The sequence below is a fragment of the Streptomyces sp. ISL-11 genome (assembly GCF_018614525.1).
GTDB lineage: Bacteria > Actinomycetota > Actinomycetes > Streptomycetales > Streptomycetaceae > Streptomyces.
In genome coordinates this window covers 1-42,550 of sequence record NZ_JAGGOL010000015.1, presented here as the reverse complement: position 1 = coordinate 42,550, position 42,550 = coordinate 1, and the positions used below count along the sequence as shown (strand labels likewise).

The window sequence follows — 42,550 nt, the reverse complement described above, 5'->3', positions numbered from 1 at the left end:
GCAGGCGGCCACGCGGCAAAGACGGCCCGCAGCCGAACGACCCGCCGGACACGGCCTAGGCTGGTTGCCATGAGTACGTTGCGCGGTCGATTCGGGCCCGACGGTCTGCCGGAGTGGGACCGCTGTGCGGTGATGGGCGTGGTCAATGTCACGCCCGATTCGTTCTCCGACGGCGGTCGCTGGTTCGACACCGAAGTGGCGATCAAGCGGGGGCTCGACCTGGTCGCCGGCGGCGCCGACCTGGTCGACGTGGGTGGCGAGTCCACCCGCCCCGGGGCGTCGCGGGTGGACGAGGGCGAGGAGCTGCGCCGGGTGGTCCCGGTCGTCCGCGGGCTGGCGGCCGAGGGCGTGGTCGTGTCGGTGGACACGATGCGCGCCGCGGTCGCGGAGGCGGCCATCGAGGCCGGCGCGGTGCTGGTCAACGACGTGAGCGGGGGACTCGCGGATCCGGCGATGGTGCCGGTGGTGGCCACGGCCGGGGTGCCGTTCGTCGTGATGCACTGGCGTGGTTTCAGCTCGGACATGAACAGCCGGGCGGTGTACGGGGACGTGGTCGGCGAGGTGCTGGCCGAGCTGCGGCAGCGGCTGGACGCCGTGGTCGACGCGGGCGTGGATCCGGCCCGCCTGGTGGTGGACCCGGGGCTGGGCTTCGCCAAGAACGCCGAGCACGACCTGGCACTGGTGGCCGAGCTGGGCCGGCTCGGCCGGGAGCTGGGCCGCCCGATCCTGGTGGCGGCGTCCCGCAAGCGGTTCCTGGGCCGGGTGCTGGCCGCGCCCGACGGCAGCCCGCCGCCGGCCCGGGAGCGGGACGCGGCGACGGCCGCGGTCTCCACGATCGCGGCGCGCGAGGGCGCGTGGGCCGTTCGGGTGCACGAGGTGCGGCCGAACGTGGACGCGGTGCGGGTGGTGCGGGCCGTGGAGGACGCGGCGCTGGCGGCGGAGGCGGCCCGGGTGGCCGCCGGGGAGGCCGTGTGAGCGCCGCTCGTACGGACAACGAGCGGGTCGAACTCGCCAATACCGCGCTCTACGAGGCGGTGGAGCGCGGCGACACGGCGGCCATGGGGGAGATGTGGCTGGACGATGCCGACGCCGAGGTGTCGTGCGTGCACCCCGGGTGGCCGGTGCTGCGCGGGCGGGGCGAGGTGCTCCGCTCGTATGCGCTGATCATGGCGAGCACCGACTACATCCAGTTCTTCCTCACGGACGTCGAGGTCTCGGTGGCCGGCGACACGGCCCTGGTGACCTGCACGGAGAACATCCTCAGTGGCGGGCCGGCGGAGACCGAGGGCGAGCTGGGGCCGCTGGTCGGGCAGCTGGTCGTGGCGACGAACGCCTTCCGGCGGGTCGGCGAGGAGTGGAAGGTGTGGTCGCACCACGGCTCGCCGGTCCTGGCGGGGCGCGAGGACGAGGAGGAGGGCCCGGAGGCCGGGGACGGCGAGGCGGCGGGCTGAGGACCCCGCACGGGCCCGGGGCGGGGCGGCGGGGGCGCGCCGGTACCGCACGCCTGGGCGGCGCGTCAGTCAGGATGTCGCGCACCACTCGTTCGGGCTGCTCGGAGCGTGGGTAGGGGTGGAGCGTGGGGGCGTCGGGTAAGCGCGGCGGGAGCCGGTCGGTGTGACGAGGGTCGGCTCGGCCGGAGCATCCCGCAGAAGTCCCGAGGTTCGTGAATATCCGTAGATGTCCTGAGATATCTCCAGCGCCCTTGGCGTCCATGTGCGAGTGCTGTCGGTGCTCGCAGGTAGATTCGAGTGGGCACCCCGGCCGACGGCGGGGGACGGGCGACGCACCGGAGACCCGGTGCGCACTCGCCATACCGACGACCAGCAGGAGTGATTCGTGTGGATCGTGTCGCGCTGCGCGGCTTGAAGGCTCGCGGGCACCACGGGGTGTTCCCCCGGGAGCGCGAGGAGGGCCAGACCTTCATCGTGGACCTGGTGCTGAGCCTGGACACCCGGCCCGCCGCGGCCGCCGACGACCTCACGAAGACCGTGCACTACGGCGTGGTGGCGGAGGAGGTCGTCGATGTCGTCCAGGGCGAGCCCGTGGATCTGATCGAGACACTCGCCGAGCGGATCGCCGAGCAGTGTCTCAAGCACGACGCGGTACGGGAGGTCGAGGTGGTCGTGCACAAGCCGGACGCCCCGATCACCGTGCCCTTTGACGATGTGACGATCACTATTACCCGGAGCCGAGTATGAGCAGCAGCGACCCGACCGTGCAGCCGGTGCCCGCCTCCGTGGTGGAGCAGGTCGACGCGGCGGACGTGACCTTGAGCAACCCCAAACGGGCCGTGATCTCGCTGGGCAGCAATCTGGGCAACCGCCTGGAGACCCTCCAGGGCGCGATCGACGCGCTGGAGGACACGCCCGGCCTGCGGGTCAAGGCGGTCTCCCCGGTGTACGAGACCGAGCCCTGGGGCGTCGAGCCGGGCACCCAGCCGTCGTACTACAACGCCGTGGTCCTGGTGAAGACGACCCTGCCGCCGTCCTCGCTGCTGGAGCGCGGCCAGGCGATCGAGGAAGCCTTCGAGCGGGTCCGGGACGAGCGCTGGGGCCCGCGGACGCTCGACGTCGACATCGTCTCCTACCAGGACGTGGTCTCCGACGAGCCCGTGCTGACCCTGCCGCACCCGCGCGCCCACCAGCGCGCCTTCGTGCTGGCGCCGTGGCACGACGTGGACCCGGAGGCCGTGGTCCCCGGGCACGGCGCGGTCGTCGAGCTGCTGGCGCAGGTGGGCCTCGGCGGCGTGGCACCGCGGGTGGACCTGGAACTCCGTCTGCCCGAGTAGACGTTGGGATCATGTCGTTCGGGCGCACGGATCGCTTCGGCGCACGGATCGTTTCGACACACTGACGGACGGATGAGATGAGAGGCGACGGCTCGGTGAAGCAACTTCGGATCGGCGTGCTGGTCGGGCTGTTCGCCGTGGCCGGGGTGGTGTCCTGGGCGGGCGCCCGGCTGTGGGACGCGTTCGGCACCCTGCCGAGCGTGCCGGTGGCGGCGCCCATCGTGCTGGCGGTCATCGCCGTCGTCCTCACCGCCACGGCCCTCTCGCTCCGCGCCCGGCTGCGGGCCCAGCGCGAGCGGCGGCCCGGCGCGAAGGGCGTGGACCCGCTGCTGGCCGCCCGCGCGGTCGTCTTCGGCCAGGCCAGTGCGCTGGTCGCGGCCCTGGTGGCGGGGATGTACGGCGGCGTCGGCGTCTTCCTCCTCATCGCCGGGGTGGACACCACGGCCCGCCGCGACCAGGTCATCTACGCCGGCACGTCGGTCCTGGCGGGCGCGGGCGTGATCGCGGCGGCCTTCTTCCTGGAGCGGGTCTGCAAGCTCCCGGAGGACGACGACGAGGACCACGGAGGGCCGGGGGCGGCGCCGGCGTAGGGGCCGCCTTTCGAGCCCGGCCGGGGCCGGCTACGCGTCCGCCACCGTCTCCACTCTCACATCCGCACGGGCGGAGCCGGCCGCATCAGCGGCCGTGGAGCGCCGCAGGGCCTCGTGCAGGCGCGCCGGCGTCAGTACGCCCAGGAAATGGTCGGCGCGCTCGCCGTCGAGGACGGCGATCCACCCCGCGTCGTGCTGGAGCATCGTGCTGAACGCCTGCTTGAGCGAGGCTCCCACCGGCAGCCAGGCGTCCATGCGGCGGGCGTGGTCGCGGACCGTGCCCCCCTTCCTCGCCTTCGCGCCGGTGAGCGCGTCGGCGGAGATCCAGCCGTGGAGGTGGTCGGCGTCGTCCAGGACCACGGCCCAGCGCGCGCCCTCGTCGGCGAGCCGTGCCGCCGCCCGGTCCGCGGCGTCGTCGAGGTGCACGACCGGCGGCTGTTCGAGGTCGCCGGGCTCGATGGAGGTGACCGACAACCGCTTGAGCCCGCGGTCGGCCCCCACGAAGTCGGCGACGTACGGCGTGGCCGGGGCGCCGAGCACGGCCGACGGCGGGTCGAACTGTTCGATGCGCCCGTGCCCGTAGACCGCGATGCGGTCACCGAGACGGACGGCCTCCTCGATGTCGTGCGTCACGAAGAGCACGGTCTTGCGCACCTGCGACTGGAGCCGCAGGAACTCGTTCTGCAGGTGCTCGCGGACCACCGGGTCCACCGCGCCGAAGGGTTCGTCCATCAGCAGGACGGGCGGGTCGGCGGCCAGGGCGCGGGCCACCCCGACGCGCTGGCGCTGCCCGCCGGAGAGCTGGTCGGGGTAGCGGTCGCCGTAGACCGACGGGTCGAGCCCGACGAGCTCCAGCAGCTCGGCGGCGCGGGTTCGGGCCCGCTTGCGCTGCCAGCCCAGCAGGTGCGGGACGGTCGCGGTGTTGTCGAGCACCGTCTTGTGCGGGAAGAGGCCGACCTGCTGGATGACGTAGCCGATCCGGCGGCGCAGCTCGACGGGGTCGACCGTGGCGATGTCCTTGCCGTCAAGGAGGATCCGGCCCTCGGTCGGCTCGATCAGCCGGTTGACCATCTTCATCGTGGTGGTCTTGCCACAGCCGGACGGCCCGACGAGGGTGACCAGCTCGCCCTCCGCCACCTCGAAGGACAGGTCGTCCACGGCGGTGGTGCCGTCGGCGTAGCGCTTGGTGACGTGCTCGAAGCGGATCATGATTCCCCATTCTGGCCGTACTCGCTTCCGACATTGTTGCCGTTGTGTGGCGCCGGACTCGAATGTCAGTGCCCGGGGTTAGGGTCGCCAGTAACCGACGGTCAAGGCCCAGGGGGAGGTGAGGGCGTATGGCGGACCAGAGCTGCTTGGTCACCAACGACTGGATCTGCGGTGAGTACGTGCGCACGCGCGGACAGGAGCTGGCGGACGCCACGCTCCAGCACATCGGCATCACGCTCGCGTCGGTGGGCATCGGCCTGCTCGTCGCGTTCCCGCTGGCGCTGCTGGCACGCAGACGGCGGGTGGTGGCGGCCCCCGTGCTGGGCCTGACCACCGTGCTCTACACCGTGCCGTCGCTGGCCATGTTCTCGCTGCTGGTGCCGGTCTTCGGCCTGTCGGTGTCGGTCGTGGTCACCGGCCTGGTGCTGTATTCGCTGACGATCCTCGTGCGGAACATCCTGGCCGGGCTCGCCGCCGTGCCCGAGGAGGCCCGCGAGGCGGCGCGCGGCATGGGATACGGGCCGGTGCGGCTGCTGTTCGGGGTGGAGCTCCCGCTGGCGCTGCCCGCGCTGATGGCCGGGCTGCGGATCGCCACGGTCTCCACGGTCTCGCTCACCACCGTCGGCTCGATCATCGGCTACGGCGGGCTGGGCAACCTCATCCTGGAGGGCCTGCGCGGCTACTTCAAGGCGCAGGTGCTCACCGCGTCGGTGCTGTGCGTGGTGCTGGCGGTCCTGGCCGACCTCGTCCTGCTGCTCGTCCAGCGGCTGTTGACGCCGTGGGCGCGCGTGAAGCGCCGCCGGAGTCCGGGCGACGGCCCGGTGAAACGGCCGGCCGGGCAGGCGGTGGCCTGATGGGCGTCATCGAGAGGACGTGGACGTGGCTGTCCACCGGCGCGCACTGGACCGGTGCGGACGGCGTGTGGCAGCGCCTCGACCAGCATCTGTACCTCACCGCGGTGAGCCTGTTGCTCTCCTGCGCGATCGCCCTGCCCGTCGCCGTGGTGCTCGGCCACCTGGGCAAGGGTGGTGCCCTGGCGGTGAACCTGTCCAATGCGGGACGGGCGGTGCCGACGTTCGCGGTGCTGGTGCTGTTGCTGCTCAGCCCCCTGGGGACGCACGGCTCCTGGCCCACCGTCATCGCGCTGGTGCTGTTCGCGATTCCGCCGGTGCTGACCAACGCCTATGTGGGGATGCGCGGGGTGGACCGCGACATGGTCGAGGCCGCGCGCGGCATGGGGATGACGGGGCGTCAAGTGGTCGCCAGGGTCGAGCTGCCGCTCGCCTTTTCGCTGATCATGACGGGTGTGCGGACCGCCGCCGTGCAGATCGTGGCCACCGCCACGCTCGCCGCGCTGGCCGGCGGCGGCGGACTGGGGCGGATCATCACGGCCGGCTTCCGGCTCACCGACACCGCGCAGGTGGTGGCCGGGGCGCTGCTGGTGGCGGCGTTCGCGCTGCTGGTGGAGGCCGTGTTCGTCCTCCTGGAGCGGCTGCTGGATCCGGTGCGCCGCCGTGCCCGGCGCATACGCGGCCGGGCGGCGGGCAGCGACGGCCCGGCGGCACCCGCCGAGTCCCTGCCGGCCGTGGGCACCCCCGCCTGAGCCGGGCCGCTCCTGACGCTTGACCGAGGGGCGGCCGGGCAGGGACAACCGGGCATGGACGTACGGACGTTTACCGAATGGATGGAGTTCCCATGAGCAGCACCCCGCGTCGAGCGCGGACCGCGCGCGCCCTGCTGGCGGCGGCCGGTATCGCCACCTTGACGGCGGGCCTCGCCGCCTGCGGTGGCGACAGCCTGGAGAAGTCCGGCGGCGGGGACGCGTCCGCGAAGCCGGGGCAGGGGACGCTGGTGGTCGGAGCGGCCTCCTTCACCGAGTCCAAGGTGCTCGCGGAGATATACGCGGGCCTGCTCGAGGACGCCGGATATTCGACGAAGATCAAGACCGTCGACGCCCGCGAGCTGTATGAACCGGCTTTGGAGTCCGGTGAGATCGATGTCGTACCGGAGTACGCGGCGACGCTCGCCGAATTCCTGAACAAGAAGCAGAACGGCAAGGACGCGCCCGCCGTCGCCTCCGCCGACGCCGAGGCCACGGTGAAGGCCCTGCGGAAACTCGCCGAGCCCCGCGGCCTCAAGGTCCTCGACGCCGGCCGCGCGGTCGATCAGAACGCCTTCGCCGTGACCGAGAAGTTCGCCGAGGAGCACGGGCTCAAGACGCTTTCCGATCTTGGAAAGTCGAAGCAGCGGGTCAAGCTCGCGGCGGGTGACGAATGCCCCCAGCGGCCCTTCTGCCAGCCGGGCCTGGAGAAGACCTACGGCATCGACATCACCGGCATCCACCCGCTGGAGGTCGGCAGCGCCCAGGCCAAGCAGGCGGTCAAGGACGGCAAGGACCAGCTGCTGCTGACCACCACCACGGACGCCACGCTCGAACAGTTCGGTCTCGTCCTGCTCAAGGACGACAAGAACCTTCAGAACTCCGACAACGTCCTGCCCGTGGTGAATGCGAAGAAGGCGGGTTCGCAGAAGATCGCCGATGCGCTCACCAAGCTCACCAGGGTGCTGACCACGGAGGACCTCACCGAACTCAACAAGAAGGTGGACGCCCAGCGGCTCAAGCCCGCCGATGTGGCCGCTCAGTACCTCAAGGAGAAGAAGCTGCTCTCGAAGTAGAGAAGCGGGGGAGAAGTAAGATCAAGGGAAGAGTTTGGCAGTGGGGTCACACTCCCGAGGCGACGCACGGTAAGTTTCAGGCCATGCCACGAGGACGCCACCGCCATTCGCCGCCCCTGCACAGGCTTCTTCCCCCATCGACGGTCGCCGCGACATCGGTCGCCTGCGCCGCCGGTGCCTGGGTGGTAGGTGAAACGGTCGTCATCCGAAGTCTCGCCGCGGCGGCGGCCGCCGCCGCGGTGGTCGGCGCCGTGCTGATGCGCCGTTGGGACCGCTCCGCGGGCAAGCGGGTCGCCCAGCTCACCGCCGCCCGGGTCCGCGACGAGTGGAAGACCGACGAGCGGATAGCCGAGCTGGAGACGGAGCTGGAGGAGGCCCGCGCCGCCCGGGCCACGCTGGAGGGCAGGCTGCGCGGCAAGCGCACCGAACTGGCCCGGCTCCGCACCGAGCACGCCGACCTCCTGCGCCGCTACGCCACCGCCGAGACCGAGCGGGCCGGCGCGCTGGAGAGCAGCCGGGTCGCGCGCGGCATCCTGCCCCGGTCCCGGGCCGCGAAGGCCCTGGAGACGGGCGCGCCGGCCGGCACCCCCGGCTCGTACGTCGCGGCGTCCGCCTACCGCAAGGCCGCCGAGGCGCTGCGCGACCTGGAGAGCAATGCCGCCCGGCAGCGGCGGGCAGCGGAGGAAGCCGAGCGGTCGAAGACCTCCGCCACCGAGGCCACCGGCCCGGTGACGGAGCTCAAGCCCGTGGCTCCGGCGGCCGAGCGGCCCCGCAAGGCCGAACCGACCCGGGACGCGAAGCCGGCGAAGGCGGCGAAGCCCCTGGAGTTCGCGAAGCCCGCGGAGTCCGTGAAGAAGGCGGCGAAGGCCGCTCAGGACGCCGCCGGATCCGCCGACGGGTCCCGGCCCGCGCCCATCACGGCACAGCTCGCCGCACGGCGCCCCGCGTCGCGCACCCAGGGCGGGTTCGACTTCTTCGGCACCCAGCGGCCCCTGCCCGCACGGCCCGTCGAGGAGACCGACCTCGCGGACGTCGTCGGCGAGGAGGCGCTCGCCCAGGCGGAGGCCGAGTCCGCGGGCGAGGGCGACGCGAAGGACGGCATCATCGACCTGACCGCGCACGACGAGACCGAGCAGATAGACGTCGCGCACCTGCGCAGCGCCATCTCCTAGCCTTCGCCGCTCGGATACGGAACAACCCCCGGCGGTCGCCCCGCCGGGGGTTGTTCCGTATCGAGCACCCGGTGCCCGGCTACTTGTCGATGTCGCCGACGACGAAGAACAGCGAACCCAGGATCGCCACCATGTCCGAGACCAGCGTCCCCGGCAGCAGCTCGGTCAGCGCCTGGATGTTGTTGAACGACGCCGACCGCAGCTTCAGGCGGTAGGGCGTCTTGTCGCCCTTGGAGACCAGGTAGTAGCCGTTGAGGCCGAGCGGGTTCTCGGTCCAGGCGTACGTCGAGCCCTCCGGGGCCTTCAGCACCTTCGGCAGCCGCTGGTTGATCGGGCCCGGCGGGAGGCCGGCGATCCGGTCCAGGCACGCCTCGGCCAGCTCCAGGGCGTTGTGCGTCTGCTCCAGCAGGCACTCGAAGCGCGCCAGGCAGTCGCCGTCCTCGCGGGTGACGACCTTCAGCGTGTCCTGGAGCTCCCCGTACGCGAGGTACGGCTCGTCGCGGCGCAGGTCGAAGTCGACGCCGGACGCGCGGGCGATGGGACCGCTCACCCCGTACGCGTGCACCGCCTCGCGCGAGAGCGTGCCGACGCCGCGCGTACGGCCCCGGAAGATCTCGTTGCCGAGCACGAGCCGGTCGTAGACGTCCATGCGGGAGGAGACCTGGGCCACCGCGTGCCGGGCCCGGCCCAGCCAGCCGGCGGGCAGGTCCTCCTTCAGGCCGCCGACGCGGTTGAACATGTAGTGCATCCGGCCGCCGGAGACCTCCTCCATCACCGTCTGGAGCTCCTCGCGCTCGTGGAAGGCGTGGAAGACGGGCGTGATGCCGCCGAGCTCCAGGGGATAGGAGCCGAGGAACATCAGGTGGTTGAGCACCCGGTTCAGCTCGGCCAGGAGCGTGCGGGTCCACACCGCGCGCTCGGGCACCTCCATGCCGAGCATCCGCTCCACGGCCAGGACGACACCGAGCTCGTTGGAGAACGCCGACAGCCAGTCGTGGCGGTTCGCCAGCATGATGATCTGCCGGTAGTCGCGCGCCTCGAACAGCTTCTCCGCGCCCCGGTGCATATAGCCGACGACGGGCTCGGCGTGCTGGATCCGCTCCCCGTCCAGGACGAGCCGCAGCCGCAGCACGCCGTGCGTGGAGGGGTGCTGCGGTCCGATGTTGAGCACCATGTCCGTGCTCTCCGCCGCGCCGCCGATCCCGACTGTCGTCTCAGAGGTAGGGGCCATGGACAGTAGTTTGTCAGCCTTCCCCGGCCGACGGTCCCGCGGCGGGGTCCCGGCCCGCCTCCAGCAGCCCCGCGCAGGCGTCACCGACGGGCTGTACGAGCCAGCCGAAGCCGCCCAGACCCGCCGGGGCCGTCAGCTCCGCCGCCTCGCCGGCCGCCGCCAGCGCCCGTACGTAACCGGCCGGATCGGACGAGGCCAGCGACAGCGGCGGGCGGCCGCCGTCCACGCCGAGGGCGCGCAGCGCCGCCCGCTGGGTCAGCAGCGAGCTGCCCGGCCCGGCGCACGCGTCCAGGGCGACGTGCGCGGTGATGTCGCACGAGCCGTCCGGTACGGGCCGCACCTCGCGGCCCTCGCGGAACCCCGCCAGCGTCCCGAAGGGCGGCCGGCTCCCGCGTTCGTGCGCGTAGTCGACGGCGACGGCCAGCCCCGCCCGCAGGCTCCCCACGGCCCGCGCCCAGGCGGCGTCCCGGGGCCGGCCGATCTCGGCGCGGCTGCCGGGCGGTGCCCCGTCGAGGGGCCACCAGCGGGCGAGCCAGGCGGCGTCCTCGCCGCGCACCGGTTCGCCGAGGAGCTCCTCGCCGTCCTCCTGCACCCGCACTTCGCGCGCGGTGCCCTCCGCGTCCGCCTCGGCGAGGTCCAGCGGGACGTTGTCGAGCCACTCGTTGGCGAAGAGCAGCCCCTCGACGCCGGTGGGGATGTCACTCAGCCAGGTGATGCGCCGGTCCAGGCCCGCGGGGCGGTCCGCGCGTTCCACGGCGTACGGCCGCAGCCGCCCGGCCAGCTCGTCGGGGACCGCCGCGAGCACTCCGGTCAGCAGCTCGCCCCGGCCCGCCCCGACGTCCGTGAACGCCAGCTCCGCCGGGTGCCCGAGCGCGGCGTCGACGCGACGCAGCAGGCCGGCGACGGCGCCCGCGTAGAGGGGGGAGGCGTGCACAGAGGTACGGAAGTGCCCGGCCGGGCCTTCGGGTCGCCGGTAGAAGCCGTTCGGGCCGTAGAGGGCGGCCTCGGTGGCGGCCCGCCAGGTTCGTGTTCCGCTTGCCATACGCATACGCTATGCGCCCTTCGTGGCCACACCGCCTCCACCTTGCGGAGTAGGCGGGGCGCCGTCGGATCGATCGTCGGGTTGACCCTGGCACGTACGCGGCATGCCTACGCTGGGTGACGTGCAGCGCCTCTACGACTTCCTCCGCAGGCACCCGACGGGTGTGGACAGCTTCTGGGCCGTTTTGCTGTTCGGGCTCAACGGCCTGGCCATCGCCGAGGAGACCGTGGGGCGGCAGGGGAAGATCACGGCCCTGGCCGTCTCGGTGCCGCTCTGCCTGGTGATCGCCCTGCGGCGGCGGGCACCGGTGAAGATGCTGCTGCTGGCCACCGTGGCCGGGGTGGCGCAGCTCGTCCTGGACTCGGAACAGCAGCTGGCCGACTTCGCCATGCTGGTGATCATCTACACGGTCGCGTCCGGCCCGGTGCGCTGGGCCTCGCGGTACGCCCTGATCGGCGGGCTGCTCGCGCCACTGATCGCGACATTGCGCTGGGGCGGCAACGCCGGCCAGTCCGTCAGCGACCACATCATCGGCACCGTCTTCATGACCGTCCCCTTCGTGCTGGCCTGGGTGCTCGGCGACTCGGTGCGCACCCGCCGCGCGTACTGGGCGCAGCTGGAGGAGCGCGCCGGCCGCCTGGAGAAGGAGCGCGAGCAGCAGGGCCGGATGGCGGTGGCCGCGGAGCGGGCCCGCATCGCGCGCGAGCTGCACGATGTCGTCGCGCACAACGTCTCGGTGATGGTGGTCCAGGCGGACGGCGCCGCCTACGTCCTGGACGCCTCGCCCGAGCAGGCCAAGCAGGCACTGGAGACGATCTCCGGCACCGGCCGGCAGGCCCTGGCCGAGATGCGCCGGCTGCTGGGCGTGCTGCGCACCGAGGAGGGCGGCGAGGGCGGCGAGTACGTGCCGCAGCCCGACGTGGAGCAGATCGGCGAGCTCGTGGAGCAGGTCCGCGGGGCCGGCCTGCCGGTGGACTTCCAGGTCGAGGGCGCGCCCAGGCCACTGCCCAGCGGCGTGGAACTGACCGCGTACCGCATCGTGCAGGAGGCCCTCACCAACACCCGCAAGCACGGCGGACCGGACGCCGGCGCGAGCGTACGACTGACCTACTTCGACGACGGGCTCGGCCTGCTGGTCGAGGACGACGGCCGGGGCGCGCAGCACGAGCTCTACGAGTCGGGCGGCGTCGACGGCATGGGCCACGGCCTGATCGGCATGCGCGAGCGCGTCGGCATGGTCGGGGGCACCCTGGACGCGGGACCGCGGCCGGGCGGCGGCTTCCGGATCAGCGCGCTGCTGCCGATCAAACCGAGCCGCTGACAACTGCTGCACACTTACGTTCCGACCGAACGGCTAGGAAAGGGACGACCGTATGTCGATCCGCGTGATGCTCGTCGACGACCAGGTGCTGCTGCGCACCGGATTCCGCATGGTGCTGGCGGCCCAGCCCGACATGGAGGTCGTCGCCGAGGCGGGAGACGGCGCGGAGGCTCTGGAGGTGCTGGCCGGCACGACGGTGGACGTCGTCCTGATGGACGTGCGCATGCCGAGGCTGGACGGTGTGGAGGCGACCCGTCGCATCTGCGCGCAGGACGGCGCCCCGAAGGTGCTCATCCTGACCACCTTCGACCTCGACGAGTACGCGTTCTCCGCGCTCAAGGTCGGGGCGAGCGGCTTCATGCTCAAGGACGTGCCGCCGGCCGAACTGCTGGGCGCGATCCGGGCCGTCCACAGCGGCGACGCCGTCGTCGCCCCCAGCACGACGCGCCGCCTGCTGGACCGTTTCACCCCCATGCTCCCGAGCACCCACCCGGAGCCGGCCGGCGCCGAACTGGGCCGGCTCACCGAGCGGGAGCGCGAGGTCATGCTGCTGGTGGCCCAGGGCCTCTCCAACGGCGAGATCGCGGCCCGCCTGGTCCTGTCGGAAGCGACGGTCAAGACGCACGTGGGCCGCATCCTCACCAAGCTCGGCCTGCGGGACCGGGTGCAGGTGGTGGTGATGGCGTACGAGAGCGGCCTGGTGAGGGCGGGCGGGGGCGCTAAGTAGAGCCCGGTCCGGGGGCATCTCCCGGGCCGTCCGGAGGCCCCTCCCGGCCCGTCCGGGGGCACCTCCCGGCCCGTCTGGGGGCACCTCCCAGCGTTAGCTGGGGGAGTTTGAGGACACCGTGGCCGGGGGCGGAGCCCCGAGTACGGCCACCTCCAGCCGGTCCGGCGCTTGAGGACCGGGGTCCGGGCGGAGCCCCGAGTACGGCCACCTCCAGCCGGTCCGGCGCTTGAGGACCGGGGTCCGGGCGGAGCCCCGAGTACGGCCACCTCCAGCCGGTCCGGCGCTTGAGGACCGGGGTCCGGGCGGAGCCCCGAGTACGGCCACCTCCAGCCGGTCCGGCGCTTGAGGACACCAGGGCCCGGGGCGGAGCCCCGGTTCGGGAAGGGGCGGGGAGGGGAAAAGGAAACCCTCCACCCCCTACCGCAGCACCGTCTCCAGAAAATCGCTCCCGATCCGCGCCACCGCCGTCAAATCCAGCTGATGCAGCACATACCGCCCCCTCCGCCGCGTACTCAGCAACCCCGCCTTCTTCAGCACAGCGATATGCCGGGACACCTCAGGCGGCGTCAGCCCGTAAGACGTGGCCAGCTCACTCGTCGTGTGCGGCCCGCGCGCCAGGCTCTGGCACATCCGCATCCGCGCCGGATGGCGCAGCGCCTCCAGTCGCTGCTGGACCAGCTGGGGAGCGGCGCCCTGCGGGATCTCGGGGCCCGCGACGGGGTACTGGATCACCGGCTGCCAGCCGGGGCGGTAGACGAGCAGCAGGTGCGGCCAGCCGAAGGCCGTCGGGACGAACGTGATGGCGTTCCCGTACGCCTTGGTCCGGCCGTTGGCCAGCTTGTCGACGACGATGCGGTGGCGGTCCTCGCTGAGCGACACGGCGGGGGAGACGGCCGCGAGGGCCTCGGTCAGGCCCTTGCGGCGCAGCAGGTCGCCCTTGTGGCGGGCGTCGGCGGCGAGCTGCACCTGCACGCGCTGCCAGTTGTCGCCGAAGAACGCCTCCTCGCAGTCCTCGAAGAGGCGGCGCAACCAGGCCCGCAGGGCCGTCGGGTTCTCCAGCATCCGCTGGGTGAACTCCGCCTGGCGCGGGCCCCGGGCGGCGGCGAGCTCCCTGATCCGCGCCCGCGCCCGCAGGTCGGTCAGCGGGGACGGGACCGACTCCCGCTCGTAGTCGCCCGAGCAGGTGATCTCGAAGACGGCGGTCACGAACGAGTCGTCGTCCATGCGGTCGAGGTCATCGAGCTCTTCGGCCAGCGTGGCCCGGGGCGCGGGGGGCAGCAGGATGTCCGAGCGCATCGAGCGCCACAGGAAGTCGGCCTCGGTCAGCCGGTCGGCGAGGTCGGGCTTGAGCGAGGACGCGGTGGCCGTGGCCCAGCCGTGCAGCCCGGGGTGGTGCGCGGGCTCGGACAGCGCGTGCAGCATGGCGCCCAGCTCGGCCAGCGGGGAAGGGCTGAACACGATGCGCTCGGGCGGCAGTCCGGTGATGTCGATGTCCACGCTCATGGGCTCATATTCCCCTCCTTTCGCAGGTCGGGCCGCCGATTGACGTTCCTCGTCAATCGACGCGCCGACCGTGCGCCGACTGATCCACAGTGATCGTCATGGACGCCACACAGCAGCACCTCCTCGACCTCTACCGCGCCTCCCAGCACCACGACCCCGCACCGCCCGCCCCGGGCGAGGGCGAGTGGCGGCTCGCGCGGGAATTCCGTACCTGGCGCGAATTCCAGGCCGTCGTCGCCGGCCGCACCCCCGGCACCGGCACCCGCCGGGCCGCACTGCTCCGCCTCCTCCGTCCGCAGCGGCCCGCCGCCTCCACCGCACCGACGGCTCCCATGGCCGGCGCGGAGCAGCAGACCCCGGCTCCCGCCCGGACCGCTCCCCTTCAGACCGCTCCCCTCCCGACCGCCCCCCTCCAGACGTGCTCCGGTCCGGCCACGCCCCGAGCATGACGCACGGGTCGCCCGGGCCCCGGGTTGTCCACAGGTGACCGCGGGACCGCCCCGCGAGTTATCCACAGGGCTGGGGACGCCCGGAGCGGCCGCCGTTCACTCGCGTAGCATGACGAGGGAATCGTCCGGTACCCCCCGCGGACTGGAACGGAAGGCCATCGCCGCGTGAACGCACACCCCATCCCGGAGCACCCGAGCCCGCAGGACCGGCCCGCCAGGCTCACCGTCGGCGTCGTCGGCGCGGGCCGCGTCGGCCCTTCGCTCGCCGCCGCCCTCCGGCTCGCCGGACACCGCCCGGTCGCCGCCTCCGGAGTCTCGGACGCCTCGGTGCGCCGGGCCGCGGCCCTCCTCCCGGACGTCCCGCTCGTCCCGCCCGCCGAAGTGCTCGCGCGCGCCGAGCTGGTCCTGCTCACCGTTCCCGACGACGTCCTGCCCGGACTCGTCGCCGGGCTCGCCGAGACCGGCGCCGTCCGCCCCGGGCAGCTCCTCGTGCACACCTCGGGCCGCCACGGCACCGCCATCCTGGACCCGGCCCGCCGGGCCGGCGCCCTGCCGCTCGCCCTGCACCCCGCCATGACCTTCACGGGCACGCCGGTGGACGTCGACCGGCTCGCGGGCTGCTCGTTCGGTGTCACCGCCCCCGAGGAGCTGCGGCTCGCCGCGGAGGCCCTGGTCATCGAGATGGGCGGCGAGCCCGAGTGGGTGGAGGAGAGCGCCCGCCCGCTCTACCACGCCGCCCTCGCCATGAGCTCGAACCACCTGGTCACCCTGGTCGCCCAGGCCATGGAGCTGCTGCGCGCCGCCGGCGTCGCCGCCCCCGACCGCATGCTCGGCCCCCTGCTCGGCGCCTCCCTCGACAACGTCCTGCGCAGCGGCGACGCCGCCCTCACCGGCCCGGTGGCCCGCGGCGACGCCGGGACCGTCGCCGCCCATGTCGCCGAGCTGCGCGCCCACGCGCCCCAGGCCGTCGCCGGGTATCTGGCGATGGCCCGTACGACCGCGGACCGCGCCCTCGCGCACGGCCTGCTCAAGCCCGAACTGGCGGAGGACCTGCTCGGCGTCCTCTCGGACGGAGGAAACGCATGACCCCCCGGATCGGCCTCACCCGCACCGCCGAGGAGCTGCGGGCCCTGCCCCGCGCGGGCCGCCGCGCCGTGGTCATGACGATGGGCGCCCTGCACGAGGGCCACGCCACCTTGATCCGCACCGCCCGCGAGCTGGCCGGACCCGAGGGCCAGGTCGTCGTCACGGTCTTCGTCAACCCGCTCCAGTTCGGCGCCGGCGAGGACCTCGACCGCTATCCGCGCACCCTCGACGCCGACGTGGAGATCTCCGGGAAGGCCGGCGCCGACACCGTCTTCGCGCCCGCCGTCGAGGAGGTCTACCCCGGCGGCGAACCGCAGGTGCGGATCACCGCCGGCCCCATGGGCGAGCGCCTCGAAGGCGCCTCCCGCCCCGGTCACTTCGACGGCATGCTCACCGTCGTCGCCAAGCTCCTCCACCTCACCCAGCCGGACCTCGCGCTCTACGGGCAGAAGGACGCCCAGCAGCTCGCGCTGATCCGCCGCATGGTGCGCGATCTCAACTTCCCCGTCGAGGTCGTCGGCGCGCCCACCGTCCGCGAGGGCGACCACCTCGCGCTCTCCAGCCGCAACCGCTATCTCTCGGCGGCCGACCGGACCACCGCACTGGAGATCTCCCGCGCCCTGCTCACCGCCCGGCAGGAGGCCCCCCTCGGCGCCGGCGCCGTCCGCCGCTCGGCCGGCGCCGTCCTCGACGCCGCCGCCCGCCTGGACCCGCCGCTCCTCCTCGACTACCTCGCCCTCGTCGACCCCGCGGACTTCACCGAGGTCCCCGACGGCCACACCGGCGAGGCCGTCCTCGCCGTCGCCGCCAAGGTGGGCGCCACCCGCCTGATCGACAACATCCCCCTGGACCTCGGAGCACAGCGATGACCGGCATACGACTCCACGCTCCGAACCCCGGCTGGGCGGTCGACGCCGACGTCGTCGTCATCGGCTCCGGCGTCGCCGGACTGACCGTCGCGCTGCGCTGCGCCGCCGCCGGTGCGAAGGTCACCGTCGTCACCAAGGCGCGCCTGGACGACGGTTCCACCCGCTGGGCCCAGGGCGGCATCGCGGCCGCGCTCGGCGAGGGCGACACCCCCGAACAGCACCTCGACGACACCCTCGTCGCGGGCGCCGGCCTCTGCTCCGACGACGCCGTACGGGCCCTGGTCACCGAGGGCCCCGACGCGGTGCGCCGGCTGATCGCCACCGGCGCCGAGTTCGACACCGACGCCGACAGCGGCAAGATCCTGCTGACCCGCGAGGGCGGCCACCACCGCCGCCGGATCGCCCACGCCGGCGGCGACGCCACCGGCGCCGAGATCTCCCGCGCGCTCGTCGAGGCCGTACGCGAGGCCGGTATCGAGACCATCGAGCACGCCCTGGTCCTCGACCTCCTCAAGGACGCCGAGGGCCGCGCCGCCGGTGTCACGCTGCACGTCATGGGCGAGGGCCGCCGCGACGGCGTCGGCGCCGTGCGCGCCGGAGCCGTCGTGCTGGCCACCGGCGGCATGGGCCAGGTCTTCTCGGCGACCACCAACCCCGCCGTCTCCACCGGCGACGGCGTCGCCCTCGCCCTGCGCGCCGGGGCGGAGGTCTCCGACCTGGAGTTCGTCCAGTTCCACCCCACCGTCCTGTGGCTCGGCCCCGACGCCGAGGGCCAGCAGCCCCTGGTGTCGGAGGCGGTCCGCGGCGAGGGCGCGTATCTCGTCGACGCCGACGGCCACCGCTTCATGGCCGGCGCACACGAGCTCGCCGAGCTGGCCCCCCGCGACATCGTCGCCAAGGGCATCATGCGCCGCATGCAGGAAAAGGGCGCCGAGCACATGTACCTCGACGCCCGCCACTTCGGCGCAGAGATGTGGGCCCACCGCTTCCCCACGATCCTCGCGGCCTGCCGGGCGCACGGCATCGACCCGGTGACGGAGCCGATCCCCGTCGCGCCGGCCGCGCACTACGCCTCCGGCGGTGTACGGACCGACCTGCGGGGCCGCACCAGCATCGCGGGCCTCTACGCCTGCGGTGAGGTCGCCTGCACGGGCGTGCACGGCGCCAACCGGCTGGCGTCCAACTCCCTGCTGGAGGGCCTGGTCTTCGCCGAGCGCATCGCCGCGGACATCACCGCCCCCCTGCCGGAGCCCGCCCCCGTCCACGCCGAGGCGCGGACCGGTGCCGGCACGCCCATGGCAGGTCAGCCGCCGGCCGACCTGATCGCCCCCGAGCTGCGCGTCACGATCCAGCGGATCATGACCGAGGGCGCCGGGGTGCTGCGCTCGCGGAAGAGCCTGGAACAGGCCGCGGCGGAGCTGGACCGCATAGCCTTGGAGGCCGACGGGAAGGCCGGACCCGGCACGGAGTGCTGGGAGACGACCAACCTCCTGCTCGTGGCACAGGTCCTCGTCGCGGCCGCCCTGCGGCGCGAGGAGACCCGCGGCTGCCACTGGCGCGAGGACTTCCCCGACCGTGACGACGCCGCCTGGCGTCGCCACCTCCTGGTGACCCTCCACCAGGACCACACGTTCGCCGTCTCCCGCACGGACTCGGCCGCCTTCCCGCCCGTCAACCCCCTCCGTCCCCAAGGAGTCCGCCGTGAGCACCCCTGACGAACTCGTCCTGCACACGATCGCCCTGCCGGGCGACGAACCCGCCGAAGCGATGATCGGCGGCTGCGGCGAGGGCTGCGGCTGCGGTGAGATGTTCGAGGACGACCTGCCGGAGTGCGGCCTCGACCCCGCCCTCGCGGCCCTGCTGACCGAGGCGGGCCTGAACCCGCTCCAGGTCGAGGACCTCGCCCACCTCGCCGTCGAGGAGGACCTCGACGGCGGTGAGGACGTCACCACCGTCGCCACCATCCCCGCGGACGCCGTCGCCACCGGTGACTTCACCGCCCGCGAGGACGGCACCGTCGCCGGACTGCGCGTCGCCGAGGCGATCCTGTCCGTCGTCTGCACCGACGAGTTCGAGGTCGAGCGGCACGTCGAGGACGGCGACCGGGTCACGGCCGGCCAGAAGCTGCTGTCCGTGCGCACCCGCACCCGCGACCTGCTCACCGCCGAGCGCAGCGCGCTCAACCTGCTGTGCCGCCTGTCCGGCATCGCCACCGCCACCCGCGAGTGGTCCGACATCCTCAAGGGCACCAAGGCCGCCGTCCGCGACACCCGCAAGACCACGGTCGGCCTGCGCGCCCTGGAGAAGTACGCCGTGCGCTGCGGCGGCGGCGTCAACCACCGGATGTCCCTGTCGGACGCCGCGCTCATCAAGGACAACCACGTCGTCGCGGCCGGCGGCATCGCCGAGGCGTTCCGTGCCGTACGCGCCCGCTTCCCGGACGTGCCGGTCGAGGTCGAGGTCGACCGCCTCGACCAGATCGAGGCGGTCCTCGCCGAGGGCGCCGACCTGATCCTGCTCGACAACTTCACCCCGGAGCAGACCCGCGAGGCCGTCGAACTCGTCGCCGGCCGCGCCATGCTGGAGTCGTCGGGCCGCCTGACCCTCGTCAACGCCCGGGCCTACGGCGAGACCGGCGTCGACTACCTCGCGGTCGGTGCCCTCACCCACTCCGCCCCGGTCTTCGACATCGGCCTGGACCTGCGGGAAGAGACCGCCTGATGCTGCTCACCATCGATGTCGGCAACACCCACACCGTCCTGGGCCTGTTCGACGGCGAGGACATCGTCGAGCACTGGCGGATCTCCACCGACGCGCGCCGCACCGCCGACGAACTGGCCGTCCTGCTCCAGGGCCTGATGGGCATGCACCCGCTGCTCGGCGAGGAGCTGGGTGACGGCATCGACGGCATCGCCATCTGCTCCACGGTCCCCTCCGTCCTGCACGAGCTCCGCGAGGTCACCCGCCGCTACTACGGCGACGTGCCCGCGGTCCTGGTCGAGCCGGGCGTCAAGACCGGTGTGCCGATCCTCATGGACAACCCCAAGGAGGTCGGCGCGGACCGGATCGTCAACGCCGTCGCGGCCGTCGAGCTCTACGGCGGCCCCTGCGTCGTCGTCGACTTCGGCACCGCCACCACCTTCGACGCGGTCAGCGCGCGCGGCGAGTACACCGGCGGTGTGATCGCCCCCGGCATCGAGATCTCCGTCGAGGCGCTGGGCGTCAAGGGCGCGCAGCTGCGGAAGATCGAGCTGGCCCGGCCGCGCAGCGTCATCGGCAAGAACACCGTCGAGGCCATGCAGTCCGGCATCCTCTACGGCTTCGCGGGCCAGGTCGACGGCGTCGTCAACCGCATGGCCCGCGAGCTGGCCGACGATCCGGACGACGTCACGGTCATCGCCACCGGCGGCCTGTCGCCGCTGGTGGTCGGCGAGGCGTCGGTCATCGACGAGCACGAGCCGTGGCTCACGCTCATCGGCCTGCGCCTGGTCTACGAGCGCAATGTGACCCGCATCTAGGCGGTGGCCGGTGGGTCATGTGAGCGGGCGGCTGCGGGGCCGTGTCGTGCGCACCGACCGCTGCGCGGCGGTGTCCTCAATCTCCCCCAGCGGTAGCTGGGGGAGATTGAGGACGCGCCCGCAGGGCGCCCGCCGCCGCAGGCGGCAAAGACGGCCCGCAGCCGAAGATCCGCCGCACACGGCCTAGCCCCGCACCCGGCGCCCATCCGGCCCGTTCCGGCTCCTACCGGTCCCTTTCGGCCCGCGCGTGGAGGCAACCGACGGGCCGCTCCGACGGTCCTGTCAGCTGCGGTACATGATCGTGCACATGATGGGCGTGGAGCGTATGGGCGGAACGCGGACAATGCGGTGGCTGACGGCCGCCGCCTCGGTGGCGGCGGCCGGGCTGGTCCTGGCCGCCGTCCCGGCGCGCGCCCAGGTGCCGCCGCGCGCCGACTACCAGGCCATCGCCCACCCCGTGGTCGGCCGGATCGGCCAGACCGTCGAGGTCGAGCTGGGCGTGCGCAACGGCGGGCCGGGCCCGGCCGGCGGCCCGGCGGGCGGCCCCGGCTCGGGCGTGTACGAGGTGACGCCGCCGGAGGGCACCACGATCACCGCCACGCCCCCGCCGACCGGTGGCGGCAGACAGCCGTGTGTGGCCAAGGCCGTCCCCGCCCGGGACGCGGCCGGATATCTCTGCGCCATCGGCGAGAACTTCCCCGCGGGCGACCGCGAGACGCTGAGCTTCCGGGTCCGCATCGACAGGAAGGTCGAGGGCGCGGAGGGCCGGGTGCACATCGTCGAACGCGACGGGGCGCACACCCCCGACCCGGACCCGGCCAACGACTCGGCGCCGATCCGCGTGGAGGTCGTCGACCCCGCGCCCGCGCCGCCCGCCGATCCGGACACCACCGGCACCCTGCTGCTGGCCACGACCTCCGGCACCGCGATCTCCGCGGGTGCGATAGCGCTGGGCGTCACGCGTCGCAGACAGCGCTGAAGGGGTTTCTCCGCGTTGTGCGCACCCCCGCTGCGCGGTGGTGTCCTCAATCGCCGGACGGGCTGAAAGCGGCTGGGCTCAGCCACAATCAAGCCCGTCCGGCGCTTGAGGACGCGCCCGCAGGGCGCCCGCCGCCGCAGGCGGCAAAGACGGCCCGCAGCCCCGCCGGACAGGGCCTGGGCGTCACCCGCCGCAGACAGCGCTGAAGGGGTCTACCAGCACCGTGCCCCGCAGGGAAACGCATACAGCGCTGAACGGGGTCTCCCCGCACCGTGCCACGCCGGGAAACGCCAGGTCAGCGAAATTTGTCCGCTTAGCACTTAAAGTCGGCGCATGCCCACGCCTCACGGATCCCGCGGCGGCATGGCGTTCAGCGCGGACGAACTGCGCGTCGTGCGCCGAGCCCTCGCCATCGCCCTCGACCCCCATTCCGTCCCCCGCCGTCCCGGCCCCGGACGCGACGAAGAGGTGCGCGAGTGCCTCGGGCTCGTGGCGGCCCTGGACGAGGCGACCCGCGAGGGAGGCAAGCTGCGCGCCTTCCTCCTCGCGGACCTCGCCCGCTACCGCGCCGCCCTGCCGGGCGCGGTGGCCGGTTACACCGAGCGGCTCCAGGACGCCCTCGCCGCGGGCTACCGGCCCGGAGCCGAGGACCTCGCCGCGCTCCGCGGACTGTGCCGGGCCCCCTGCGGAGGCGCCGAGGCCGGCCGTCGCCGGGCGCTGCTGGCCCGCTGCGAGCACCTCGCCGAGCTGGCCGTACGAGCCCGGCTGGCCGGCCGCGCGGTGCCCGCCGCCGGACCCGCCCCGGGCCACGCCCGGCTGAAGGCGCTGCCCGGCGGCCGGGTGACACGCGCGGACTCCTCCGACCCCAAGCCGAAGCCCGGCAAGGAACCCACTCCGCGCCCCGCGACGCCGCGCCCCTCCGCGCCCCGGCCCGACCGGCCCATTCCCACCCCGGGCGAGGTGTTCCCGCCGCGCCGCAAGCCGGCCCCGCCGTCGACGGCCCGCCACCCCGCGGTCCGTTCCGCCTGAGCCGCGCGTAATCTGGACGGGTCGATTGCGCAACCGCAGAACCCGATTCCAGAAGGAGCCGACGGCCATGGACTATGTCGCCGCGTTGGTCCCGCCCATGGTGATGGCGGTGGCATTCATCGCGCTGGTCGTGACGATCGTCAAGAGTCAGGGCGGTGCGAACAAGGGCAAGGAAGACGCCCTCGTCGACGCCGCGCTGGCCCGCGCCGAGGGCGCCTCCCAGGCCGTCAAGGGTCCCGACGCCTGACCTTTCGTGGAGCCGCGCGCCGGGCAGCCGGCGCGCCGCGTCCACCGGGCGTGCGGACCGAGACCGACAATTCTCGGCCGTGCGCCCTTTTTACTGCCTCAGAGCAGCCGCAAATAAACCGGCATTCTAGACATCTCCCACTATTATTCGCGTGTGGTTCGACGCCTGGGTGATCTGGAAGACGCCGTCATGACGCGCGTGTGGGACTGGAACCGGCCGGTCACTGTTCGAGAAGTCCTGGAAGACCTTCAACAGGAGCGGTCCATCGCCTACACCACCGTCATGACCGTAATGGACAACCTGTATCAGAAGGGCTGGCTGCGGCGGGAAGCCGAAGGCCGCGCCTATCGATATGAGGCGGTCTCCAACCGGGCCGCCTACTCGGCCGCACTGATGAACGAAGCGTGGTCCCTCAGCGACAACCCCGCGGCCGCTCTCGTCGCCTTCTTCGGCATGATGTCGGCCGAACAACGGGAAGCCCTGCGCGACGCGATCCGGGTGGTCCAACTCGACGGGCCCGGCGACGCCGGCGGGGCGCCGGGGCGATAGCGTCCCGGCATGCCCGCACTATCAAAAGTCGTCACCGTCCGCCGTGCCCGGACCAGCGATGTTCCGGCGGTGCGCCGGCTCATCAACACGTACGTTCGTGACCGCATCCTCCTCGACAAAGCCACCGTCACCCTTTACGAGGACATCCAGGAGTTCTGGGTCGCGGAGCGGGACGAGGACGGCGCGGTCATCGGTTGCGGTGCCCTGCACGTGATGTGGGAAGACCTGGCGGAGGTGCGCACTCTCGCGGTGGACCCGGCCGTCAAGGGCGGCGGAGTCGGCCACGCCGTACTGGGCAAGCTGCTGCAGACGGCGCGCTGGCTGGGCGTGCGGCGCATTTTCTGCCTCACCTTCGAAGTCGACTTCTTCACGAAGCACGGCTTCGTCGAGATCGGTGAGACACCGGTGGACGGTGATGTCTACAGCGAGCTGCTGCGTTCCTATGACGAGGGCGTTGCCGAGTTCCTGGGTCTCGAACGGGTGAAGCCGAACACCCTTGGCAACAGCCGGATGCTTCTGCATCTGTGATCGCGACCCCTATCGCGGTCCCTATGTCCGAATCGCGCCCCTATCACAGGGCTCCGGAAGGCAGGCTTCCCACGGCGAAGGCGGGCTGAACCTTCCCGGGGGGTTTGTGTTTTTCCGGGAAAGGCGGTTTGCTATTCCTCCGTAATCCCAATTTTCCACTGAAAGGATTCCCCGTGGCACAGAAGGTTCAGGTCCTTCTTGTTGATGACCTCGACGGTGGCGAGGCGGACGAGACCGTGACGTTCGCGCTCGACGGCAAGACCTACGAGATCGACCTCACCACGGCCAACGCGGACAAGCTCCGGGGCCTGCTGGAGCCGTACACCAAGAGCGGCCGTCGCACGGGTGGCCGTGCCGCCGCGGGCCGCAGCAAGGCCCGCGCCGCTTCCACCGGTGGCAGCCCCGACACCGCGAAGATCCGCGCCTGGGCCAAGAAGAACGGCTACAACGTCAACGACCGCGGCCGCGTCCCCGCCGACATCCGTGAGGCGTACGAGAAGGCCAACGGCTGATCCTCCGTCGGCCGACGCGTGCGCGTTTCCCCGGCGCGCAGCAACCGGGCCCGGTGGCACTCCGTCGCCGCCGCGCTCACGAGCCGTACGAGATCGGGGGCGCCCCCATCGCCCCCGAGGCCGGTCACCGGCAGCGTCGGCTCGACCTCGCACCCCGGCTCGGGAGGCCGTAGCCACACGGCCTTCCCCGCGCCCAGCTCCCCGTGTTGCGCGCGGCCCGGGCCGGCGGGCAAGGGTGCGACGATCCGGCCGCCCCTGCCCAGCGCGGCCAGATCCAGCGCCACCCCGCCCCACTCCAGCCAGTCGAGCAGCTCCGGCAGCTCGTCCGCGCTGCCGGCGGCGACCAGGAACCGCAGCCTCCGCGCCCGCTCGTCGAGCGCGACGGGCCCGGTCCGCCCCACCCGCCCGAGGACCGCGAGACCGGCGTCGACGGGCAGGTCGAGCACATCGAAGCGCTCGCCGGTCAGCAGCTCCAGGGGTGCCGCGCCCGCGGTGGGCCAGCACAGTGTGTGCTCGTACCACCGACGTGCCTGGCACCATGGATCCGCGGGGACACAGGGGCGTGGGAGGGCAACGGTCATACGTGGTGCAACTGCGAAACCCTCAAGAGGTTACGCAGGGTTGATAGTTGGGCACGCTCCGTATAAGGAGTGAGGGGCGCTTCGGCGTTCCGGGTGGCGCGGGGGTGTTCGCCCGTAGCGGATGGGGGGTGCCCGCGCCGCATGGACTGTCAATGCTTGCGGGTAGGACATTCCCAATGGGAAGAGGCGGTACAGCAGCGCGTGTAGCGCGCCATCGCGGGAGATGGCCGGGCTACGGGCGGGCGTGTCGGGCCGAGCGGGCGTTCGCCATGGGCGTAGTGGTGGGGAGCGTATATGCCTGGCCTGCGGGAACATCGTCTCCCACCATCGGGTTGGAGGAGATGTCGGCTGTTCGGCAGTAGGTTTCCCCGCCGACGCGGGGGTGATCCGGACGGATGTCGGCAGTTGGAATGAGCTGTCCCGTCCCACGGGACTAGCATGCGGAAGGACAGGGAGGGGACCGACCCCTAACTGCCTGACCGCTCTGAGGAGCGATTAACGATGTTCGAGAGGTTCACCGACCGTGCGCGGCGGGTTGTCGTCCTGGCTCAGGAAGAAGCCCGGATGCTCAACCACAACTACATCGGCACCGAGCACATCCTCCTGGGCCTGATCCATGAGGGTGAGGGTGTCGCCGCTAAGGCCCTGGAGAGCCTCGGGATTTCGCTCGAGGCGGTCCGCCAGCAGGTGGAGGAGATCATCGGGCAGGGGCAGCAGGCCCCGTCCGGCCACATCCCCTTCACTCCCCGTGCCAAGAAGGTCCTGGAGCTGTCGCTCCGCGAGGCCCTCCAGCTCGGCCACAACTACATCGGTACGGAGCACATCCTGCTCGGCCTGATCCGCGAGGGCGAGGGCGTCGCCGCCCAGGTCCTGGTCAAGCTGGGCGCCGATCTCAACCGAGTGCGGCAGCAGGTCATCCAGCTGCTTTCCGGATACCAGGGCAAGGAGGCCGCCACCGCCGGCGGCCCGGCCGAGGGAACCCCCTCGACCTCGCTCGTCCTGGACCAGTTCGGCCGCAACCTCACGCAGGCCGCTCGCGAATCCAAGCTCGACCCGGTCATCGGGCGCGAGAAGGAGATCGAGCGGGTCATGCAGGTGCTCTCCCGCCGTACGAAGAACAACCCCGTCCTCATCGGCGAGCCCGGTGTCGGCAAGACGGCGGTCGTCGAGGGCCTGGCCCAGGCCATCGTCAAGGGCGAGGTGCCCGAGACCCTCAAGGACAAGCACCTCTACACCCTGGACCTCGGCGCCCTGGTCGCCGGCTCCCGCTACCGCGGTGACTTCGAGGAGCGCCTGAAGAAGGTCCTCAAGGAGATCCGCACCCGCGGCGACATCATCCTGTTCATCGACGAGCTCCACACCCTGGTGGGTGCGGGCGCCGCCGAGGGCGCGATCGACGCCGCGAGCATCCTCAAGCCCATGCTGGCCCGTGGCGAGCTCCAGACCATCGGCGCCACCACGCTGGACGAGTACCGCAAGCACCTGGAGAAGGACGCCGCGCTGGAGCGCCGCTTCCAGCCCATCCAGGTCGCGGAGCCCTCGCTGCCGCACACCATCGAGATCCTCAAGGGTCTGCGTGACCGGTACGAGGCCCACCACCGCGTCTCCATCACGGACGAGGCGCTGGTCCAGGCCGCCCAGCTGGCCGACCGCTACATCTCCGACCGCTTCCTGCCGGACAAGGCGATCGACCTGATCGACGAGGCCGGCTCCCGGATGCGCATCCGCCGGATGACCGCGCCGCCGGACCTCCGCGAGTTCGACGAGAAGATCGCCGACGTGCGCCGGGACAAGGAGTCCGCGATCGACTCGCAGGACTTCGAGAAGGCCGCCTCCCTGCGCGACAAGGAGAAGCAGCTCCTCGCCGGGAAGGCCAAGCGCGAGAAGGAGTGGAAGGCCGGCGACATGGACGTCGTCGCCGAGGTCGACGGCGACCTGATCGCCGAGGTCCTGGCCACGGCCACGGGCATCCCGGTCTTCAAGCTGACGGAGGAGGAGTCCTCCCGCCTGCTGCGCATGGAGGACGAGCTGCACAAGCGCGTCATCGGCCAGAAGGACGCCATCAAGGCGCTCTCCCAGGCCATCCGGCGCACGCGTGCGGGCCTCAAGGACCCGAAGCGCCCCGGCGGCTCGTTCATCTTCGCGGGCCCGTCCGGTGTCGGTAAGACGGAGCTGTCCAAGACGCTCGCCGAATTCCTCTTCGGTGACGAGGACGCGCTGATCTCCCTCGACATGTCGGAGTTCAGCGAGAAGCACACCGTCTCGCGTCTCTTCGGTTCCCCGCCCGGATACGTGGGTTACGAAGAGGGCGGCCAGCTCACCGAGAAGGTGCGCCGCAAGCCGTTCTCCGTCGTCCTCTTCGACGAGGTCGAGAAGGCCCACCCGGATATCTTCAACTCGCTCCTGCAGATCCTGGAGGACGGTCGCCTGACCGATTCCCAGGGCCGCGTGGTCGATTTCAAGAACACCGTCATCATCATGACGACGAACCTCGGCACCCGGGACATCTCTAAGGGCTTCAACCTGGGCTTCGCCGCCCAGGGCGACGTCAAGACCGGGTACGAGCGGATGAAGGCGAAGGTCAACGAAGAGCTCAAGCAGCACTTCCGGCCCGAGTTCCTCAACCGTGTCGATGACACGGTGGTCTTCCACCAGCTGACCGAGGAAGACATTATCCAGATCGTCGACCTCATGGTCGCCAGGGTGGACGAGCGGCTCAAGGACCGCGACATGGGCATCGAGCTCAGCTCGGAAGCCAAGTCGCTGCTGGCGAAGAAGGGCTACGACCCGGTCCTGGGTGCCCGCCCGCTGCGCCGCACGATCCAGCGCGAGATCGAGGACATCCTCTCGGAGAAGATCCTCTTCGGCGAGCTGCGCTCGGGCCACATCGTGGTCGTCGGCACCGAGGGCGAGGGTGAGGAGAAGAAGTTCACCTTCCGCGGCGAGGAGAAGGCGGCCCTGCCGGACACGCCGCCGATCGAGTCGGCGGCGGGTGGGGCGGGTCCCAACCTGTCCAAGGACGCGTAAGGCGCGCCTGCGCCCGGCTGTAGCGCTGTAGACCGGCCCCGGAACCGTACGCACGGTTCCGGGGCCGGTTTTGTGCGTTCGGGGGAGGTCAGAGCTCCAGGAGGGCGTCAGGGTCCTGCTAGCTGTGGATCAGTCGCTCGCCGAAGGCGTCGGCTCCCAGCACCGTCAGCCCCTGACCGGGGGTGGTGGACAGCGCCAGCGTCTCCCCGGGCAGCTCGCGCACCGTCGTGAGGTCCACCGTGATGGCGCCCGACCCCAGGTGCTCCAGATGGAGCGAGCGAAGGCCGGGGAAGACGCGCAGCAGTCTTCCGTCCACCGAGGAGGGCTCCGTGAGGCAGAGGGCCACCTCGGTGATCTGCGGCAACGGGTCCGCGCCCGCCAGGTCGTCCATGGAGCTGTTGAGCTGCAGCGAGGTGAGCCCGTGGAGGCTCCCCAGCCTGTTCAGCTCGTGGGAGGAGGCCAGGGAAGTCGGAAGCATCAGCTGCCGCAGTCCGGTCCAGCCTTCGATGCCCTCCAGGGACAACGGATCGCTGTCCGTGACCATGAGGCGGGAGACGCCGCTGAGAGGCGGCGGAAGGCTGCCGCAGCCTCCGGTCGAGGGCAGGTCCGCCACACCCAGGAAGGACAGCTCCAGGGCCCCGTCGAGGACTTCCAGGTGGTCGAGCAGCGCCCTCGATCCGAAGAGACCGAGGTGCAATTCGCGCAGGTGGGTCCCGGTCAGGGCGGAGACGTCACGCAACTGCGGGCAGTCCATGATCGAGAGGTATTCGATCTCCGGGTGCTCGCCCAGGAAGCCCAGATCCGTGATGTGCCTGTTCGTTCCGAGGATCAGCCGGGTCACCTTGCGCCCGCGGAGTGCCGGCCGGAGAAGATCCGCCGACCCGTCGTATTCGATGGACAGCGTTAGCACGGGGCCGATGTCCGGCAGGCACGCGAGTTGTTCCGCGCTTCCGACCATGATGTTGAGGTCATCGAGTCGCATGGGGGCGAGTACCTCTCTCGCGTACCGCCGTGCGACCGAGAACGTCCAGGCGTGGGCCACGGCCGTGCGGACGAACAGATCTTCGTGCTGCCCGTAGCGCTTCAGGAGAGGCTTCGCCGCGTCTCCCAGCGGGGTCAGCACCCTCACCACGTGCCTCGCCTCCGTGTCATCCAGCCCGTCCGGTCCGGGAAGGATCCCAAGAACCTCCGGACCCAGGGACGCCAGATGATCGATCTCCGAGGTCCTCCGCGGCGCTCCCAGCTCCCGGAGGCCCTCCCACACCGCCGCGTGCCGTGTGTCGTCCAAGGAGGCCGCGCTGATCGCACACTGGGCCGCGAGGGTGCGGACCGACCAGGCATCCTCACGGCTCGCACTCCTGCCCGCCGCGATCAGGGCGTCGATCACCCGCTCCTCCTCCTTCCGGCCGCAGTGCCCGATCACGAGCCGGATGACGTCCTGCCACTGCTCCTCCGCCACGTGGCCCAGTAATTCGTCCAGGCTGTCGCTGTCCTGGAATTCCTTCGCCGCGAGATAGTCCTGGAAGGTGCGGTGGATGAATTGGATGGAATCCGCAGTGCGCTCCTGTAGAAGCCCGCTGCGGTTGAGGAGATGCGTCAGGACTTCACCCGCCGTGCCCTGTTGCCTTATGCGCCTCAGGCCGGCCATGGCCAATTCCAGCTGCCGCACGGCCTGCGCCCGGGACAGCTCGGTGCGACCGTTGCGTACGAGCCAGATCGCAATGCGCTGGAGAAGCTGCCGGCCGTCGTCCGGTTCGAGTTCGATGCCCTCCGGTTTGTGGACGCGGCGGTGGGCGTCGCGGCTGCCGAGGAGCATGTTCAGCGCCGCCCGGTAGAGCTCCCAGCGGGTCCGGGGGAGCAGGCCGCTGCGGCGGCGGTGCAGGGCGCAGATGACGGCACACAGCAGCGGCGTGCGCGCCAGGTCGCGCAGGGCGGCGTTGCGCTGGAATTCCTGGGTGAGATCGCGTTCCAGGTCCTGGAGCCGGCTCCGTAGCCGCTCCGCGTGCCGCTTGTCGGCGTAACCGTCACATTCCAGCCGGGCCGCCGCGTGCCACGCCGCCACGAACGTCTGGATGTCGCGGTTGCTCATCGGCAGCAGCCGCAGCTCCTCGAAGCCCTCCGACTCCAGCCACGCCTGATCGACGGCGAGCGGCCGCACCGTGACGAGGCAGCGCGTGCGGGGGTGCATGCGGAGCAGCTCCGCCAGCCACTTGCGGGCAGGTGCGCGGTCGGCCTGCGGCAGCTCGTCCAGACCGTCCACCAGCAGGAGCGCCCGCCCGGCTGCCAGGACCCGCCCTGCCCAGCCACTCGGCGGGGTGTCCACCCCGGACAGGCGGGCGATGGTCGGTAACTGCGAAGGGGTGGGGCGGGTGATGCCCTGGGCGGCCAGAGTGCGCATGGGGATGACGAAGGGGACCAGGCCGTTGAGGGCGCTCAGCTCGGCGGACAGGGTGTTGCACGCGGCGTGCGAGGCCAGCCACCACACCAGCGTCGTCTTGCCGGCCCCCGCTTCGCCGCGCAGAAGCGTCCGGGGGCGGGAGCCGAGGAGCCCCTCGACCCGTTGTGGCCCGGAGCGCGCCTGCTCCCGGCCGGGGCGGGTCGCCTGGGCCTCGAGGCTGAGGTAGGCGGTGTCCAGGTCCCAGTTGGTGTCGCCGGTACCGAGGTCGTCGAGACCGAAGATCTCCAGTCGGCTGTAGGCGGCCTTGATCGCCTCGGCGTACGTCGCCTCGTAACCGTTGTCCTCCGGACCGGCCGAGTGGACCTGTTCCAGGTGGGGCGCCCGCGGCCAGTGCTCCTCCACGCGGGCCTGGAATTGCGTGTCCTCCAGGATCGAGGCCATGGGCACGGCGTCGATGGACGAGTGCGCCCAGCCCTTCGGGTCCTCGGTGGCTATGCCGACCAGGACCGGTCCGGCGAAGACCGGGCCGCCGGACAGTCCGGCCCAGGGCGAGCCGTAGGGCCCGGTGGACGGTGGGGGATGGGCGGCGCGCAGGACGTACCGCCCGCGCAGCACGCCCGACAACGGTGCGAGGGTGCCGGGGATCTGTACGGCCTCCAGTTCCTCCCGGCCATACCGCTGGACCTGCGGGAATCCCAGAGCCTGGCACCCGTCGACCGGGGACCGGCCGACGCAGACACCCCACCGCAGCGGCGGCAGGTCGGCGGCGGGCAGCAGCGGTCTGCCGGCGAGCAGCAGGGCGGCGTCGCACTGCTCCGGGTCGCCGGCCCACAGGACTTCGCACAGCACGGGCCCGGCATGGCCCAGCGCGACGACTCGCACGCCGCCCTCACCGCCCAGAACGTGCGCACTGGTCAGCACCAGCGACGCCGTCAGCAGCACCCCGCTGCCCTGCGCCTCGGCCAGCACCGCCACCAGCCGGTCCTCCACCGACGGAACGCGCGCCCCCGTCACCGCCCCGCGGAGCCGAACCGTGAGACGCCGCCCGGCCGGTCGTTGCCGACCCGCAGGCTGCCGCCGGTGCGGGCGTCCTTCGGGGTGAGGGTGAAGGAGACCGTGTGGGTGCGGGTGGAGCCGCGGGACGCCTCCGCGTCCGCGCTGACCACCCATGCCTTCACGCCGCCCGATCCCTTGGCGTCCTTGCGGATCTCGACGGTGAACTCCATGGCGATCTCGCCGACCTCGAAGACGATGTCCTCGCCCGCGCCGCGGGCGGCCGCGGTGGTGAGGCCGTCGCGGACCGCCTGGACGGCGTCCGCCAGCTCGACGTCGTCCAGGTGGGAGTAGCGGGAATCGTTGCCCATCGTGGTGCCCCCCGGCGGTGTGCGCGTCCGTTGACTGCTGTCCGGGAGCGTACCGCCGGGGCGGGGGCCTTTGGTCCCGGAACGGGCAAGGCCGTAAGTCCCTTCGCGGTGATACGGCCCATAGGGCGCGCGTCACATACTAAGGCGTTTAGCAGGAATGGGCTCCGTGGAAATCCCTTGATTCCGCGCGAAGCCGCCCCGCATAAGCAGCCGAATACCCTCCGGCCCGCTACGGCATTCGCTAGTAGAGGCCGTCCTTGGCAGGGCGGCGGATTCGGGTTACCAAGGTAGGGCGATCCCGGTCCGCAGCCGGGACCCATTCTTGCCTGGAGGTATTTCTTTATGTCGAAGCACACCGCTTTCCGTAATGCGGGCACGACCCTTCTGCGTTCCCGTGCCGCCGTCGTGGCCGCCGGGCTCGGGGCCTCGCTCGCGCTCGGAACCGGGGTGGCGCTCGCGGCGGAGACCACCTCCCAGGCGCAGCTCCCGGCGTTCGCGTCCGTGGCGGCGCTGGACGACGCCCTGCACGCGCAGGCCGAGACGCAGCTGAAGGCCGCCGCCAAGGAGGCCAAGGCCAAGGCCGACGAGGCCCGGGCCAAGCAGGACGCCGAGAAGCGCGCCGCCGACGCCCGTCAGCAGGCCGAGGCCTCGCGCAAGAAGCGGGCCGACGCCTGGATCGCCCCCGTGGACGGCTACCAGATCGGCCAGCCCTTCGGCATCGCCGGCAACATGTGGGCCAGCAAGCACAGCGGCCAGGACCTGGTCGTCGGTACCGGCACGTCCGTGAAGGCCGTGCACGGCGGTACGGTCGTGAAGGCCGGCCCGAACGGCGGCGGCGACGGCCCCGCGTACGGCAACGCCATCGTGATCAAGCACGACGACAACACGTACTCGCAGTACGCGCACCTGTCGCAGGTGAAGGTCTCGATCGGCCAGACCGTGACCACCGGCCAGGAGATCGGCCTCTCGGGCTCCACCGGCAATTCGTCCGGCCCCCACCTGCACTTCGAGATCCGCACCACCCCGGACTACGGCAGCGGCATCGAGCCCCGCGCGTTCCTGAGCGCCCACGGCGAGAACCTCTGACCGACCCCCGGCCGGACTTGTGAGAGCGCCCCCGCACGGCAATCGCCGTGCGGGGGCGCTTGCCGTTTCCGGGAGAGCGGACCGGCGCCGGCCGTGCCTACCGTGGTCGTGAGGCAGAACCCGTCCCCGGGAGGGCGCCATGATCAAGGGCATCGCCATCACCACCGTCTGGGTCCTCGACCAGGACCGGGCGAAGGAGTTCTACACCGAGAAGCTCGGCTTCGAGGTCCGTACCGACATGAGCATGGGCGGTGACCAGGGCATGCGCTGGCTGACGGTCGGCGCCGCGGCGCAGCCGGACGTCGAGCTCACCCTGATGGTGCCGGGCCCGCCCGCGATGGACGCCCAGTCCGCCGAGGCCGTCCGGTCACTGGTCGCGACGGGTGCGCTGGGCGCCGGGGTGCTGGTCACCGACGACGTCCGGCGCGAGTACGAGACCCTCAAGGCCAAGGGCGTGGAGTTCCTCCAGGAGCCGCAGGAGCGCCCGTACGGGACCGAGGCGGTCTTCCGCGACGACTCCGGCAACTGGTTCTCGCTGACCACGCCCAGCGAGGAGCTGGACCTCGACAAGACCTGGGGCGAATACGTGGACCCGATGTAGCCGGCGGGCGGCTAGTCCGGCACCTGGATGACCGGGAAGCTGCCCGTGCTGGTGGGGGCCGACTCCGGGAGCCACAGCACGGCGATCGCGCCGGTGTCCCCCTCCGCCTCCGGGTCGGCGTTGCGGAAGGTCAGGCGCGCCCCCAGGACCCGGGCCTGGCCGGCGGCGATGGTCAGACCCAGGCCGTGGCCCTTGCCCGCGCGGTCCTTGCTGCCGGTGCGGAAGCGGCTCGGCCCCTCCGCGAGCAGTTCCTCGGGGAAGCCGGGCCCGTGGTCGCGCACGCGCAGCACGCGCCCGTCGACCGTGACCTCGAAGGGGCCGCTGCCGTGCTTGGCGGCGTTGGCCAGGAGGTTGCCGAGGATGCGCTCCAGGCGGCGCGGGTCGGTGGAGACGTAGGCGTCGCGCAGGACCTTGACCTCGGCGTCCGGCTGGGCGGTCCGCACCCGGCGCAGCACGAAGTCGCCCAGGCGGATGTCCTGCATCTCGGCCCGCTCGGCGAAGCCGTCCAGGCGGGCGACCTCCAGCACGTCCTCGACCAGGGTGCGCATGGCCTGCGCCCGGTCGCGTACGAGCTCGGTGGGGCGGCCCGGGGGCAGCAGCTCGGCGGCGGTGAGCAGGCCGGTGACGGGCGTGCGCAGTTCGTGGGCGATGTCGGCGGTGACGCGGCGCTCGGCCTCCAGCCGGTCCTGCAGCGCCTCGGCCATGCCGTCGACGGCCCGCGCCAGGTCGTCGGTCTCGTCGCGCACCCGGCCCCCGATGGCGTCGCGCACGCGCACCTCGGAGTTGCCGTCGGCGAGCTTGCGGGCGGCCGTGGCGGCCTTGCGCAGCCGCCGGGAGAGCTGGCCGCCGATGAGGATGCCCAGGGCCGAGCCGCCCAGGACGACGGAGACCGAGCCGATGATCAGGGCCTTGTCGAGGGCGTTGAGAATGGAGAAGCGGTCCTCGAACCGGGTGTGGATCGAGAGGATCCTGCCGTTGCGCACCGGGACCGAGGCCCAGACCTCCGGGGTGCCCTTGCCACCGACGTCCTGGAGGTAGGTGGCGCGCAGCCCCACGGCGGCGGCGTCCCGCAGCGGCTGGGGCAGCGTGGGGTCGTCCACCTTGGCGTGGAGCATCAGGCGGCCGGTGTTCTCGTAGTAGCGCTGGGCGACCTGGACCCGCGCGTCCATGGCGTCGCGGGCGTTGTCGAGCATGGAGAGCCGCGCCTCGTTGTGGACGACGAGGCTCAGCGCGACGGCCACGAGCGCGCTGACGCAGGCGATGGCGAGGCTGACCTTCCAGCGCAGGCCCGAGCGCAGGGCGAGCTTCACCACAGCGTCACCACGAGGGATCTCGGTGGGTCACCATCGGGAGCTCAGCCTCTGAGCTTGTAACCGAAGCCGCGCACGGTCTCGATCCGGTCCTGGCCGATCTTGCCGCGCAGCCGCTGGACGTGGACGTCCACGACGCGGGTGTCGCCGCCCCAGCCGTAGTCCCACACCCGCTCCAGGAGCCGGTCGCGGGAGAGCACGGTGCCGGGCGCCGCCGAGAACTCCAGCAGCAGCCGCATCTCCGTCGGGGTGAGGGCCACGGGCTCGCCCGCCTTGCGGACCTCCATGCCCTCCGTGTCGACCTCCAGGTCGCCGAAGCGCAGCACCCCGCCCTCCAGCGGCTCCGGCTCGTCGGCCGCGCCCGTGCCGTTCGGCCCGCTGGCGTGCCCGAAGCGGCGCAGCACGGCCCGTATCCGGGCGACGAGCACGGCGCCGTCGAAGGGCTTGGTGACGTAGTCGTCCGCGCCGGCCTCCAGGCCGAGCACGACGTCGATGGAGTCCGCCCGCGCGGACAGCATGATCACGGGGACGGTCGACTCGTCGCGGATCCGGCGGCACAGGCTGACGCCGTCCAGGCCGGGGACCATGACGTCGAGCAGCGCGATGTCGGGTCTGCGGGCCCGGAACCTCTCCAGCCCCAGCAGCCCGTCCGGTACCGCGGTCACCTCGAAGCCGTCGCGCTCCAGCGCCAGCTGGGTCGCCTCGCGGATCACGTCGTCGTCCTCGACGAAGAGCACATGCGTATCGGCCACGCCGCTCTCAGCCCTCCGTTCCCACGCTCGGGAGTTCACCCTTGTCGTTGTTGCCGACCTTGCTGAAGTCGGTGTGCGTACGACCGGTCTCGCGGAACTCGTCGTCCGACCAGTGGTACGTCATGACATCCTCGCCCGACGCGCAGCACGCCGCGTCACCGGGACCGTAGACCTGCTTGGTGACCTGCAGCTCGCGGCGGTCGATGTCGGCGTAGACGGGCGGCTGCTCGGCCGAGAACACGTTCTCGTACGAGTCGCCCTTGGCACGGTACACATAAGCGCCGACACCGAAGGAATCGCTGCACGTCATGACGTTGATCACGACGTCGTTGCGGGAGCCGCCGGTGAGCTGGCCGTAGATCACGTCGACCGGGTAGTCGTTCTTCGAGCACGGCTTCAGGTTCTTCTTGACCTGCTCGCCGACCTTGGGATCGCTCTTGATCAGCTTGACGGCGTCGACCTTCTGCTGCGCCGGTATGGCCGAGGCCGAGGGCATCCGGGACGGCTTCGCCGCGGACTGGTTCTGCGCGGTGCCCTCCTTGCGCACGCCCTCGCTGCCCGCGTCGCATCCGGCAAGCAGAAGACCGGCGGCCGCGGCCATCGCTGTGACCGTGCCGCCGGTGATCAGTGCCGGCCTTCCAGGAGCCGCCTTTTTCAGGCTGCGCACCGTTCCTGCCCCCGCTCGTTGCGCTCAAGGGCGTGGAAGTCCAGGTCTCGGCTCTCCAGCTCCTGACGCAGCCGGGCGAGCGCCCGGTGCAGCGTGCTCTTGACCGTGCCGGTGGACATGCCGAGCGCCTCCGCGGTCTCCTCGGTGCTCATCTGCTCCCAGTGTCGCAGTACGACGACGCTGCGCTGCTTGGGTGCCAGGACTCCGAGGATGTCCATCAGCAGGGCGCGGTCGGCGTGCTGCTCGGTGCCGTCCTCGACGCTCGCGTCGGGGAGCTGCTCGGTGGGTACCTCATCGAGCTTACGGGCACGCCACCACTCAGTACGAGTGTTGATCATGACACGGCGGAGGTAGGCGTCCGCCAGCGACTTGTCCGCTATGCCTTCCCAGCGGCCGTAGGTGCGCACCAGGGCGGTCTGGAGGAGGTCCTGCGCGTCGATGGGGTCCGGAACGAGACGGCGGGCGCTGCGCAGGAGGGCGTCCTGACGGTTGCGCACGTACTCTTCGAAGTCCAGAACCTTGCCGCTGCTGGCCATCTCGCAGCCTCCATTCCGCTTGCATTCCCCGCGTCACGCTGGTGGTCCTCCAGCACGGGTAGGACGCTACGGAGGCGCTGTTGCGACGCGATGTGCAGCAGCCCTTCGGCTGGAGCACAGCTGTCCATAGGTTGTGTAACAGCGAACCCGAAATGATGAAGAAATGGGGCGCAAAGGGGGTCCTGCGCCTTCACTTCATCACCGCTATGTGAGCGGCAGCCGGTACCGGCCGTCCTCCAGCGGCTCCACCAGGCCGTCGGCGACCAGACCGTCCAGCGCGCGCGCCCGCTGCACCGGCTCGTCCCACACCGCGTCCAGCGCGGCCTGCGGCACCGGCTCGACCGCCTCGCGCAGCACCGCCAGCAGCTTGCCGCGCACCTGGCGGTCCGTACCGGCGTACGTCTGGCCGCGGCGCGGCGGTCCGTCGTGCGCCGGTGACCCGGCCGCCCGCCACGCGCAGTGGCCCGCGATCGGGCAGCGCGCGCAGTCGGGCGTGCGGGCCGTGCAGACCAGCGCGCCCAGCTCCATGGTCGCGGCGGCCCAGCGGGCGGCCACCGGCTCGCTCTCGGGCAGCAGCGTGCGGGCCAGCTTCCGCTCGGCGGCGGTGGTGGCGTTCGGCGGGTACTGGGCGCCGCTCACGGCGCGCGCGAAGACCCGGCGGACGTTGGTGTCGAGGACCGCGTGCCGCTGCCCGTACGCGAAGGAGGCCACGGCCGCCGCCGTGTACTCGCCGACGCCCGGCAGCGCGAGGAGCTTGGCGTGATCGTCCGGCACCTCGCCGCCGTGCAGTTCGGTGATCGCCGACGCGGCGGCGTGCAGCCGCAGCGCGCGCCGCGGGTAACCGAGCCGGCCCCAGGCGCGGACCGCCTCACCGGGCGGCTCGGCGGCGAGCGCGGCCGGGCGCGGCCAGCGGGCCAGCCACTGCTCGTACACCGGCAGCACCCGGCTGACCGGCGTCTGCTGGAGCATGAACTCGCTGACCATCACCCCCCACGCGCCCGCCTCCGGGCGGCGCCAGGGGAGGTCACGGGCGTGCGCGCCGAACCAGTCGATGACCGGGTCGTGCAGGACGGCGGGGGTTCCGGGCGAGGCGGCAGTCATGGCAGTCATGGCCTTCCGATCCTGACACGGTCGTCCGGCACCGCGAAACGCGCCGGGCCCCGGGCGTCGGACTTTCGCCAGGGCGGCGGTGCGCGGGGGGCCACCCGGAGTGGTCCCCCGCGACCCCGGGGGAGTGGAATGGGCCCATGAGCGAGAACCGGACGCAGCCGCGGCCGCCGGGCGAGATCCTCGCCGCCCTCGGCGCGCACACCACCATGACCCTGGCCTACGCCGACGACGACGGGCCGCAGGCGTGCGCCGTGCTCTACGCGCCGGCCGACTCCGCGGGCGACCCCGCCCTGCTCTTCGTCACCTCGGTCACCACCCGCCACGGCCGCGCCCTCCTCGCGGGTGACGGCCGGGCCGCGTTCACCGCACAGCGCGACGGCCAGGAATGGACCGCCCTGACGGGGATTCAGGGCCGGGGCGTCTGCCGCCGGCTGGAGGGCGCGGAGCGCGAGATCGCCTGGCCCGCGTACGCCGCCCGCTACCCGTACGTCGAGCGCGACGACCGCCTGCGCCGCGCGATGGAACGCACCGACCTGTGGGAGCTGCGCCCGGACTGGCTGCGGCTGACCGACAACGGGCAAGGTTTCGGCCATAAGACCGAATGGACGCGCCAGATGGGCGATCGGCATGTGTAAGCCCTGACTCTCGTCAGGTGTCGACAACTTCGGGCCCTGCCGGTGCGGGCAGATGATGAGAAAAGTAGGCACCCATGCGGCGGGTATGGGCTGGTGCCCTGGCAGATCTCTCGTAGAGTCTTCGCGTGGGATCACTGCGCAATCCGATCGGGCCGCTTCCCTCCTCCATCTACTGGCGGCGGAGGGCAGTCGCACTTGGCCTGCTCGGCCTTCTCATCCTGTTGGGGTTGTGGTTCGTCACCCTTGGGGGTGACGGCGGCTCCGGCGGGGACCAGGGCAAGGGCTCGGACGGCAAGGGCCCGGGTGACACCACCATCACCCCCGGCCCGGTGCCATCGGGCCCGCACTACAGCCAACGGCCGGGCGGACGGGGTGATTCGGGCACCGGCGGCACGGGCGGCGGAGGCACCGGCGGTTCCGGCGGCTCGGGCGGCTCCGGCGGCGACCACTCGGGCGCGGGCGGCAGCGGTGGTGCCGGCAGCGGCGGCAGCGGTACGGGCGGCTCCGGCGGCGGCGCGCTGGGCACGGGGGACAGCAAGACGGTCCCGGCCGGGTCCAAGCTGCCCGACTGCGCGTCAGGTTCCGTACGCGTGGAGCTCCGCAGCGTCAAGAACGCCTACGCGCCCGACGAGAAGCCGAAGTTCGAGGTCGTCGTCAAGAACACCGGTGGCAGCGCCTGCAAGGTGAACCTCGGCGCGACCGCGGCCATCCTCAAGATCACCAGCGGTGACGACCACGTCTGGTCCTCCGACGACTGCGCCCGCGGCGCGGGCGCCGTGCTGGTGGAGCTGCCCGGCTCGGGCGAGACCAAGCGCACGGTGGAGTGGGACCGCAAGCGCAGCGCCCCGCAGTGCGCCACGCCGTCCGGCGACACCGCGGCGGGCGCCGGCACTTACCGGGTCGAGGTCAAGATCGCGGGCGTGACGGAGCGGCTGGAATTCTCCCTGGAGAAATGAAGTGGAGGGGCGGCCCTGGGGGCCGCCCCTCACTCGTGAACCCTCGGGACCCGCTATGCCGTGCGGTCCGCTGCGCGGCGGTGTCCTCACGCGCCGGACGATCTGAAATCGGCCGAGCCCAGCCACAATCAAGCCCGTCCGGCGCTTGAGGACGCGCCCGCAGGGCGCCCGCCGCCGCAGGCGGCAAAGCCGGCCCGCAGCCGAAGACCTGCCGGACAGCGCCGAGCCGTACCCGCCGAGCCGTACCCGGCTAGCCGTACCCGCCAAGCCGCACCCGGCTAGACGTACCGCTCCAGGATCGACGACTCCGCCAGCCGCGAGAGCCCCTCGCGGACCGAGCGCGCGCGGGCCTCGCCCACACCGTCGACCGTCTGCAGGTCGTCCACGCTCGCGGCGAGCAGCTTCTGCAGCCCGCCGAAGTGGTCCACCAGCCGCTCGATGATCGCGCCCGGCAGGCGCGGCACCTTGGCCAGCAGACGGTAACCGCGCGGGGACACCGCGGAGTCCAGCGTCTCCGGCGAGCCGCTGTACCCCAGGGCCCGCGCGACGATGGGCAGCTCCAGCAGCTCCGCGTGGGTGAGGGAGTCCAGCTCCGACAGCGCCTCGGGGACCGTGCGGGTGCGCTTGGCGGTCGGCTCGGGGACGTAGTCCCGCACGACCAGGTCGCGCTCCGGCTCGACACCCGCGATCAGCTCGTCCAGCTGGAGGGTGAGGAGACGGCCGTCCGTGCCCAGCTCGACGACGTACTCCGCGATCTCCGTGGCGATCCGGCGCACCATCTCCAGCCGCTGCGAGACCGCGGTGACGTCGCGGACGGTCACCAGGTCCTCGATCTCCAGGGCCGACAGCGTGCCGGCGACCTCGTCGAGGCGGAGCTTGTAGCGCTCCAGGGTGGCCAGCGCCTGGTTGGCACGGGAGAGGATCGCGCCCGACTCCTCCAGCACGCGCCGCTCACCGCCCACGTACAGCGCGATCAGCCGCATCGACTGGCTGACCGACACCACGGGGAACCCGCACTGGATGGAGACCCGCTGCGCCGTGCGGTGACGGGTGCCGGTCTCCTCGGTGGGGATCGAGGCGTCCGGCAGCAGCTGGACGCCCGCCCGCACGATCTTGGTGATGTCCTTGTCGAGGATCAGCGCGCCGTCCAGCTTGCACAGCTCGCGCAGCCGGGTGGCGGTGAACTCCACGTCGAGGACGAAGCCGCCGGTGCACATCGACTCGACGGTCTTGTCCATGCCGAGGACGATCAGTCCACCGGTGTTTCCCCGAAGAATGCGCTCCAGGCCGTCGCGCAGGGCCGTGCCGGGCGCGACGGCGCTCAGCGAGGCGCGCATCAGGTCGACGCCGGAGCCACCGGAGCTTCCCCCGGCCCTGCCGGGGCCCGATGCCCGGTCGTTGGCTGCCACTGCACTCCTCCGGTCGCAAGGTCAACGCTGCCGCCGGCCGCCCTGCTGTCCGTACGTACGGGCGAGACCAGGGCAAAGTCTACTGGCGTATTCCGGCGCCCAGCCTATTAAAGGGCGCTCTCTTCCGGATCGGAGAGGGCGCCCCCGGCCGGTGCGGCCGCGCCGGCGCTGCGCCGGTTCTCCCGGGGTACCCGCTTGGGCAGCACTCGAAGCGCCTCGCCTATGTCCGCGACCTCCAGGACCCGCATGCCGCTGGGCACCTTCCCCGGGTCGCCCGGCACCAGTGCGTGCGTGAACCCGAGCCGGGCCGCCTCGGCCAGCCGCCGCTGCACGCCCGTGACGCGCCGCACCTCGCCGGCCAGGCCCACCTCGCCGATCGCCACCAGGTTCTTCGGCAGCGGGGTGTCGCTGGCGGCGCTGGCCAGGGCGAGCGCGATGGCCAGGTCGGCGGCCGGCTCGGAGAGCTTCACCCCGCCGACCGTGGCGCTGTAGATGTCGCGCTTGCCCAGGGCGCTGATCTTGCCGCGCTGCTCCAGCACCGCGAGCATCATCGACACCCGTGACGTCTCCAGGCCCGAGGTGGTGCGGCGGGGCGAGGGGATCTGCGAGTCGACGGTGAGCGCCTGCACCTCGGCCACCAGGGGCCGGCGGCCCTCCAGCGTCACCGTCAGGCAGGTGCCGGGCACCGGCTCGGAGCGACGGGTCAGGAACAGGCCGCTGGGGTCGGTCAGCCCGGTGATGCCCTCGTCGTGCAGCTCGAAGCAGCCGACCTCGTCCGTGGCGCCGTAGCGGTTCTTCACACCGCGCACCAGGCGCAGCCGGGCGTGCCGGTCGCCCTCGAAGCTCAGCACCACGTCCACCAGGTGCTCCAGCAGGCGCGGACCGGCGATCGCGCCGTCCTTGGTGACGTGGCCGACCAGCAGCGTGGCCATGCCGCGCTCCTTGGAGGCCCGGATCAGGGCGCCCGCGACCTCGCGCACCTGAGCCATCCCGCCCGGCGCGCCGTCGATCTCGGGGGAGGCCACGGTCTGGACGGAGTCCATGATCAGCAGGGAGGGCTTGACGCTGTCCAGATGGCCGAGGACGGCGGACAGGTCGGTCTCGGCGGCCAGATAGAGGTGGTCGGACAGGGCGCCGATGCGGTCGGCCCGCATCCGGACCTGGCTCGCGGACTCCTCACCCGTCACATAGAGCGTGCGGTGCTCGTCGGAGGCGGCCTTGGCGGCCACGTCCAGCAGCAGCGTCGACTTGCCGACACCGGGCTCGCCCGCGAGCAGCACCACGGCGCCCGGCACCAGACCGCCGCCCAGCACGCGGTCCAGCTCGGGCACGCCCGTGCCGCGCGCGGTGGCCTGGCGGCCGTCCACCTGCGCGATCGGCAGGGCGGCCGAGGTGACCCGGCCGGGCGCGGTCGTACGGACGGCGGGCGTGCCGAACTCCTCGACCGTGCCCCACGCCTGGCACTCGGGGCAGCGGCCGAGCCACTTGGCCGTGGTCCAGCCGCACTCGGTGCAGCGGTAGGAGGGCCGGTCCTTGGCGGACGGGCGGGAGGTACGGGCAGCCATGGGGGTCACCGTAGCCGTGGCCACTGACAAACGGGCCGCGACCGGGACCGCCTCGGGCGGAACGTGAGGCTCCTGTCCCCTTATGAGCGAGAAGGTCACCCGAATGGGTTAAACATGCGTCCGCAGCACGAGCGAGGCCCCGTCGCCCGCCTACCGTCGCCGGGATGATGACGAGCAGGCCCGAGCACCCCACGCACGCCACCGGCGCGCACCGTGACCGGGGCGGCGCGCCGCGCGCGGCCCGCACCGACCAGGACACGCTCGTGCGGCGCCTGCCCGTGCGGTACGAACCGTACGCCGACGGACTCTTCACCTACTGCCTGTCCGTCCTGTGCGACCACGACGCCGCCACCGCCGCCCTCGGCGAGATCCTCGCCCTCGCCGAGCGCCGCGCCGACCGGGCCCCCGGCGAGGAGCAGCTCCGCGCCTGGCTCTACGCCCTCGCCCGCTGGGCGTGCCTGCGCCGGCTCATGGAACAGGGCGCCCCGGCCGGCGAGACCGCCACCGCCGCCCCCGCCGGCGAGCGGC

At 72.2% G+C, this 42,550-nt stretch carries 42 protein-coding genes and 1 pseudogene; 29 read left to right on the top strand and 14 right to left on the bottom strand.

All coding sequences use genetic code 11. The annotated features are described in order from the left end of the window. Positions 1 to 69 precede the first annotated feature (69 nt). From folP to J7E86_RS03790, 5 genes are all read left to right on the top strand, one after another. Positions 70 to 975: a dihydropteroate synthase gene (gene folP / locus J7E86_RS03810; RefSeq protein ID WP_215079715.1), complete on the top strand. Its 906-nt coding sequence runs from the start codon at positions 70 to 72 to the stop codon at positions 973 to 975. Then, entirely contained in the window at positions 972 to 1,451 is a 480-nt protein-coding gene (locus tag J7E86_RS03805; RefSeq protein WP_215079713.1) for a nuclear transport factor 2 family protein, read from the top strand. The genes folP and J7E86_RS03805 overlap by 4 nt, the downstream gene beginning before the upstream one ends. 387 nt (positions 1,452 to 1,838) lie before the next feature. After that, a complete protein-coding gene (gene folB / locus J7E86_RS03800; RefSeq protein WP_215079711.1) occupies positions 1,839 to 2,198 on the top strand; it encodes a dihydroneopterin aldolase in 360 nt (119 codons plus the stop codon). Then, positions 2,195 to 2,788, top strand: coding sequence for a 2-amino-4-hydroxy-6-hydroxymethyldihydropteridine diphosphokinase (gene folK / locus J7E86_RS03795; protein ID WP_215079709.1), 594 nt, complete (start codon positions 2,195 to 2,197; stop codon positions 2,786 to 2,788). Before folB ends, folK begins: the two co-directional genes overlap by 4 nt. A gap of 95 nt (positions 2,789 to 2,883) precedes the next feature. After that, the gene (locus tag J7E86_RS03790; protein WP_215079707.1) at positions 2,884 to 3,378 is read left to right on the top strand and encodes a DUF3180 domain-containing protein; all 495 of its coding nucleotides are present in this window, start codon (positions 2,884 to 2,886) and stop codon (positions 3,376 to 3,378) included. Positions 3,379 to 3,408: 30 nt separating this feature from the next. Here the strand turns inward: J7E86_RS03790 and J7E86_RS03785 are convergent, their stop codons facing one another. Next, positions 3,409 to 4,587, bottom strand: a complete 1,179-nt coding sequence (locus J7E86_RS03785; protein WP_215079705.1) for an ABC transporter ATP-binding protein — start codon at positions 4,585 to 4,587, stop codon at positions 3,409 to 3,411. Between the two features lie 128 nt (positions 4,588 to 4,715). Here J7E86_RS03785 and J7E86_RS03780 point away from each other — a divergent pair, with 128 nt between their 5' ends. The 4 genes from J7E86_RS03780 to J7E86_RS03765 all read left to right on the top strand — a co-directional run bounded on the left by J7E86_RS03780 (position 4,716) and on the right by J7E86_RS03765 (position 8,435). Next, entirely contained in the window at positions 4,716 to 5,441 is a 726-nt protein-coding gene (locus tag J7E86_RS03780; RefSeq protein ID WP_215079703.1) for an ABC transporter permease, read from the top strand. Next, positions 5,441 to 6,190: an ABC transporter permease gene (locus J7E86_RS03775; protein ID WP_215079701.1), complete on the top strand. Its 750-nt coding sequence runs from the start codon at positions 5,441 to 5,443 to the stop codon at positions 6,188 to 6,190. Before J7E86_RS03780 ends, J7E86_RS03775 begins: the two co-directional genes overlap by 1 nt. 92 nt (positions 6,191 to 6,282) lie before the next feature. After that, positions 6,283 to 7,263: an ABC transporter substrate-binding protein gene (locus tag J7E86_RS03770; protein WP_215079699.1), complete on the top strand. Its 981-nt coding sequence runs from the start codon at positions 6,283 to 6,285 to the stop codon at positions 7,261 to 7,263. 182 nt (positions 7,264 to 7,445) lie between these two features. After that, entirely contained in the window at positions 7,446 to 8,435 is a 990-nt protein-coding gene (locus J7E86_RS03765) for a hypothetical protein (protein ID WP_308312454.1), read from the top strand. 79 nt (positions 8,436 to 8,514) lie between these two features. Here J7E86_RS03765 and J7E86_RS03760 read toward each other — a convergent pair whose 3' ends face one another. Further along, the gene (locus tag J7E86_RS03760) at positions 8,515 to 9,666 is read right to left on the bottom strand and encodes an NADH-quinone oxidoreductase subunit D (RefSeq protein WP_215079695.1); all 1,152 of its coding nucleotides are present in this window, start codon (positions 9,664 to 9,666) and stop codon (positions 8,515 to 8,517) included. A gap of 13 nt (positions 9,667 to 9,679) precedes the next feature. Next, positions 9,680 to 10,708, bottom strand: a complete 1,029-nt coding sequence (locus J7E86_RS03755) for an SAM-dependent methyltransferase (protein WP_215079693.1) — start codon at positions 10,706 to 10,708, stop codon at positions 9,680 to 9,682. Positions 10,709 to 10,829: 121 nt separating this feature from the next. On the opposite strand from J7E86_RS03755, the gene J7E86_RS03750 reads away from it, so the two are divergent. After that, on the top strand, positions 10,830 to 12,029 hold the full coding sequence (locus J7E86_RS03750; RefSeq protein WP_215079759.1) for a histidine kinase: 1,200 nt from the start codon (positions 10,830 to 10,832) through the stop codon (positions 12,027 to 12,029). Positions 12,030 to 12,081: 52 nt separating this feature from the next. Beyond that, complete coding sequence (locus J7E86_RS03745; RefSeq protein ID WP_215079691.1) at positions 12,082 to 12,756, top strand: response regulator transcription factor; 675 nt, start codon at positions 12,082 to 12,084, stop codon at positions 12,754 to 12,756. Between the two features lie 417 nt (positions 12,757 to 13,173). Here J7E86_RS03745 and J7E86_RS03740 read toward each other — a convergent pair whose 3' ends face one another. Then, the gene (locus J7E86_RS03740) at positions 13,174 to 14,259 is read right to left on the bottom strand and encodes a DUF5937 family protein (protein WP_215079689.1); all 1,086 of its coding nucleotides are present in this window, start codon (positions 14,257 to 14,259) and stop codon (positions 13,174 to 13,176) included. 98 nt (positions 14,260 to 14,357) lie between these two features. On the opposite strand from J7E86_RS03740, the gene J7E86_RS30700 reads away from it, so the two are divergent. The 12 genes from J7E86_RS30700 (at position 14,358) to J7E86_RS03680 (ending at position 24,025) form a co-directional block, all read left to right on the top strand. Continuing rightward, positions 14,358 to 14,708, top strand: a complete 351-nt coding sequence (locus J7E86_RS30700) for a hypothetical protein (protein WP_251018618.1) — start codon at positions 14,358 to 14,360, stop codon at positions 14,706 to 14,708. A gap of 165 nt (positions 14,709 to 14,873) precedes the next feature. Then, a complete protein-coding gene (locus tag J7E86_RS03730) occupies positions 14,874 to 15,794 on the top strand; it encodes a Rossmann-like and DUF2520 domain-containing protein (RefSeq protein WP_215079686.1) in 921 nt (306 codons plus the stop codon). Further along, positions 15,791 to 16,663 (top strand): pantoate--beta-alanine ligase, encoded by an 873-nt coding sequence (gene panC / locus J7E86_RS03725; RefSeq protein WP_215079684.1) that lies wholly within the window; start codon positions 15,791 to 15,793, stop codon positions 16,661 to 16,663. The genes J7E86_RS03730 and panC overlap by 4 nt, the downstream gene beginning before the upstream one ends. After that, on the top strand, positions 16,660 to 18,378 hold the full coding sequence (locus J7E86_RS03720) for an L-aspartate oxidase (protein WP_215079682.1): 1,719 nt from the start codon (positions 16,660 to 16,662) through the stop codon (positions 18,376 to 18,378). The genes panC and J7E86_RS03720 overlap by 4 nt, the downstream gene beginning before the upstream one ends. Continuing rightward, positions 18,365 to 19,384 carry a carboxylating nicotinate-nucleotide diphosphorylase gene (gene nadC, locus J7E86_RS03715; RefSeq protein ID WP_215079680.1) on the top strand — a complete coding sequence of 340 codons (1,020 nt, stop codon included), beginning with the start codon at positions 18,365 to 18,367 and terminating at the stop codon, positions 19,382 to 19,384. The genes J7E86_RS03720 and nadC overlap by 14 nt, the downstream gene beginning before the upstream one ends. After that, the gene (locus J7E86_RS03710; protein WP_215079678.1) at positions 19,384 to 20,181 is read left to right on the top strand and encodes a type III pantothenate kinase; all 798 of its coding nucleotides are present in this window, start codon (positions 19,384 to 19,386) and stop codon (positions 20,179 to 20,181) included. Before nadC ends, J7E86_RS03710 begins: the two co-directional genes overlap by 1 nt. Before the next feature lie 295 nt (positions 20,182 to 20,476). After that, positions 20,477 to 21,160, top strand: a complete 684-nt coding sequence (locus tag J7E86_RS03705) for a hypothetical protein (RefSeq protein ID WP_215079676.1) — start codon at positions 20,477 to 20,479, stop codon at positions 21,158 to 21,160. Positions 21,161 to 21,493: 333 nt separating this feature from the next. Then, the gene (locus J7E86_RS03700; RefSeq protein WP_215079674.1) at positions 21,494 to 22,189 is read left to right on the top strand and encodes a hypothetical protein; all 696 of its coding nucleotides are present in this window, start codon (positions 21,494 to 21,496) and stop codon (positions 22,187 to 22,189) included. A 67-nt stretch (positions 22,190 to 22,256) separates the two neighbouring features. Continuing rightward, positions 22,257 to 22,436: a hypothetical protein gene (locus tag J7E86_RS03695; RefSeq protein WP_215079673.1), complete on the top strand. Its 180-nt coding sequence runs from the start codon at positions 22,257 to 22,259 to the stop codon at positions 22,434 to 22,436. Positions 22,437 to 22,589: 153 nt separating this feature from the next. Beyond that, complete coding sequence (locus tag J7E86_RS03690; protein ID WP_215079671.1) at positions 22,590 to 22,985, top strand: BlaI/MecI/CopY family transcriptional regulator; 396 nt, start codon at positions 22,590 to 22,592, stop codon at positions 22,983 to 22,985. 9 nt (positions 22,986 to 22,994) lie between these two features. Then, on the top strand, positions 22,995 to 23,513 hold the full coding sequence (locus tag J7E86_RS03685; RefSeq protein ID WP_215079669.1) for an amino-acid N-acetyltransferase: 519 nt from the start codon (positions 22,995 to 22,997) through the stop codon (positions 23,511 to 23,513). A 173-nt stretch (positions 23,514 to 23,686) separates the two neighbouring features. Further along, positions 23,687 to 24,025, top strand: a complete 339-nt coding sequence (locus J7E86_RS03680; protein ID WP_215079667.1) for an Lsr2 family protein — start codon at positions 23,687 to 23,689, stop codon at positions 24,023 to 24,025. Here the strand turns inward: J7E86_RS03680 and J7E86_RS03675 are convergent. Then, the gene (locus J7E86_RS03675; RefSeq protein ID WP_251018617.1) at positions 23,956 to 24,606 is read right to left on the bottom strand and encodes an SCO3374 family protein; all 651 of its coding nucleotides are present in this window, start codon (positions 24,604 to 24,606) and stop codon (positions 23,956 to 23,958) included. The genes J7E86_RS03680 and J7E86_RS03675 overlap by 70 nt on opposite strands. A 501-nt stretch (positions 24,607 to 25,107) precedes the next feature. On the opposite strand from J7E86_RS03675, the gene J7E86_RS03670 reads away from it, so the two are divergent. Continuing rightward, a complete protein-coding gene (locus J7E86_RS03670) occupies positions 25,108 to 27,633 on the top strand; it encodes an ATP-dependent Clp protease ATP-binding subunit (RefSeq protein WP_215079666.1) in 2,526 nt (841 codons plus the stop codon). Between the two features lie 118 nt (positions 27,634 to 27,751). Here the strand turns inward: J7E86_RS03670 and J7E86_RS03665 are convergent, their stop codons facing one another. After that, positions 27,752 to 31,021 (bottom strand): serine protease, encoded by a 3,270-nt coding sequence (locus J7E86_RS03665; protein WP_215079664.1) that lies wholly within the window; start codon positions 31,019 to 31,021, stop codon positions 27,752 to 27,754. A gap of 20 nt (positions 31,022 to 31,041) precedes the next feature. Next, entirely contained in the window at positions 31,042 to 31,395 is a 354-nt protein-coding gene (locus tag J7E86_RS03660) for a trypco2 family protein (protein ID WP_215079662.1), read from the bottom strand. A gap of 342 nt (positions 31,396 to 31,737) precedes the next feature. On the opposite strand from J7E86_RS03660, the gene J7E86_RS03655 reads away from it, so the two are divergent. Further along, positions 31,738 to 32,481: a M23 family metallopeptidase gene (locus tag J7E86_RS03655; RefSeq protein ID WP_215079660.1), complete on the top strand. Its 744-nt coding sequence runs from the start codon at positions 31,738 to 31,740 to the stop codon at positions 32,479 to 32,481. Positions 32,482 to 32,620: 139 nt separating this feature from the next. Next, positions 32,621 to 33,082 (top strand): VOC family protein, encoded by a 462-nt coding sequence (locus tag J7E86_RS03650; RefSeq protein ID WP_215079658.1) that lies wholly within the window; start codon positions 32,621 to 32,623, stop codon positions 33,080 to 33,082. 11 nt (positions 33,083 to 33,093) lie between these two features. Here J7E86_RS03650 and cseC read toward each other — a convergent pair whose 3' ends face one another. The 5 genes from cseC to J7E86_RS03625 all read right to left on the bottom strand — a co-directional run bounded on the left by cseC (position 33,094) and on the right by J7E86_RS03625 (position 37,448). Beyond that, entirely contained in the window at positions 33,094 to 34,395 is a 1,302-nt protein-coding gene (cseC, locus tag J7E86_RS03645) for a two-component system sensor histidine kinase CseC (RefSeq protein WP_215079657.1), read from the bottom strand. Between the two features lie 41 nt (positions 34,396 to 34,436). After that, complete coding sequence (gene cseB / locus J7E86_RS03640) at positions 34,437 to 35,144, bottom strand: two-component system response regulator CseB (protein WP_215079655.1); 708 nt, start codon at positions 35,142 to 35,144, stop codon at positions 34,437 to 34,439. Between the two features lie 7 nt (positions 35,145 to 35,151). Beyond that, a complete protein-coding gene (locus tag J7E86_RS03635) occupies positions 35,152 to 35,811 on the bottom strand; it encodes a hypothetical protein (protein ID WP_308312453.1) in 660 nt (219 codons plus the stop codon). Beyond that, a complete protein-coding gene (locus J7E86_RS03630) occupies positions 35,799 to 36,347 on the bottom strand; it encodes a SigE family RNA polymerase sigma factor (protein ID WP_043189586.1) in 549 nt (182 codons plus the stop codon). The genes J7E86_RS03635 and J7E86_RS03630 overlap by 13 nt, the downstream gene beginning before the upstream one ends. Before the next feature lie 204 nt (positions 36,348 to 36,551). Continuing rightward, positions 36,552 to 37,448 (bottom strand): A/G-specific adenine glycosylase, encoded by an 897-nt coding sequence (locus J7E86_RS03625; RefSeq protein WP_215079756.1) that lies wholly within the window; start codon positions 37,446 to 37,448, stop codon positions 36,552 to 36,554. 146 nt (positions 37,449 to 37,594) lie between these two features. On the opposite strand from J7E86_RS03625, the gene J7E86_RS03620 reads away from it, so the two are divergent. Together J7E86_RS03620 and J7E86_RS03615 are read left to right on the top strand one after the other, a co-directional pair. Next, positions 37,595 to 38,092, top strand: a complete 498-nt coding sequence (locus tag J7E86_RS03620; RefSeq protein WP_215079654.1) for a pyridoxamine 5'-phosphate oxidase — start codon at positions 37,595 to 37,597, stop codon at positions 38,090 to 38,092. 125 nt (positions 38,093 to 38,217) lie between these two features. Further along, positions 38,218 to 39,048, top strand: a complete 831-nt coding sequence (locus J7E86_RS03615; protein ID WP_215079652.1) for a hypothetical protein — start codon at positions 38,218 to 38,220, stop codon at positions 39,046 to 39,048. 278 nt (positions 39,049 to 39,326) lie between these two features. On the opposite strand, the gene disA is transcribed toward J7E86_RS03615, so the two are convergent. After that, positions 39,327 to 40,457 carry a DNA integrity scanning diadenylate cyclase DisA gene (gene disA / locus J7E86_RS03610; RefSeq protein ID WP_215079650.1) on the bottom strand — a complete coding sequence of 377 codons (1,131 nt, stop codon included), beginning with the start codon at positions 40,455 to 40,457 and terminating at the stop codon, positions 39,327 to 39,329. Positions 40,458 to 40,564: 107 nt separating this feature from the next. Beyond that, positions 40,565 to 42,022, bottom strand: coding sequence for a DNA repair protein RadA (radA, locus tag J7E86_RS03605; protein WP_251018616.1), 1,458 nt, complete (start codon positions 42,020 to 42,022; stop codon positions 40,565 to 40,567). 164 nt (positions 42,023 to 42,186) lie between these two features. Between radA and J7E86_RS03600 the strand changes: the two are divergent. Beyond that, positions 42,187 to 42,550: pseudogene (locus tag J7E86_RS03600) on the top strand (sigma-70 family RNA polymerase sigma factor); the annotation flags it as partial.

Coding starts and splice junctions, on each gene's coding strand:
- folP (WP_215079715.1), top strand. CDS start 70: ATGAGTACGTTGCGCGGTCGATTCGGGCCCGACGGTCTGCCGGAGTGG.
- folK (WP_215079709.1), top strand. CDS start 2,195: ATGAGCAGCAGCGACCCGACCGTGCAGCCGGTGCCCGCCTCCGTGGTG.
- J7E86_RS03785 (WP_215079705.1), bottom strand. CDS start 4,587: ATGATCCGCTTCGAGCACGTCACCAAGCGCTACGCCGACGGCACCACC.
- J7E86_RS03780 (WP_215079703.1), top strand. CDS start 4,716: ATGGCGGACCAGAGCTGCTTGGTCACCAACGACTGGATCTGCGGTGAG.
- J7E86_RS03775 (WP_215079701.1), top strand. CDS start 5,441: ATGGGCGTCATCGAGAGGACGTGGACGTGGCTGTCCACCGGCGCGCAC.
- J7E86_RS03770 (WP_215079699.1), top strand. CDS start 6,283: ATGAGCAGCACCCCGCGTCGAGCGCGGACCGCGCGCGCCCTGCTGGCG.
- J7E86_RS03760 (WP_215079695.1), bottom strand. CDS start 9,666: ATGGCCCCTACCTCTGAGACGACAGTCGGGATCGGCGGCGCGGCGGAG.
- J7E86_RS03755 (WP_215079693.1), bottom strand. CDS start 10,708: ATGGCAAGCGGAACACGAACCTGGCGGGCCGCCACCGAGGCCGCCCTC.
- J7E86_RS03745 (WP_215079691.1), top strand. CDS start 12,082: ATGTCGATCCGCGTGATGCTCGTCGACGACCAGGTGCTGCTGCGCACC.
- J7E86_RS03740 (WP_215079689.1), bottom strand. CDS start 14,259: ATGAGCGTGGACATCGACATCACCGGACTGCCGCCCGAGCGCATCGTG.
- J7E86_RS30700 (WP_251018618.1), top strand. CDS start 14,358: ATGGACGCCACACAGCAGCACCTCCTCGACCTCTACCGCGCCTCCCAG.
- panC (WP_215079684.1), top strand. CDS start 15,791: ATGACCCCCCGGATCGGCCTCACCCGCACCGCCGAGGAGCTGCGGGCC.
- J7E86_RS03720 (WP_215079682.1), top strand. CDS start 16,660: ATGACCGGCATACGACTCCACGCTCCGAACCCCGGCTGGGCGGTCGAC.
- J7E86_RS03710 (WP_215079678.1), top strand. CDS start 19,384: ATGCTGCTCACCATCGATGTCGGCAACACCCACACCGTCCTGGGCCTG.
- J7E86_RS03705 (WP_215079676.1), top strand. CDS start 20,477: ATGATCGTGCACATGATGGGCGTGGAGCGTATGGGCGGAACGCGGACA.
- J7E86_RS03700 (WP_215079674.1), top strand. CDS start 21,494: ATGCCCACGCCTCACGGATCCCGCGGCGGCATGGCGTTCAGCGCGGAC.
- J7E86_RS03695 (WP_215079673.1), top strand. CDS start 22,257: ATGGACTATGTCGCCGCGTTGGTCCCGCCCATGGTGATGGCGGTGGCA.
- J7E86_RS03685 (WP_215079669.1), top strand. CDS start 22,995: ATGCCCGCACTATCAAAAGTCGTCACCGTCCGCCGTGCCCGGACCAGC.
- J7E86_RS03675 (WP_251018617.1), bottom strand. CDS start 24,606: ATGACCGTTGCCCTCCCACGCCCCTGTGTCCCCGCGGATCCATGGTGC.
- J7E86_RS03670 (WP_215079666.1), top strand. CDS start 25,108: ATGTTCGAGAGGTTCACCGACCGTGCGCGGCGGGTTGTCGTCCTGGCT.
- J7E86_RS03660 (WP_215079662.1), bottom strand. CDS start 31,395: ATGGGCAACGATTCCCGCTACTCCCACCTGGACGACGTCGAGCTGGCG.
- J7E86_RS03655 (WP_215079660.1), top strand. CDS start 31,738: ATGTCGAAGCACACCGCTTTCCGTAATGCGGGCACGACCCTTCTGCGT.
- J7E86_RS03650 (WP_215079658.1), top strand. CDS start 32,621: ATGATCAAGGGCATCGCCATCACCACCGTCTGGGTCCTCGACCAGGAC.
- J7E86_RS03630 (WP_043189586.1), bottom strand. CDS start 36,347: ATGGCCAGCAGCGGCAAGGTTCTGGACTTCGAAGAGTACGTGCGCAAC.
- J7E86_RS03625 (WP_215079756.1), bottom strand. CDS start 37,448: ATGACTGCCGCCTCGCCCGGAACCCCCGCCGTCCTGCACGACCCGGTC.
- J7E86_RS03620 (WP_215079654.1), top strand. CDS start 37,595: ATGAGCGAGAACCGGACGCAGCCGCGGCCGCCGGGCGAGATCCTCGCC.
- radA (WP_251018616.1), bottom strand. CDS start 42,022: ATGGCTGCCCGTACCTCCCGCCCGTCCGCCAAGGACCGGCCCTCCTAC.